At 66.2% G+C, this 56734-nt stretch carries 52 protein-coding genes (2 of these 52 cut by a window edge); 33 read left to right on the top strand and 19 right to left on the bottom strand.

Features of this window, described 5'->3' with window-relative positions:
- Positions 1-652, top strand: the 3' portion of a protein-coding gene (locus AC07X5_RS24230; protein WP_494772189.1) for a PLP-dependent transferase. Its footprint begins 578 nt before the window's first position; 652 of the gene's 1230 nt are visible here — the last part of the coding sequence; the start codon falls outside the window, past its left edge; its stop codon occupies positions 650-652.
- 72 nt (positions 653-724) lie between these two features.
- Positions 725-910, top strand: a complete 186-nt coding sequence (locus AC07X5_RS24235) for a hypothetical protein (RefSeq protein WP_409961634.1) — start codon at positions 725-727, stop codon at positions 908-910.
- Between the two features lie 66 nt (positions 911-976).
- Here the strand turns inward: AC07X5_RS24235 and AC07X5_RS24240 are convergent, their stop codons facing one another.
- Positions 977-1642, bottom strand: a complete 666-nt coding sequence (locus AC07X5_RS24240; RefSeq protein WP_494772190.1) for an arylesterase — start codon at positions 1640-1642, stop codon at positions 977-979.
- A 15-nt stretch (positions 1643-1657) separates the two neighbouring features.
- Here AC07X5_RS24240 and AC07X5_RS24245 point away from each other — a divergent pair, with 15 nt between their 5' ends.
- The 8 genes from AC07X5_RS24245 (at position 1658) to AC07X5_RS24280 (ending at position 12884) form a co-directional block, all read left to right on the top strand.
- Positions 1658-2353, top strand: coding sequence for an ABC transporter ATP-binding protein (locus tag AC07X5_RS24245; protein WP_494772191.1), 696 nt, complete (start codon positions 1658-1660; stop codon positions 2351-2353).
- 78 nt (positions 2354-2431) lie between these two features.
- A complete protein-coding gene (gene rlmB, locus AC07X5_RS24250; protein WP_494772192.1) occupies positions 2432-3178 on the top strand; it encodes a 23S rRNA (guanosine(2251)-2'-O)-methyltransferase RlmB in 747 nt (248 codons plus the stop codon).
- Between the two features lie 8 nt (positions 3179-3186).
- Positions 3187-3924, top strand: a complete 738-nt coding sequence (locus AC07X5_RS24255) for an SIR2 family NAD-dependent protein deacylase (protein WP_494772193.1) — start codon at positions 3187-3189, stop codon at positions 3922-3924.
- Positions 3925-4059: 135 nt separating this feature from the next.
- Complete coding sequence (locus AC07X5_RS24260) at positions 4060-5226, top strand: ABC transporter substrate-binding protein (protein WP_494772194.1); 1167 nt, start codon at positions 4060-4062, stop codon at positions 5224-5226.
- Positions 5227-6360: 1134 nt separating this feature from the next.
- A complete protein-coding gene (locus tag AC07X5_RS24265; RefSeq protein ID WP_494772195.1) occupies positions 6361-8205 on the top strand; it encodes a PAS domain S-box protein in 1845 nt (614 codons plus the stop codon).
- Positions 8202-8597 (top strand): response regulator, encoded by a 396-nt coding sequence (locus AC07X5_RS24270; RefSeq protein ID WP_494772196.1) that lies wholly within the window; start codon positions 8202-8204, stop codon positions 8595-8597. Before AC07X5_RS24265 ends, AC07X5_RS24270 begins: the two co-directional genes overlap by 4 nt.
- Before the next feature lie 25 nt (positions 8598-8622).
- Positions 8623-12285 carry an EAL domain-containing protein gene (locus tag AC07X5_RS24275; RefSeq protein WP_494772197.1) on the top strand — a complete coding sequence of 1221 codons (3663 nt, stop codon included), beginning with the start codon at positions 8623-8625 and terminating at the stop codon, positions 12283-12285.
- Between the two features lie 56 nt (positions 12286-12341).
- Positions 12342-12884: a retropepsin-like aspartic protease family protein gene (locus AC07X5_RS24280; protein ID WP_494772198.1), complete on the top strand. Its 543-nt coding sequence runs from the start codon at positions 12342-12344 to the stop codon at positions 12882-12884.
- Positions 12885-12915: 31 nt separating this feature from the next.
- On the opposite strand, the gene mmsB is transcribed toward AC07X5_RS24280, so the two are convergent.
- Genes mmsB through AC07X5_RS24310 form a run of 6 tightly spaced genes read right to left on the bottom strand, consistent with a single transcriptional unit; the run spans position 12916 to position 17907 of the window.
- A complete protein-coding gene (mmsB, locus tag AC07X5_RS24285; RefSeq protein WP_494772199.1) occupies positions 12916-13803 on the bottom strand; it encodes a 3-hydroxyisobutyrate dehydrogenase in 888 nt (295 codons plus the stop codon).
- Positions 13804-13841: 38 nt separating this feature from the next.
- Complete coding sequence (locus AC07X5_RS24290; RefSeq protein ID WP_494772200.1) at positions 13842-14234, bottom strand: DUF488 domain-containing protein; 393 nt, start codon at positions 14232-14234, stop codon at positions 13842-13844.
- 22 nt (positions 14235-14256) lie between these two features.
- Complete coding sequence (locus tag AC07X5_RS24295) at positions 14257-14706, bottom strand: TfoX/Sxy family protein (RefSeq protein WP_494772201.1); 450 nt, start codon at positions 14704-14706, stop codon at positions 14257-14259.
- 13 nt (positions 14707-14719) lie between these two features.
- Complete coding sequence (locus AC07X5_RS24300) at positions 14720-15886, bottom strand: acyl-CoA dehydrogenase family protein (RefSeq protein ID WP_409961605.1); 1167 nt, start codon at positions 15884-15886, stop codon at positions 14720-14722.
- 32 nt (positions 15887-15918) lie between these two features.
- Positions 15919-16326 carry a lysozyme inhibitor LprI family protein gene (locus tag AC07X5_RS24305; protein WP_409961604.1) on the bottom strand — a complete coding sequence of 136 codons (408 nt, stop codon included), beginning with the start codon at positions 16324-16326 and terminating at the stop codon, positions 15919-15921.
- A 57-nt stretch (positions 16327-16383) separates the two neighbouring features.
- Positions 16384-17907 (bottom strand): CoA-acylating methylmalonate-semialdehyde dehydrogenase, encoded by a 1524-nt coding sequence (locus AC07X5_RS24310; protein ID WP_494772202.1) that lies wholly within the window; start codon positions 17905-17907, stop codon positions 16384-16386.
- A 179-nt stretch (positions 17908-18086) separates the two neighbouring features.
- Between AC07X5_RS24310 and AC07X5_RS24315 the strand changes: the two genes are divergently transcribed.
- The 5 genes from AC07X5_RS24315 to AC07X5_RS24335 all read left to right on the top strand — a co-directional run bounded on the left by AC07X5_RS24315 (position 18087) and on the right by AC07X5_RS24335 (position 21133).
- Positions 18087-19004 (top strand): LysR family transcriptional regulator, encoded by a 918-nt coding sequence (locus tag AC07X5_RS24315; protein WP_494772203.1) that lies wholly within the window; start codon positions 18087-18089, stop codon positions 19002-19004.
- Positions 19001-19555, top strand: coding sequence for an NUDIX hydrolase (locus AC07X5_RS24320; RefSeq protein ID WP_494772204.1), 555 nt, complete (start codon positions 19001-19003; stop codon positions 19553-19555). The genes AC07X5_RS24315 and AC07X5_RS24320 overlap by 4 nt, the downstream gene beginning before the upstream one ends.
- Positions 19552-20007, top strand: a complete 456-nt coding sequence (locus AC07X5_RS24325; protein WP_494772205.1) for a YiiD C-terminal domain-containing protein — start codon at positions 19552-19554, stop codon at positions 20005-20007. Before AC07X5_RS24320 ends, AC07X5_RS24325 begins: the two co-directional genes overlap by 4 nt.
- A gap of 39 nt (positions 20008-20046) precedes the next feature.
- Positions 20047-20424 carry a PH domain-containing protein gene (locus AC07X5_RS24330; RefSeq protein ID WP_494772206.1) on the top strand — a complete coding sequence of 126 codons (378 nt, stop codon included), beginning with the start codon at positions 20047-20049 and terminating at the stop codon, positions 20422-20424.
- A 151-nt stretch (positions 20425-20575) separates the two neighbouring features.
- Positions 20576-21133: an EF-hand domain-containing protein gene (locus AC07X5_RS24335; RefSeq protein ID WP_494772207.1), complete on the top strand. Its 558-nt coding sequence runs from the start codon at positions 20576-20578 to the stop codon at positions 21131-21133.
- Between the two features lie 85 nt (positions 21134-21218).
- Here AC07X5_RS24335 and AC07X5_RS24340 read toward each other — a convergent pair whose 3' ends face one another.
- A complete protein-coding gene (locus tag AC07X5_RS24340) occupies positions 21219-21377 on the bottom strand; it encodes a DUF3309 family protein (protein ID WP_007856361.1) in 159 nt (52 codons plus the stop codon).
- A 114-nt stretch (positions 21378-21491) separates the two neighbouring features.
- Positions 21492-22487 carry a Bug family tripartite tricarboxylate transporter substrate binding protein gene (locus AC07X5_RS24345; RefSeq protein ID WP_494772208.1) on the bottom strand — a complete coding sequence of 332 codons (996 nt, stop codon included), beginning with the start codon at positions 22485-22487 and terminating at the stop codon, positions 21492-21494.
- 212 nt (positions 22488-22699) lie between these two features.
- Between AC07X5_RS24345 and AC07X5_RS24350 the strand changes: the two genes are divergently transcribed.
- The 5 genes from AC07X5_RS24350 (at position 22700) to AC07X5_RS24370 (ending at position 26951) form a co-directional block, all read left to right on the top strand.
- Entirely contained in the window at positions 22700-23911 is a 1212-nt protein-coding gene (locus AC07X5_RS24350; RefSeq protein ID WP_494772209.1) for a 3-hydroxybenzoate 6-monooxygenase, read from the top strand.
- A gap of 20 nt (positions 23912-23931) precedes the next feature.
- Complete coding sequence (locus tag AC07X5_RS24355) at positions 23932-24972, top strand: cupin domain-containing protein (RefSeq protein WP_494772210.1); 1041 nt, start codon at positions 23932-23934, stop codon at positions 24970-24972.
- A gap of 38 nt (positions 24973-25010) precedes the next feature.
- Positions 25011-25715, top strand: a complete 705-nt coding sequence (locus AC07X5_RS24360; RefSeq protein WP_494772211.1) for a fumarylacetoacetate hydrolase family protein — start codon at positions 25011-25013, stop codon at positions 25713-25715.
- Complete coding sequence (gene maiA, locus AC07X5_RS24365) at positions 25712-26344, top strand: maleylacetoacetate isomerase (protein ID WP_494772212.1); 633 nt, start codon at positions 25712-25714, stop codon at positions 26342-26344. Before AC07X5_RS24360 ends, maiA begins: the two co-directional genes overlap by 4 nt.
- An 85-nt stretch (positions 26345-26429) precedes the next feature.
- Positions 26430-26951 (top strand): MarR family winged helix-turn-helix transcriptional regulator, encoded by a 522-nt coding sequence (locus AC07X5_RS24370; protein ID WP_494772213.1) that lies wholly within the window; start codon positions 26430-26432, stop codon positions 26949-26951.
- 55 nt (positions 26952-27006) lie between these two features.
- Here the strand turns inward: AC07X5_RS24370 and AC07X5_RS24375 are convergent, their stop codons facing one another.
- From AC07X5_RS24375 to AC07X5_RS24390, 4 genes are read right to left on the bottom strand one after another with little or no spacing between them, the layout of a single operon-like run.
- A complete protein-coding gene (locus AC07X5_RS24375) occupies positions 27007-28629 on the bottom strand; it encodes a DHA2 family efflux MFS transporter permease subunit (RefSeq protein ID WP_494772214.1) in 1623 nt (540 codons plus the stop codon).
- Positions 28630-28641: 12 nt separating this feature from the next.
- Positions 28642-29955: an HlyD family secretion protein gene (locus tag AC07X5_RS24380; protein ID WP_494772215.1), complete on the bottom strand. Its 1314-nt coding sequence runs from the start codon at positions 29953-29955 to the stop codon at positions 28642-28644.
- Positions 29956-30006: 51 nt separating this feature from the next.
- Positions 30007-31482 carry an efflux transporter outer membrane subunit gene (locus tag AC07X5_RS24385; RefSeq protein ID WP_494772216.1) on the bottom strand — a complete coding sequence of 492 codons (1476 nt, stop codon included), beginning with the start codon at positions 31480-31482 and terminating at the stop codon, positions 30007-30009.
- 41 nt (positions 31483-31523) lie between these two features.
- Positions 31524-32054: a MarR family winged helix-turn-helix transcriptional regulator gene (locus tag AC07X5_RS24390; RefSeq protein ID WP_494772217.1), complete on the bottom strand. Its 531-nt coding sequence runs from the start codon at positions 32052-32054 to the stop codon at positions 31524-31526.
- A gap of 206 nt (positions 32055-32260) precedes the next feature.
- Here AC07X5_RS24390 and AC07X5_RS24395 point away from each other — a divergent pair, with 206 nt between their 5' ends.
- The 3 genes from AC07X5_RS24395 to AC07X5_RS24405 all read left to right on the top strand — a co-directional run bounded on the left by AC07X5_RS24395 (position 32261) and on the right by AC07X5_RS24405 (position 38027).
- Positions 32261-34855: an SIR2 family protein gene (locus AC07X5_RS24395; protein ID WP_494772218.1), complete on the top strand. Its 2595-nt coding sequence runs from the start codon at positions 32261-32263 to the stop codon at positions 34853-34855.
- Between the two features lie 138 nt (positions 34856-34993).
- A complete protein-coding gene (locus AC07X5_RS24400; protein WP_494772219.1) occupies positions 34994-35941 on the top strand; it encodes a ketopantoate reductase family protein in 948 nt (315 codons plus the stop codon).
- Between the two features lie 814 nt (positions 35942-36755).
- Positions 36756-38027, top strand: coding sequence for a M20/M25/M40 family metallo-hydrolase (locus AC07X5_RS24405; RefSeq protein WP_494772220.1), 1272 nt, complete (start codon positions 36756-36758; stop codon positions 38025-38027).
- A gap of 65 nt (positions 38028-38092) precedes the next feature.
- On the opposite strand, the gene AC07X5_RS24410 is transcribed toward AC07X5_RS24405, so the two are convergent.
- The 4 genes from AC07X5_RS24410 to AC07X5_RS24425 all read right to left on the bottom strand — a co-directional run bounded on the left by AC07X5_RS24410 (position 38093) and on the right by AC07X5_RS24425 (position 41649).
- Positions 38093-39052, bottom strand: coding sequence for a 2-hydroxyacid dehydrogenase (locus tag AC07X5_RS24410; RefSeq protein WP_494772221.1), 960 nt, complete (start codon positions 39050-39052; stop codon positions 38093-38095).
- Positions 39053-39116: 64 nt separating this feature from the next.
- Positions 39117-39578, bottom strand: coding sequence for a nuclear transport factor 2 family protein (locus tag AC07X5_RS24415; protein ID WP_494772222.1), 462 nt, complete (start codon positions 39576-39578; stop codon positions 39117-39119).
- A 141-nt stretch (positions 39579-39719) separates the two neighbouring features.
- Entirely contained in the window at positions 39720-40631 is a 912-nt protein-coding gene (kdgD, locus tag AC07X5_RS24420) for a 5-dehydro-4-deoxyglucarate dehydratase (protein WP_494772223.1), read from the bottom strand.
- Between the two features lie 40 nt (positions 40632-40671).
- Entirely contained in the window at positions 40672-41649 is a 978-nt protein-coding gene (locus AC07X5_RS24425; RefSeq protein WP_409962228.1) for a Bug family tripartite tricarboxylate transporter substrate binding protein, read from the bottom strand.
- A gap of 379 nt (positions 41650-42028) precedes the next feature.
- Here AC07X5_RS24425 and AC07X5_RS24430 point away from each other — a divergent pair, with 379 nt between their 5' ends.
- Both AC07X5_RS24430 and AC07X5_RS24435 read left to right on the top strand, forming a co-directional pair.
- On the top strand, positions 42029-43114 hold the full coding sequence (locus tag AC07X5_RS24430; protein ID WP_494772224.1) for a lactonase family protein: 1086 nt from the start codon (positions 42029-42031) through the stop codon (positions 43112-43114).
- Positions 43115-43142: 28 nt separating this feature from the next.
- The gene (locus tag AC07X5_RS24435; RefSeq protein ID WP_494772225.1) at positions 43143-44135 is read left to right on the top strand and encodes a Bug family tripartite tricarboxylate transporter substrate binding protein; all 993 of its coding nucleotides are present in this window, start codon (positions 43143-43145) and stop codon (positions 44133-44135) included.
- Between the two features lie 21 nt (positions 44136-44156).
- Here the strand turns inward: AC07X5_RS24435 and AC07X5_RS24440 are convergent, their stop codons facing one another.
- Both AC07X5_RS24440 and AC07X5_RS24445 read right to left on the bottom strand, forming a co-directional pair.
- Complete coding sequence (locus AC07X5_RS24440) at positions 44157-44504, bottom strand: helix-turn-helix domain-containing protein (protein WP_409962234.1); 348 nt, start codon at positions 44502-44504, stop codon at positions 44157-44159.
- Positions 44505-44550: 46 nt separating this feature from the next.
- A complete protein-coding gene (locus tag AC07X5_RS24445; protein WP_494772226.1) occupies positions 44551-45051 on the bottom strand; it encodes a rod shape-determining protein in 501 nt (166 codons plus the stop codon).
- 165 nt (positions 45052-45216) lie between these two features.
- Here AC07X5_RS24445 and AC07X5_RS24450 point away from each other — a divergent pair, with 165 nt between their 5' ends.
- The 8 genes from AC07X5_RS24450 to typA all read left to right on the top strand — a co-directional run.
- The gene (locus AC07X5_RS24450) at positions 45217-45603 is read left to right on the top strand and encodes a thioredoxin family protein (protein WP_494772227.1); all 387 of its coding nucleotides are present in this window, start codon (positions 45217-45219) and stop codon (positions 45601-45603) included.
- Between the two features lie 120 nt (positions 45604-45723).
- On the top strand, positions 45724-49299 hold the full coding sequence (locus AC07X5_RS24455) for a DEAD/DEAH box helicase (RefSeq protein ID WP_494772228.1): 3576 nt from the start codon (positions 45724-45726) through the stop codon (positions 49297-49299).
- A gap of 262 nt (positions 49300-49561) precedes the next feature.
- Complete coding sequence (gene rimP, locus AC07X5_RS24460; RefSeq protein ID WP_494772229.1) at positions 49562-50158, top strand: ribosome maturation factor RimP; 597 nt, start codon at positions 49562-49564, stop codon at positions 50156-50158.
- An 88-nt stretch (positions 50159-50246) separates the two neighbouring features.
- Entirely contained in the window at positions 50247-51734 is a 1488-nt protein-coding gene (gene nusA / locus AC07X5_RS24465; protein WP_494772230.1) for a transcription termination factor NusA, read from the top strand.
- Positions 51735-51758: 24 nt separating this feature from the next.
- The gene (gene infB, locus AC07X5_RS24470) at positions 51759-54641 is read left to right on the top strand and encodes a translation initiation factor IF-2 (RefSeq protein WP_494772231.1); all 2883 of its coding nucleotides are present in this window, start codon (positions 51759-51761) and stop codon (positions 54639-54641) included.
- A 20-nt stretch (positions 54642-54661) separates the two neighbouring features.
- Entirely contained in the window at positions 54662-55033 is a 372-nt protein-coding gene (gene rbfA / locus AC07X5_RS24475) for a 30S ribosome-binding factor RbfA (RefSeq protein WP_184861186.1), read from the top strand.
- A gap of 3 nt (positions 55034-55036) precedes the next feature.
- Entirely contained in the window at positions 55037-56029 is a 993-nt protein-coding gene (truB, locus tag AC07X5_RS24480) for a tRNA pseudouridine(55) synthase TruB (RefSeq protein ID WP_494772232.1), read from the top strand.
- Positions 56026-56734, top strand: partial view of a translational GTPase TypA gene (gene typA, locus AC07X5_RS24485; RefSeq protein ID WP_494772233.1) — the beginning only. The gene runs 1115 nt beyond the window's last position; only the first 709 of its 1824 coding nucleotides appear in the window; the start codon lies at positions 56026-56028; the stop codon falls past the right edge of the window. The genes truB and typA overlap by 4 nt, the downstream gene beginning before the upstream one ends.

The raw sequence follows: 56734 nt of genomic DNA on the forward strand, positions 1-56734 counted from the left end.
TGCGCCGTTCGACCTGCTGGGGGATGGCACCTTGGGCGTGGATATTTCCGCGCATGCGCTCACCAAGTACCCCAGCGGCGGCGGTGATGTGCTCATGGGCAGCATCGTCACGCGCGATGAGGCCCTGCACATGAAGCTCAAGCTCACCCACATGCGCCTGGGTCTGGGCGTGGGCGGCAACGATGCCGAGGCGGTGCTGCGCTCGCTGCCCAGCATCGCCCTGCGCTACCGGGCGCACGACGAGGCCGCGCGCAGCCTGGCGCTGTGGCTGCAGCAGCAGCCGGCCATTGCCCAGGTGCTGCACCCGGCGCTGCCGGAATCGCCCGGCCACCTGCATTGGAAGACGCTGTGCGGCGCAGCCTATGGCGGTGCAGGCGGCGCGGCGGGCCTGTTCAGCGTGATGATCGACGCGCGCCACACCCAGGACCAGGTCGACGCCTTCTGCGACGGGTTGCGCCTGTTCAAGCTGGGCTACAGCTGGGGCGGGCCCATGAGCCTGGTCGTGCCCTACGACCTGGCGCGCATGCGTGGCCGGCCCACGGCGCACCTGAAGTCCGGCACGCTGGTGCGCTTTTCCATCGGCCTGGAGGCGGTGGAAGATCTGCGCCAGGATTTGCTGCAGTCCCTGCAGCGGGCCTTTGCCGCCGCTTGACGGTCGCGGGGGTATGTCGGCAAACGCAGGCCTAGCTGTTACAGTGGGTCTCCACTTCAGGAAGCAAACACCTTGGCAACACCCAACTACGGATACGAAAAACGCCAGCGCGAGCTCGCCAAAAAACAGAAGAAAGAAGAGAAGCTGCGTGCCAAATCCCAGCGCAGGCCGGACGACCCGCAGGGTGACCAGCCCGCAGGCGAAAGCGGCGATGGAGCCCAGGGCACTGACCAGCCCTCGGGCGCGCAGGGCGGCTGATCCCCTGGCCTGCGCGTTCTGGGCTGCCGCAGCGCACCCGTTGCAGGCAGGCCCGCAGAGCGGCGCTCAGCGCAGCAGCTTCTTCAGCTCTGGCCAGACATTGGCCAGCATCTGCGGGTGCGCCTCCGCACGCGGATGGATGCGGTCGGCCTGGAACAGGCGCGTGGGGTCCGGGCCATCGGCCACGCCCTTGAGAAAAAACGGCACCACGGCCGCTTTTCTGGCCTGGGCCACGGTGGTGAACAGTCCGGCAAACCGGTTCGCGTAGTCGGTGCCATAGTTGGGCGGCACCTGCATGCCCACCAGCAGGACCTTGGCCCCGGCCTTCTGTGCCGCATCGGTCATGGCGACCAGATTCTCTTCGGTATTCTTCAGCGGCAGGCCGCGCAGCGCGTCGTTGCCACCGAGCTCGATCACCACCACGGCCGGCTTGTGCTGGGTGAGCAGGGCGGCCAGGCGCGAGCGCCCGCCCGAAGTGGTCTCGCCGCTCACACTGGCATTGACCACGCGGCGCTCGATCTTTTCCTCCTGCAGCCGCTTTTCCAGCAGGGCCACCCAGCCGGCGCCGCGCGCCAGGCCGTACTCGGCGCTCAGCGAGTCGCCCAGCACCAGGATGGCTGGCGCGGAAGCTGCTGGTGCCTGGGCCCAGGCGGCGGGCGCGCAAATCCCTGCCAAACCCAGGATGCCTGCCGAGAGGATAAAGTGGCGCCGATACTGCAGATCTCGAATCAAAGCGAAGAACCTTTCATGTCCGAAACTTCCCCATCGCCCGTGACCCCCATTATTGCCGTCGAACACGTCTTCAAGTCGGTCACGGATTCGACAGGTACGCTGGACATTCTGCGGGATATCGATTTCCGCCTGGCGCCAAGGGAAACAGCGGCCATCGTGGGCGCCTCGGGCTCGGGCAAGAGCACGCTCTTGTCCATCATCGCAGGGCTCGACACGCCCACGCGCGGCACGGTGCGCCTGGACGGCCAGGACCTCTTTGCCATCGACGAGGACGAACGCGCCGCGCTGCGTGCGCAGAAGGTCGGCTTCGTGTTCCAGAGCTTCCAGCTCATGGGCAACCTCACCGCGCTGGAGAACGTGATGCTGCCGTTGGAGCTGGCCAACCGGCGCGATGCGCGCAAGGCCGCCGCCGACATGCTGGCGCGCGTGGGCCTGGGCCAGCGCCTTGGCCACTACCCCAAGGTGCTGTCGGGCGGTGAGCAGCAGCGCGTGGCCCTGGCACGGGCCTTCGTGGTGCACCCGGCCGTGCTGCTGGCCGACGAGCCCACGGGCAGCCTGGACTTTGCGACCGGCGAGACCATCATGCAGCTGATGTTCGAGCTCAACCGCGAGCAGGGCACCACGCTGGTTCTCGTCACCCACGACCGCGGTATCGCCGCGCGCTGCGAGCGGCGCATCACCATCGATGCGGGCCAGGTCAAGGAAGATTGACGCCCGAAGGGCCGTTTGGCCGGCGGGGCGCCATCGATGGCCGGCAGGGGACATGGTCGTCCAGCCGATAATCGGGGCATGTCCTCCCCCAAAGTCCTTTTCGGCTTCCATGCCGTGGGCGTGCGCCTGAAGACGGCGCCGCAGTCCATCATCGAGATCTACTACGAAGCCACGCGGCGCGATGCGCGCATGCGCCAATTCCTGGACCGCGCGCGCGAAGCCGGTGCCCGCCTGATCGAGGCCGACAGCGTGCGCATCGCCAAGCTGGCCGGCAGCCATGGCCACCAGGGCGTGGCGGCGCGGGTGGAGCCCGTGGCCCAGGTCACCTCGCTCGACGAACTGCTGGAGAACCTGGAAGCGGCCGGCGTCGAGAACCCGCTGCTGCTGGTGCTTGACGGCGTGACCGACCCGCACAACCTGGGCGCCTGCCTGCGCGTCGCCGACGGCGCGGGCGCGCACGCCGTCATCGCCCCCAAGGACCACGCCGTTGGCATCAACGCCACCGTGGCCAAGGTGGCCAGCGGTGCGGCCGAGACCATGCCGTACTTCATGGTCACCAACCTGGCACGCACCCTGGGCGAGCTCAAGGAACGCAACATCTGGTGCATCGGCACCAGTGACGACGCGACCAAGACCATCTACCAGGTGGATCTGAAAGGCCCTGTGGCCCTGGTGCTGGGCGCCGAGGGCGATGGCATGCGCCAGCTCACGCGCAAGACCTGCGACGAGCTGGTCAGCATTCCCATGAAAGGGGCGGTGGAAAGCCTCAACGTTTCGGTGGCCAGCGGCGTCTGCCTCTACGAGGCCCTGCGCCAGAGGACCTGAGCCCCGCCATGCAGGAAGACCGCCTGGACACCGTGCGCACCTGGGTGCGCGAGGCGCGCCACATCGCCGTGCTCACCGGCGCCGGCGTCAGCGCCGAATCGGGTGTGCCCACCTTCCGCGATGCGCAGACCGGCTACTGGGCCCAGTTCCGCGCCGAGGACATGGCCACCGAGGCAGGTTTTCGTGCCCACCCGGAGCGGGTGTGGGACTGGTACCAGCACCGGCGCCAGCTCATGGACGGTGTGCAGCCCAATGCCGGGCATCTGGCGCTGGCTGCCTTCCAGGCCGCCCACCCGGACCGGCTCACGCTGATCACCCAGAACGTGGACGGCCTGCACCAGCGCGCGGGCAGCACGGGTGTGCTGTGCCTGCATGGCGACCTGTTTGCCAACCGCTGGCTCGACACGCCACGCAACTGCTGCCATATCGACGATGCGGTGGCCGGGAGGCCCCCGACCTGCGAGCGCTGCGGCAACCAGGTGCGCCCCGGCGTAGTCTGGTTTGGCGAAATGCTGCCGCCGGCCGTGTTCGAGGCCGCAGAGCGGGCGACGCAGGACTGCGAACTGATGCTGGTGGTCGGCACGGCGGGTGCGGTCTATCCCGCTGCGGGCTTGGCCCACCTGGCCCGTTCCGCCGGCGCCCGGGTGGCGGTGCTCAACCCGAACCCGAGCGAGCTCGACGGCACCGCCGATGCCGTGCTGCGCGGCACCTCGACCGCCTTGCTGCCGCAGCTCCTGGGCGCCTGATCGCTCCCGGCGCGTTTTAGGGGCATGCCCCAAAATTGTGCGCTTTGCGCGACAGCTTGTCGCACACCGGACAAGTGGCGGCCTCTGGTCCCTGTAGCCTGCGCCACTTTGCAAATCTCCGGGCACCTTCACACCATGAGCCGTCGTCACTTTCTCTTGCGCGCCACCCAGATGGCTGCGGCCACCAGCCTGCCCGCGTGGGCTTCGTCGGCCATGGCGGCCGAAGAGGCCCTGTCGTCCAAGCACATCAACCTGGGCTGCTCCATCGCCCTGACCGGCCCCCTGGGCCAGGCCGGTATCGAGCAGGTGGCCGGCATGAAGGCCGCGTTTGCCGAAGTGAACCAGGCCGGCGGCGTGCATGGCCGCGAGATCCGCATGGACGCCAAGGACGATGCCTATGTCGCCAGCCGCACGCTGCAGAACGTGACGCAGATGCTCGATGCGCAGTCCGTCTTCGCGCTGATCTCGCCCCTGGGCACGGCCAACACCGCCGCCATCCTGCCGCTGATCGAAGGCAAGGGCATCCCCACCGTGGGGCCCATCACGGGCGCGCCCTCGCTGCGTTCGCCCGAGCAGCGCAACGTGTTCTTCGTGCGCCCGAGCTACCGTGACGAAACCCAGCGCCTGGTCAAGCAGGTGGTGGAGATGGGCCTCAAGCGCATTTCCGTGGTCTACCTGGACAACCCCTTCGGCAAGGAAGTGCTGAAAGACATGTCGCGCGCCCTCGACGAGATCAAGGTCGAGCGTGCTGGCGAATTCGCCTTGGCTGTGGACGGCAAGAACGGTGCCGAGCTGGCCGACAAGGTGGCTGCAGAGCGCCCGGGCGCCGTGCTGCTGGCCACCACCGGCACGGCCAACACGGCCTTCGTGCTGCCCTTTCGCGCCAAGGCGGCCGGCGTGCCGCTGGCCGGCCTGTCGGTCACGGTGATCTCGTCGGAACTGCCCAAGCTGGCCACCGCCACGCGCGGCATGGCCCTGGTGCAGGTGTTCCCCGACGCCAATTCGCAGAAGTCGGTGGTGGTGCGGAAGTTCCAGGGCACCATGAAGGCCACCAACGGCAAGCCCGAGTTCATGAACAGCGGCAGTGCGCTGGAAGGCTGGGTCAATGCCCAGATCATGATCGAGGGCCTGAAGAACGCCGGCAAGGACCTCACGCGCGACCGGCTGCGCACCGGCCTGGCCGGCATCCGCTCGCTGTCTTTCGGCGACTTCAACGTGGGCTTTGGCGGCAAGGCCCCGTATGTGGGCTCGGACTCGATCTACCTGGCCATCTACGCCGAGAACGCACGCCGCCTGAGCTGAGCGGGTACCGCGCAGGCTACTTTCCATTCGGCGGGCGGCCAGGGCCTTCAACGTGGCCCATGCTTCGGTGAGCCGCGCGGAATTGCTGCACGCATCGACGAAGTAGCGGCCCGAGGCATCGCTGGATACGAACAGCCGATAGCGCTCTGCGGTGTCCATGGTGAGCCGGGCGCTGGTGTTCTCGCTGTGCAAGGCAAACGCTGCGGGCGCCCGCCCGCGCAGGGTGCGCTGCACCCGCACGGCGTAGCGGGTGGCCGCGACGCTGCCGGGGTCCGAGGCGTCTTCGTACAGGTCCTGGGCCTTCACCACCCGGGCCTGCACCACCGCCATGGCCTCACGGCTTCCTGCGCCGCCGTGGGTGCGCGCCCGTCCATGCACACAGCGTGGCGCAGAGGGGCTTGGGGACCACGGGTTGGCGCCCTCCTGGGCCACCACCAGCCAGTGCGCGGGCCAGCCCGGGATCGGGTTGTCGTGGTTGCGCGACCAGGCATAGCCGTCTTGCTGCGCCCAGAGCTTGTGCAGCGGCGGCACACTCACCGGGTTGCCACCCGCGTTGATGGTCAGGCCCACAGGGCCTACCGACGCATGCCAGGTCTCTCCCCAGGGGCGGGCTGGGGCTGCAGGCGGCCCCAAGGCGCGAGCAGGGGGCGCAGGCGGTCGAATGGCAGCAACATGGTCATTCCGAATGGCTGTGGGACCTGCCGGGCGTTGGCGAGCAGGCGCTCAAAGGCTTCGGCCTGCGCCGCCGTCGGCCCCGCTTTGGAGTCGTGCACGCGCAGGGCAAATCCCTCGCCCGGGTGGGCCATGGCGATTTGGCCCTCCCAGACCTTGGACTGGCCTCCGGTGGACAGGGAAAGGCGCCGCCTGCAGCTGGCGTGTGAACAGGCGCATGGGGACCTCCGTACTGGATGGGGATGGGCGCCAATGTAGCCGCACTGGCAAGGACGCTGGAAGGCCCGTTCCCGCAGTACCGGAAAGGGCTACCGGCCGTGCCGCCGGGGCATGCCGCCAGCCCTGGCCGGGACATATGGGGCTTGGCGTTTGTCTGGTGCATGCCTAAGATGCTCGACAGGGGAGGCGGGAGCCGGGCGGGCGTGTGAGCGACGGCGATGCCCCACCACGACGAGGGGCGGTATGGCATCTGATTTTTCCGGGGCCCACTGGGAGCAGAACCCCGACGCGCTGCTGGTCATCGCGCCGGACGGCACTGTGCTGCACTGGAACCCCGCGGCCGAAGCCACCTTCGGCTACACCGAGGCCGAGGCCCGGGGTCGCCGCCTCACGCAGTTGATCGTGCCGCCGGACCAGGTGCAGGATGAGGAGTCCATCTGTGCCAAGGCCCTGCAGCAGGGGCTGGCCGTGCACGAGTCGGTGCGCCAGCGCAAGGATGGCTCGCTGGTCCATGTGAATGTTTCCACCCGGGCGGTGTTCGGTACCGATGGCCGGCTGCGCTACTTCCTGTCGAGCAAGAAGGACGTCACCCAGCTCAAGGTGCTGCGCGATGCCAAGCTGGTCGAGGCGCGCTTTCGTGACCTGCTCGAGTCCACACCCGATGCCATCGTGATGGTGAACGCCACCGGGCGCATCGTGCTCGTGAACTCCCAGGCCGAAAGGGTGTTCGGCTACCCCCGGGGCCAGTTGCTGGGGCAGGCCATCGAGGTGCTTTTGCCGCAGCGCTACCGCAGTGCCCACCTGGGGCACCGCAGCGGCTTCTTCGTCCAGCCGCGCACCCGCACCATGGGGGCGGGCCTGGAACTGTACGGTGTGCGCAGCGATGGCAGCGAGTTTCCGGTGGAAATCAGCCTCAGTCCGCTGGAAACGGAAGAGGGCACCATGGTGATGAGCGCCATCCGCGACATCACCGCGCGCAAGAAGGCCGACCAGAAGTTCCGCGACCTGCTCGAGTCGGCGCCCGATGCGATGGTGATCGTGGACGGGAATGGGCGCATCGTGCTGGTCAACTCCCAGGCGGTGAAGCTGTTCGGTTGGGCGCGCGAAGAACTGCTGGGCCAGCAGATCGAGCTCCTGGTGCCCGTGCGCCACCGTGGCCAGCATCCGCAGCACCGCGGCGGCTTCTTCACCGAGCCGCGCACCCGCTCCATGGGCGCGGGCCTGGACCTGTACGGGCTGCGCAAGGATGGCACGGAGTTTCCGGTCGAGATCAGCCTGAGCCCGCTGGAGACCGAGGAGGGCCTGTTCGTCTCCAGCGCCATCCGTGACGTGACCGAGCGCAAGCGCTTCGAACAGGCGCTGCGCGACAAGAACCTGGAGCTGGAGAACGCCGCGCTGGTCAAGGACCGCTTCCTGGCAAGTATGTCCCACGAGCTGCGCACGCCGCTCAATGCCGTCATCGGCTTCACCGGCACCCTGCTCATGCGCCTGCCTGGGCCCCTCAACACCGAGCAGGAAAAGCAGCTGCGCATCGTGCAGACCGGTGCGCGCCACCTGCTGTCGCTGATCAATGACCTGCTGGACGTGGCCAAGCTGCGCGACGGCAAGCACGCGTTGCAGCTGGAGATGGTGGATTGCCGCGCGGTGGTGGAGGAGGTGGCCGCGACCCTGGGCCCCGATGCGCAGCGCAAGGGCCTGGCCTTCGTGGTGAGCATGCCCGAGCATGCAGTCCTGGTCCGCACCGACCGGCGCGCCCTCGCCCAGGTGGCCATCAACCTGGTGGGCAATGCCATCAAGTTCACGGGCCAGGGGCAGGTGCTGGTGCAGCTCGATGCGCCGGACCCGGCCAGCCCGCAACTGAGCCTGCGCGTGCAGGACACGGGGCCCGGCATCCCCCTCGTGGACCAGCAGCGGCTGTTCGAGCCGTTTTCCCGGGTGGAGGGTGCCGAGCGGCACCAGGAGGGGTCTGGCCTGGGCCTGCACCTGAGCCGCAAGCTCGCCCAGGCGCTGGGCGGCGACATCACGCTGCACAGCCGGCCCGGCGAGGGCAGCACCTTCATTCTTGATCTGCCCGGAGCCCAGGCATGACCGCCCGCATCCTGGTCATCGAAGATGATGAAGCCAGCCGCATGCTGGTGACTTACCTGCTGGAGGCCGATGGCTACCAGGTTTACGGCGCGTCCAACGGGCGCGATGGCGTGCGCGCGGCGCTGGAGCATGGGCCCGATCTCATCCTGTCGGACCTGCAGATGCCGGTCATGGACGGCTACGAGGTGGCCCGGCTGCTGCATGCCGACCCCGCCTGGCGCAGGGCTCCGCTGGTCGCCGTGACGGCTTTTTCCATGCCCGGAGACCGGGAGAAGGCGCTGGAAGTCGGCTTCCAGGACCATATCTCCAAGCCCATCGACCCGGAGCGCTTCGTGCGCCAGGTCGAGGCCTATCTCTCGCCGGCATCGCGGGCGGTACGCCCGCCGCGGTGATCAACAAGCAAGGAGGGCGGCAGCCATGGCAAAGATCCTCGTCGTGGACGACCAGGCCCCCAACCGGGCCCTGATCGTCACCCTCGTCAGCCACAGTGGCCATGAGGCCCTGGAGGCCGTGGACGGTGCGCAGGCGCTGGAGCTGGTGCGCGCCGAGCGGCCGGCGCTGGTGATCTCGGACATCCTCATGCCGACCATGGATGGCTACGAGTTCGTGCGCCAGCTGCGGGCCGACCCTGCGCTGGCGGGCACGCGCGTCATCTTCTACAGCGCCCACTACCAGGGCGAGGAGGCGCGCAGCCTGGCACTGGCCGGAGGCGTCTCGGAGGTGCTGGTCAAGCCCTGCGAGCCGCAGGACATTCTGCGCGCCATCGAGCGCACGCTGGCCCAGGCGGCGCAAGGCTCCGATGGCGCGAACCAAGTGGCTGAGCCGGCCTTCCGCTCCCAGCACCTGCGCCTGGTGACCGACAAGCTGCGCGGCAACGTGGTCGAGCTGGAGGCCACCAACCGCCGCCTGGCCGCCCTCACCGAGCTCAACCTGCAGCTGGCCTCCGAGCGCGATCCAGCCAGGCTGCTCAACAAGGTCTGCACCGGCGCCCGCGAACTCATCGGTGCGCAATACGCCGTGCTGTGCGCCGTGCGCAAACCGGGCCACACCTCGCTGGTGTGCACCAGCGGCATCGATCCGGTGCTGGCACGTTCGCTGCCGGCGCCCGATGCTTCATCGGGCCTGCTCGGGCGGCTGCAGATGGAGCGCCGCTCGCAGCGGCTGCTCAACCCGGGCGGTGATCCCACCATGGCGGGCCTGCCATCGGGCTACCCACCGCTGTACTGCGCGCTGGAGGCGCCGGTCGCCTCGCTGGCCTCGTCCTACGGCTGGATCTGCCTGGCCAACAAGGAGGGGGCCGACCACTTCAGTGCCGAGGACGAGCGCATCCTCTCCATCCTGGCGGCGCAGGTCGGGCGCATCTATGAGAACGGCAGCCTCTATTTGGAGGTGCAGCGCCATGCCGAGCAACTGCACATCGAGGTGATCGAGCGCCGGCGCGCCCTGGAGGAGCTGCGTGCCAGCGAGGCCAGGTTGCACCGGGCGCAGGTGCTGGCCAAGATCACCCACATCATCAGCGGCCCGGGCGGGCAGTTCGAGAGCTGGCCCGCCACGCTGGCGCAGATGCTGCGGCGCGGCCCGAACACCATGCCGGCCTCCGCCCGGGAATGGATCGGCATGGTGTACGCCGACGACCGTGCACGGGTGCGCAGCATGGCCTTGCAGGCGGTGCGCGAAGGCGTGCGCATGGACTTCACCTACCGCCTGTGGCGCGCCGATGGGGCGCTCTTGCACCTGCGCCAGGTGATGGAGCCGCTGCCCGGCGAGGGTGCCGCTCCCGAAGGCCTGCGCTGGTTCAACACCATCCAGGATGTCACGGCGCAAAAGCGGGCCGAAGAAGCACTGCGCGAGAGCGACCGGCGCTTCAACGAATTGCTCGACAAGGTCGAGATGGCCTCGCTCATGCTCGACCGCAATGGCTGCATCACCTACTGCAACGACTGCCTGTTGCGCCTGTCGGGCTGGGAGCGCGGCGAGATCTTCGGCCGCAACTGGTTCGAGCTGTTCCTGCCGCCGGGCATGGATGGCATGCAGCGGGTGTTCGAGGACATGCTGGCCGATCACCCGGCCACCTGGCATTTCGAGCAGGAAATTCTCACACGGTCCGGCGTGCGCCGGCTGGTGTACTGGAACAACACCGTGCTGCGCTCGGTCGATGGCGAGGCCATCGGCATCGCCTGCCTGGGCGAGGACATCACCGAGCGGCGCGAGGCCGAGCACAAGATCAAGCGCCTGAACCGCGTCTACGCCGTGCTCAGCGGCATCAGCACGCTGCTGGTGCGCATGCGCAGCCGCCAGGAGCTGTTTGCCCAGTCCTGCGACATCGCGGTGCGGCACGGGCAGTTCCGCATGGCCTGGATCGGCCGGGTCGACCGCGCGGCGCAGCAGGTCATCCCGATGGCGATCTCGGGCACCACGCCGGACTTCTTCGACGACATCGCGGGCCGGCTGTCGTATGCCGACCAGCCATCGGGCACCTACAGCCTGACGGCCACGGTGGTGCGCGAACGGCGTGCCCTGGTCTGCGAACGCATCGAAGGCGACCCCCGCGTGCTGCTGCCCGCCAAGCTCAAGGCGCTGTCGGTCGCCTCCATGGCCGTGCTGCCCCTGCTGGTGGCCGACGAGGTGGTGGGCGTGATGGCGCTGTTCTCCGACGAGGCCAGCTTCTTCGATGCCACCGAGATGAAGCTGTTGGGCGAGCTGGCCGGTGACATCAGCTTTGCGCTCGACCACCTCGAAAAATCCGACCGCCTGAACTACCTGGCCTACTACGACGACATCACCACCTTGCCCAACCGCACGCTGTTCCTGGACCGTGTGAACCAGCACAGGCGTGCGCGCGACGGCCACAGGCCGCATGCCTCGCCCTTCCTGGGGGTGGCGCTGATCGACGTGAACCGGTTTCGCATCGTCAACGACACGCTCGGGCGATCCCTCGGGGACGAATTGCTCAAGCTGGTGGCGCAGCGCCTGCAGCGGCATGCTGGTGCGATGGACATGCTGGCGCGCATCGGCGCCAACAGCTTCGGCGTGGCCGTGTGCGATGCGCGAGACGCCAGTGCGGTGGCCGTGGCCGTGGACCACCTGGTGCGGGCCTGCTTCGACGAGCCCTTCCAACTGGGCACGCAGGAGCTGCGCATCACCGCCAAGGCTGGCGTGGCCCTGTTCCCCCTGGATGGCGGCGATGCCGAGGAACTGCTGCGCAATGCCGAGGCCGCGCTCAAGAAGGCCAAGGCATCGGCCGACGCACTGCTGTTCTACACCTCGGAGATGAACCTGCGCGTGGCCGAGGCGCTGAGCCTGGAGAACCACCTGCGCGAAGCGCTGGAGCGCGGCGAGTTCGTGCTGCACTACCAGCCCAAGCTGCACCTGGCCAGTGGCGAGGTGACCGGTGCCGAAGCCCTGATCCGTTGGAACGACCCGCGCCGCGGCCTGGTGCCGCCCGGGCAGTTCATCCCCATCCTCGAAGAGACCGGCCTGATCTACGACGTGGGCCGCTGGGCCCTGGGCCAGGCCCTGGCCGATAACCGGCGCTGGCGTGCAGCAGGTCTGGCGCCGATACGGGTGGCCGTGAACGTCTCGTTCCTGCAACTGCGCCACCGTGCCTTCATCGAGCAGGTGCGCTCGGCCGTGGCGCACGACACAGAGGCCTCAGCCGGCCTGGAGCTGGAGATCACCGAAAGCATGGTGATGGACGACGTGGAGCACAGCACCGCAAGCCTGCATGCCATCCGCGAGATGGGCATCACCGTGGCCATGGACGATTTCGGCACCGGCTTTTCGTCTCTGAGCTACCTGGCGCGCCTGCCGCTCGACACGCTCAAGATCGACCGCTCCTTCATCCAGCACATCGCCGCAGGCGCCAAGGGCAGTGCGCTGGTGTCCACCATCATCAACCTGGGCCACTCGCTGGGGCTCAAGGTGGTGGCCGAAGGGGTGGAGACCGAGGAGCAGTCCGGCCTGCTGGCCTTGCTCGGCTGCGACGAGATCCAGGGTTTTCTCTACAGCCGGCCCGTGCCGGCGGACGTTTTCGAACAGCTGTTCCTGCGCCGCCTGCAGCCCGACGCGCCTGCCCTATGATTTGGGGCTCAGCAATTGCATGCCAGGTCCCGAGAGCCTGGCATATATGACGGCCCATGGGCGAAGAACACGACCACCAGCGACCACCCCCCGCAGACGAACACACGCGCCGCGTGCTGCGCACGAACACCTTGGCCATCCTCGCCTTCTGGCTGGTGGTCATGGGGGTTCTGTATTTCGGCATGAAGCAGTTCATGGCGCCACGCGGCGCCACGGTCACATCCACCGGCTCGCTGGTGATACCGCGCCACAGCGACGGCCACTTCCGCGTGGCGGGCACGGTCAATGGCGTACCGGTGAACTTCATGGTGGACACCGGCGCCAGCCTGATCGCGGTGACCGACGCCATGGCAAAGAAGGCCGGCCTCACCGAAGGCGTGCCCACCACCTTCCGCACGGCCAATGGCGAGCGCCAGGGACGGGTATCACCGTCCCAATCGGTCACCGTGCGCAACCTCGAAGTCGCAGGCCTGCGCGTGGGCACGGGCTACACCGGCGAGAGCGAGGACGATGCACTGCTCGGTCAGAACTTCCTGCGCCAGTTCGACGTGGAGATCAAGCGTGACAGCATGGTGCTGAACCCCCGCGGCGGCAATTGAGCTGCCACCGCGTACGGGGCCAAATGGGGCTTCAGCCCTTCTTCTGAACCGACTTGATGATGCTCGAGAAGTCGAGCGCGCCATGGCCGGCCAGGCTGTGCGCGGCATACAGGTTGCGCGCAAGGCCGCCCAGGGGCGTCGCGGCCTTCACTGCGGCGGCATTCTCCTGTGCCAGGCCCAGGTCCTTGAGCATCAGGTCGGTGCCGAAGCCGCCGGCGTAGCCCTTGCTCGCGGGTGCGGTCTCCATCACGCCGGGCATGGGGTTGTACTTTTCCAGCGCCCAGTTGCCGCCAGAACTGCGGCGCATGATCTCCGAGAGCACCTTGGGGTCCAGCCCGTTGGCCACGCCCAGGGCAATGGCCTCGCTGGTGCCGGCCATGAGAATGCCGAGCAGCATGTTGTTGCAGATCTTGGCCGTCTGGCCAGCACCCACACCGCCCGCATGGAAGATGTTGGCGCCAATTTTCTCGAGCACCGGGCGCGCACGCTCCAGGTCGGCCGCCTCGCCACCGACCATGAAGGTCAGCGTGCCGGCAATGGCGCCGCCCGTGCCGCCCGATACAGGCGCATCGATGAAGGCCACACCCTTGGCCTTGGCGGCCTCGGCCACCTTGCGCGAGGTGGCGGCAGCGATGGTGGAGCAGTCGATCACCAGCGTGCCGGCCGGCAGCTGGTCCAGCAGTTCGCCCTGGCCCAGGAACAGGCTGTCCACATGCTGGCTGGCGGGCAGCATGCTGATGACCACCTCGGCGCCCTGAACGGCGGCGTGGGCATCGGCGGCGATGGCCACGCCATCGGCCGCGAGCTTGTCGCGCGCAGTTTGCGACAGGTCGAACGCCCGCACCTCGTGGCCGGCCTTGTGCAGGTTCACGGCCATGGGGCCGCCCATGTTTCCGAGGCCGATGAATGCGATCTTCATGGTGCTATCTCCTTGGTGTCGTTGTGATGGTGAAAGAATCAGTCTGTGGCGATGTCTGCATCCCGGCTGGCCAGTTCTTCGCGCAGAACGGAGCGGTGGCAGCGGGCCTCGTTCTCGCAGTAGCAGCCGAGCGACATGGCGCCGTGGTGCGACAGGGTGGCCAGAAGGTCCAGCGTGCGGCTGGCTTCGGGCTGGGCCAGCTCCTTGCGGAACAGTTTGGTGAACACCTGCCATTCCTTGTCGGTCTGCGCTTGCTGGCCCTGGGCCATGAGTTCGGCGCTGGGCGAGAGCAGGGGGTACCACACGTCATACCAGTCCTGGCTGGCGAACTCGGCCTTGGGCACGCCGCGCGGCGGCCTGCGCACGGTGCCGATGCGGGTGCCTTCACCGGGGGCACGCGGCGTGCCGAGGCGGACGATGCGGATGGGCATGGCGGCGGCTTCCTTCAGGGGATCAGTCGTCGGCCTCGAAGATGCTGTGGCGCTTGGTGGTCGCCGGCTTCTTCTTCGTGGCAGGGCTTTTCTTGGCGGCCGTCTTGGTCGCTGTCGATTTGCGTTTGGGTGTGGCCTTGGCCTGCGGGTTGTAGGCCAGTGCCTCCTGCACCCAGAAGTTCCACAGCGCGCGCGTGGCATAGCCATTGGGCTCGATCCAGAAATAGCCCTTCATACCGCCGCCGGGCGAGAGCTCGCGCGTGTTCTGCATCTCCTGGAACTCTTCGTGCCGCTCGGGTGGCAGGCGCACCAGCAGGTCTTCGTTCTTCACGGCGATGCAGACCTTGCCGTCCACGAAGAAGGCATGGCTGCCGAACAGGTTGCGTTCCTCCACATCGCCGCGCGATTCCAATGCGTCGCGCACTGCGGCGATCAGGTGCAGGGTCTCGTCGGAGAGGGGGCGTGCAGGCATGGGGGTGGTGGATTCAGCGGATCACGTCCGGCGCATCGCCATCGAGCATGCGCCGCGCGATGATCACGCGCATGATCTCGTTGGTGCCCTCCAGGATCTGGTGCACGCGCGCATCGCGCAGCAGGCGCTCCAGCGGGTATTCGCGGATATAGCCGTAGCCGCCGTGCAGCTGCAGCGCCTCGTTGCAGACGGTGAAGCCGGCGTCGGTGGCAAAGCGCTTTGCCATGGCGCAGTAGGTGCTGGCATTCGCATCGCCCGCGTCGAGTTTGCTGGCCGCCAGGCGCACCATCTGGCGCGCGGCCACCAGCTCGGTGGCCATGTCGGCCAGCTTGAACTGCAGTGCCTGGAAGCTCGCGATGGGCTTGCCAAACTGCTTCCTGTCCTGCATGTACTGCTGGGCCTGCGCGAGCGCGCCCTGCGCCGCGCCCACCGAGCAGGTGGCGATGTTGATGCGCCCGCCGTCCAGGCCCTTCATCGCGATCTTGAAGCCCTCGCCCTCGCGGCCGAGCAGGTGATCGGCCGGAATGCGCACGTTGTCGAAGCTGATGGTGCGCGTGGGCTGGCTGTTCCAGCCCATTTTTTCTTCCTTCTTGCCGTAGCTGATGCCCGGCGCATCGGCCGGCACGGCAAAGGCCGAGATGCCGCCCGCGCCCGAGGCCGCATCGCCCGTGCGCGCCATGAGCACCAGCACGTCGGTGGCGCCCGCACCCGAGATGAAGGCCTTGGCGCCGTTGATCACGTATTCGTGGCCCACCAGCTCGGCCCGGGTCTTGAGCGAAGCCGCGTCCGAGCCCGCACCGGGCTCGGTCAGGCAGTAGGAGGCGAGCTTTTCGCCCGTGGTGAGCAGCGGCCCCCAGTGGTCGCGCACGGCCGGGGTGGCCCAGGTGCCCAGCATCCAGGTCGCCATGTTGTGGATGGTGATGAAGGCCGTCGTGGACGGGTCCACGGCCGCCATTTCCTCGAAGACCAGCGTGGCGTCCAGGCGGGGCAGGGCCAGGCCGCCCGCAGCCTCGGGCGCGTACAGACCGCAAAAGCCCAGCTCGCCGGCCTTGGCGATGGCCTCTTTGGGGAAGATGCCTTCGGCGTCCCAGTGCGCGGCGTGCGGCGCGAACTCGGCCCGGGCAAAGTCGCGGGCCGTCTGGGCAAAGGCGCGTTGTTCTTCGGTGAGCTCGAAGTCCATGTCTCTGTGGTCCTTGTTGTTCTGTGGGTGCGTCAGGGCTTCGCGGGGCTGTCCATCGACAGCCAGCGCATCAGCCCCTTGCGGCGTTCCTGCGTCTCACGGGTCAGGCACTCGTGGTAGATCCGCGGGCCTTCAGGCTGCTGCTCGGTGGCGCGGGTGGACTGCTTGCACTGCACATTGCGGGCGCGCATCCAGGCCGTGTGCTCCTGGCGCAGCTGCGGGCGCTCGTGCGCCGACAGGGCGCGCATCACGTCGGCGTACAGCACGGCAATGGCCGTGTCGGCCGCCTGGAAGTCCTGCACCGCGCAGGCATTGGTCTCGGCCACCGTGCCGCCCGGGCGGCATGCGGCGCCGGCCTGGGCGAAGGCGGTGGAAGAAGCCATGAGCAAGGGCAGGGCACAGGCTGCAGCGCGCAGCAGGATAGGGAGGTCACGGTGCATGCACCGATTTCACCATGCCCTGCTACTGTGCCACGCCGCCTGGGGCCTTTCGCCGGCTTACTTCAGGCTGATCGTCGTATTCACGCCGTGGGCGATGGTGCTGTCGTCGAACCAGCGCGCCGTCACCGTCTTGGTCTGCGTGTAGAACAGCACGACCTGCTTGCCGTAGGGGCCCAGGTCGCCGAGCTTGGAGGCACGCGAACCCGAGAACGAGAACAGCGGCACCGGCACGGGGATCGGCACATTGATGCCGACCTGACCGACGTCGATCTCTTCTTGGAACTTGCGCGCGGCCGCACCCGACTGGGTGAAGATGGCGGTGCCGTTGCCATTCGGGTTGTCGTTGATGAAGGCGATGGCTTCGTCGATGTCCGCCGCGGCCGACAGGCACAGCACGGGGCCGAAGATTTCCTGTTCGTAGATGCTCATGCCGGGCTTGACGCCGCTGAACACCGTGGGGCCCACGAAGTTGCCTTTCTCGTATCCTGCCACGACCGGGTTGCGGCCATCGAGTTCCAGCGTGGCGCCATCGGCCACGCCGCGCGCGATCAGGCCTTCCACACGGTCCTTGGCGGCGCACGAGACCACCGGGCCCACGTCCGTGCCCTTTTCGGTGCCGGCGCTGACTTTGAGGGTCTTGGCCTTGGCCACCAGGTCGGGGATCCACTTTTGCGCCTCGCCCACCAGCACCACCACCGACAGCGCCATGCAGCGCTGGCCGGCGGCGCCGAAGGCCGCACCGGCCAGGGCGTTCAGGGTCTGCTCCTTGTTCGCGTCGGGCAGCACGATGGCGTGGTTCTTGGCGCCCATCATGCACTGCACGCGCTTGCCGGCCAGGCTGGCGCGGTTGTAGACATGGGTGCCCACCTTGGTGGAGCCGACGAAGCTGATGGCCTTGATGTCCTTGTGGTCGCAGATGGCGTTCACGGCCATCTCGCCGCCGTGCACCACGTTGAGCACGCCCGGAGGCACGCCGGCTTCCAGTGCCAGCTCCACCAGGCGCATGGTCACCATCGGGTCCTGCTCGGAGGGTTTGAGCACGAAGGTGTTGCCCGTGGCGATGGCCATGGGGAACATCCACAGCGGGATCATGGCCGGGAAGTTGAAGGGCGTGATGCCCGCACACACGCCCAGCGGCTGCAGCAGGGTATAGGTGTCCACGCCGCCGGCAACGTTGTTGGCCAGCTCGCCGAGCTGCAGGTTGCCGATGCTGGCGGCATGCTCCACCACTTCAAGGCCGCGGAACACGTCACCCTCGGCGTCGGGCAGCGTCTTGCCCTGTTCGGCCGTGAGGATGGCGGCCAGCTCGGCCATGTTCTCGCGGATCAGCTGCTGGTACTTGAGGAAGATGCGCGCGCGCGTGCCGATGGGCGTCTTCTTCCAGGTCTTGAAGGCTTCCTTGCCCGACGCCACCGCGGCATCGATCTCTTCGGCGGTGGCAAACGGCACGCGGGCCAGCACTTCCTGCGTGGCGGGGTTCACCACATCGCGCCATTCGGTGGTCTTGGACTCGACGAACTGGCCGCCGATCAGCAGCTTGACGGTGGGGGCCAGCACGGCCGAAGAGGTAGGTGCGTTCATCGGTATGTCTCCTGAAAATGGGGTGCGCGAAAACGGGAAAGTATCTGGCAACCCGTGCATCGTAGCTGTGCAAAATTGTGAAGACAATAGACAATAATGCGCACAAGGTTTGCAAAAATGCACATGATGCACTGCCGGTGCATGGGCACACTGCACGATCGACGGGGACTTCTTCTTTCATGGACTGGGACAACCTGCGCTTCTTTCTGGAGCTGGCCCGCGCCGGCACGCTGGTGGGCGCCGCGCGCCGCCTTGCGGTCGACCACACCACCGTGGCGCGCCGCATCCAGGCGCTCGAAAAGCAGGTCGGCTCGGCCCTGTTCGCGCGCGAGGCCGGCGGGCACCGGCTCACTGAGGCCGGTCGCGCGCTGCTGCCCCAGGTCGAGGCCATGGAGGCCGCCTTTATGGCGGTGGAGAATGCCGCGCCCGCCGCGCGCCAGGGGCTGCACGGCCTGGTGCGCATCGGTACCACCGAGGGCTTCGGCAACCTGGTGCTGGCGCCGCAGCTGGCGCACTTCGCCCAAGGCCACCCGGGCCTGGTGCTCGACCTGCTGGCCCTGCCGCGCCTGGTGCACCTGTCACGGCGCGAGGCGGACATCGTGATCTCGCTGGAGCGCCCCGCGCGCGGCGCGGTGCTGGTGGTCAAGCTCACCGACTACGTGCTGCAGTTGTACGGCACGCGCAGCTACCTGGCGGCCCATCCACCCATCCGCAGCGCGGACGACCTGCGCGGCCACAGCTTCATCAGCTACGTGGACGACCTGCTGTTCACCAAGGAGCTGCAGATCCTGGACGAGCTGCACCGCCCCGAGCGCTTTGCCTTGCGCAGCACCAGCGTGCTGGCACAGTACGAGGCGGTGCGCGCCGGTGCCGGGCTGGCCGTGCTGCCGGCCTTCGTCGCGGCACAGGACCCGGCCCTCACGCTGGTGCTGCCCGGCATGGCACGCTTCACGCGCACGTTCTGGATGTCCATGCCCGAGGAGAACAAGCAGGTGGCGCGCATGCAGGCCACCTGGGCCTTTCTGCGCGAGACGGTGGCGGCGCAGCAGAGCCTGCTGCTGCCCGACCTGCCCGACGCGATAGCATCGCGGCCATGAGTCTGTCCGCCGTCCTCTCTGTTCCGGCCACATCCGCCCAGCCCCGCATGCGCCTGCGTGCCGCCGCCATCATCGAGCGTGCCGGGCAGGTGCTGCTGCACCGGGCCGAGGGCGACGCCTTCTGGGCCCTGCCCGGCGGCGGCATCGAGCCTGGCGAATGCGCCGGCGAGACCTTGGTGCGCGAAATGCAGGAAGAGCTGGGCCTTGCCGTGGTGCCCGGCGCGCTGGCCTGCGTGGTGGAGAACTTCTTCGTCTACCTGGGCGCCGCCTACCACGAGACCGGCCTGTACCTGCAGGTGCACCCCGAACCGGGCGGTTTGCTGGACCAATCCGCTGGTCCCTACGAAGGTGTGGAAGGCAGGCGCAGACTGGAGTTCGCATGGTTCGACCGTGTGGCACTGCCGGGCCTGGACCTGCGGCCCCCTTTCCTGCGCGATGCGCTCGCACGCGAACGCCAGGGCGGCGTTCTCCACATCGTCTACCGGGATCCAGCACCACCGGGCGGGGCTGCTGCAGACGCACCTGCCATCCTTTCCGAAAGCCCTGTATGAAGACCGATGACGACCTGCAGGCCTACCTGCACCAGCACATTCCCCTGTCCCGCGCGATGGAGGTGTCGGTGCTGGAGTCCTCCCTGGCGCGCGTGGTGCTGAGCGCGCCTCTGGCACCCAACATCAACCACCGCGAGACGGTGTTCGGCGGCAGCGCCTCGGCCGTGGCCATCCTGGCCGCCTGGTCCATGCTGCACCTGCGGCTGTCTGCCCACGGCCTGGGCAGCCGGCTGGTGATCCAGCGCAACACCATGGCGTACGGGCTGCCCATCGACGGGACCTTCACCGCCGTGGCCGAGGCGCCTTCGGAGGCCGCCTGGCGCGCCTTCGTGCGCGTGTACGAGCGCAAGGGCCTGGGGCGCATCGAGCAGGCCTCGGTGCTGATGTACCACGGGCAGCCGGCGGGAAAGCTCACGGGCGAATTTGTCGCCTTCGGGCAGGGGTATCAATAGCCGGACTACGATCATCGCCTCGCAAACGGGGAGACCACCATGGGACTTTTGGACGGAGTGATGGGCAATGCATCCAAGATCGATGCAGCCAAGATCCAGGAAGAATTCGGCCGCATCCTGATGCCGGGCGAGGTGGTGGAGCATGCCTACCAACTCATCCGCGACTACTTCGTCTTCACCAACAAGCGCCTGGTGCTGGTGGACAAGCAGGGCATCACGGGCAGCAAAGTGGAGTACCACTCGCTGCCCTACAAAAGCATCACCCACTTCAGCATCGAGACCGGCGGCACCTTCGACCTCGATGCCGAACTCAAGATCTGGATCTCGGGCAGCACCACGCCGTTCCAGAAGCAGTTCAACAAGAAGCTCAGCATCTATGACGTGCAGAGCGTGCTGGCCAGCTATGTGCTGAAGTAGGCGAGCACATGGCCCGAAAAGCGGCTGTGCAACGCTGCTTTTCGGGCCATTGGCCGGTGAGGGGATGGCTATGCTGAACCACCGGGCGATGGCATGCCCTGGTGTTTGGTTCGCAAGCACCGGCAGCCGGCCCTACAGGAGTCCTTCGGCCATGTCTCCCATCATTTCCGGCCTCGCATCCGTTGCTTCCTTTCTCTACAACGCGGCCTCGGGCAGCAAGTCCGCCGCGTCGTCGCGCGCCAGCCAGCCGGCCGCTGCCGAGCCGTCTGCCGTGGTCACCTTGAGCAAGGAGGCCGAAACCCTGGCCGGCTTTGCCGGCAAAGGCATGCTGATGACGTCCGGCAAGCTCGATGGCCCGCTGGGTACGCGTGTGGGTGCCGATGCCGGCACGGCATTGACGGCATCGCAGGCTGACCGCGCCGTGTCCAAGCAGGACTTCCAGGACCTGCTCGCCAGCTTTGGCGCCAGCGATGCGCAAAAGGAGCAGTTGGCCGCCGGCTTCGACGCCAACCAGGACGGCGCCATCTCGCGCGATGAATTCCTCAAAGGGGTTGCCGCCACTTCAGGCACCAAGGGCGGCAGCGAGCTGTCGCAGTCGCTGCTGCAGCTGGTGGACCGCCACGGCAATGCCAACGGCGTCGTGAACCAGACCGAGCTGGCGCAGCTCACCACGGCCTTTGCCAACGCCCAGCTGCGCAAGGCAGCTTAGCCCCGCAGCGTCCAGACCCCCTTCGGAAAGCAAAAAAGCGTGGCCATGCCACGCTTTTCTTTTTGGGGAGGCTGGGCCTCTCTTTTTATATCCTGCCCATGAGCAGCAGGATCACCAGGATCAGCACCACCAGGCCGATGCCGCCGCTGGGCCCATAGCCCCACGAACGGCTGTGGCCCCACGTGGGCAGCGCGCCGACGAGGATGAGGATCAGGACGATCAGGAGAATGAGGGAGAGCGACATGGCAGTTGTTCCTTTTGTTGTGGATGGCTGCATTGTTCGATCTCCCCGCGTGCTGGACCGAAGGCGGCGAGCGTGCAAGCGCGTCAGGCTTTTCCGACTCAGCTTGTGGGAACTTCAGTCCAGCGCGATGCCGGCCTTGGTGATCAGCTGCTCATACTGGCTGGATTTGGCCGCCGCGTTGCGGCCGATCTCGTCGACCGACCAGGCCAGCGGTTCGAAGGCAAAAGTGTTGAAGCGCTCGCGCACCTCGGGGTCGGTCAGCACGGCCAGCACATCCGCGTGGATCTTGCTGCGCACGGCAGCCGGCACGCCTTTGGGGGCGACAAGCACCACGAAGGAGTTCACGTCCAACTGCGCCGGGCCGCCGGCCTCGGCCACGGTGGGCACGTCGGGCAGCTGCGCAATGCGCTTGGGCGCAGCCACGGCCAGGTACTTGATCTTGCCGGCCTTGTAGACGCCCTGGCTCGATGGAATGCTGGCAAAGCTCCAGGCCACCTCGCCGGTGGCCACGTTGGTGTAGAGCTGGCTCACCTCCTTATAGGGCACATGGGTCATGCGCACGCCGGTGATGGATTCGAGCCACTCGCCGCCCAGGTGGCCCGGGCTGCCCACGCCCCAGGATCCATAGCTAAGCCCGCCGGACTTGGCCTTGGCGTCGTTCAGCAGATCCGTCATGTTCTTCCAGGGCGACTGGGCGGGCACGGCCACCATGAAGGGGGTGCGGAACAGCGGCGCCACCGGGTCGAAGGTCTTGAGCGTATCGACGTTGCGCTTCTTGTACAGGTGCGGCACGGCCGCCAGGTGCTCGCTGTCCAGTTGCAGCAGGGTGTAGCCGTCGGCCGCGCCGCGCTTGGCCGCATCCATGGCGATGAAGCCGCCGCCGCCAGGGCGGTTGTCCACCGTCACCGTCTGCTTCCACTGGGTCGAGAGCTTGTGCGCCACCAGCCGCAGCACAGCATCGGGCCCGCTGCCCACGGCAAAGGCGGTGTAGAGCGTGACCGGCTTGTTCGGAAAGTCGCTGCCCTGGGCATGGCTGGTGCCCAAGGCTACCACCAGCATGCCGGTACAGGCGAGCGAGAGCAGCAAGGGGCGTCGGGTGGTCTGGTTCATGGATGTCTCCTGGATGTGTGGCCGATTGTTGGATGGCTGATTGACAGTATGCTGATGAAAATCATAGATCCGGCCGTTGTTTGGGGCGCTCGGTGAAAACCCTTGATACAGTGAAGCCGCAGAAAAATGACCGATAAGGGTTTGCATTTGTGACTGCTGGATTGCTACACTTATAATCAGTATACTGATTAAATGTATTGATGAGGTGAACCATGGAGCAGACAAACGCGCGCGCCATCGGCCTTCCCGTGCTGGTGGCCGGCGGTGGCATCGGCGGGCTGGCGGCGGCGCTGGCCCTGGTGCGCCAGGGTTTCGAGGTGCAGGTGCTGGAGCAGTCGCCCGCCATCGGCGAGATCGGTGCCGGCATGCAACTGGGTCCCAATGCCTTCCACGCCTTCGATGCGCTGGGCGTGGGTGAGCAGGCGCGCAGCCGCTCGGTGTTCACCGACTGCATGGTGATGCACGACGCGTTGGACGAATACCAGGTGGGCCGCATCCCCACGGACGAGGCTTTCCGCGCCCGCTTCGGCAACCCCTATGCGGTGATCCACCGTGTGGACGCGCACAACTGCCTGCTCGAAGGCGCGCTTGCGACCGGGCGCGTGCGCTTGCAAACGCACACCCGCATCGAGCGGGTGGAACAGGGCGCGGGCACGGTCACCGCCATTGACCAGCACGGCAAGGCCTGGCGCGGCGTGGCGCTCATCGGGGCCGACGGCGTCAAGTCCGTGGTGCGCCAGCAGTATGTGGGCGACCCGGCGCGCGTGACGGGCCACGTGGTCTACCGCGCCGTGGTGGAGCGCGAAGACTTTCCCGAGGAGCTGCGCTGGAACGCCGCCAGCATCTGGGTGGGCCCGCACTGCCACCTGGTGCACTACCCGCTGCGCGGCGGCGAGCAGTACAACGTGGTCGTCACCTTCCACAGCCGCGGCCAGGAAGAGTGGGGCGTGACTGAAGGCAGCCGCGAAGAAGTGCAGAGCTACTTTCAGGACATCTGCCCGCGCGCGCGCCAGCTGATCGACCTGCCCAAGAGCTGGAAGCGCTGGGCCACGGCCGACCGCGATCCCATTGCCCAGTGGACCTACGGCCGCGCCACCCTGATCGGGGATGCCGCCCACCCCACCACCCAGTACCTGGCGCAGGGCGCCTGCATGGCGCTGGAGGATGCCGTGACCCTGGGCGAGGCCCTGCGCGTGCACGGCAACGGGTGGGACGCCGCGCTCGACCTGTACCAGCGCTCGCGCGTGGCACGCACCGCGCGCATCGTGCTCTCGGGCCGCGAAATGGGCCGCATCTACCACGCCAAGGGCGTGGAGCGCCTGGTGCGCAACGACCTGTGGCGCGGCCGCAGTGCCGAGCGCTTTTACGACGCGATGGAGTGGCTCTACGGCTGGAACGTGGGCAACTGCCTGGCCGCGCATTGAACCGCAAGGAGACAGCACCGATGCAAGAACTTGGACGCCTGGAAGACCTGCCCCAGGACTACCGCGATGCACTCGCCGAGCGCAACCTCGTGCCCCTGTGGCCCAGCCTGCGCGCCATGCTGCCGCCGGGCAAGCCCCTGCCTCGCACCCAGGCCACGCACTGGCCCTATGCGGCGCTGCGGCCGCTGCTGATGCGGGCCGGTGAACTCACGCCCATCGAGAAGGCCGAGCGCCGGGTGCTGGTGTTGGCCAACCCCGGCCATGGGTCGGACAGCATGCAGGCCAGCGCCGCCATGTACCTGGGCATGCAACTGCTGCTGCCTGGTGAATGGGCGCCCGCGCACCGCCACACGCCCAATGCCGTGCGCATGGTGGTGGAAGGCGAGGGCGCCTACAGCACGGTGGACGGCGAGCGCTGCCCCATGGAACGTGGCGACCTGATCCTCACGCCCACCGGCCTGTGGCACGAGCATGGCCACGAGGGCACCGAGCCCGTGGTCTGGCTCGATGTGCTGGACCTGCCGCTGGCCTACTACCTGGAGGTGTCCTACCATGTGGACGGCCCACGCCAGGACGTCACTGGCGCGGCGGGCGACCGCGCCTATGCGCGCGGCGGCATGCTGCCCACGCCGGTGTTCGAGCGCTCGGCGCGTGCCTACCCGCTGCTGCGCTACCCCTGGGCCCAGGCGCGTGCGGCCCTGCAATCGCTGGCGGCCGACCAGCCCGCGCTGGAGTCGGTGCAGATCACCTATGTGAACCCCGAGACCGGCACCGATGCCGAGACCATCCTGGGCTTTTACGCGCTGATGCTGCGCCCGGGCCAGGTTCTGCGCCTGCCCGCGCGCTCGCCGGCCATGGTGTTCCATCTGATCGAAGGCGCGGCCGATGTGCAGGTACAGGACGCGCAGCGCTTCGTGCTGGCCGAGGCCGATACCTGCTGCGCCCCGGGCTACACCGCCATCACCCTGGCCAACCGCTCGGCCGATGCGCCGGCCTTTCTCTTCATCGCCGACGAGAGCCCGCTGCACCGCAAGCTGGGCGTGTTCGAGAACCGCGGCTGATGGCTGCGCAACACCTCACTTCTTTTGGAAAGCCCTGCATGTCCACCACCTACCTCTGGACCCCTCCCGCCACCGTCTCGCTGCCCGTGCGCGGCCAGGCCGCGCGCCTGCCCGTGAACCGCCTGTTCTTCGTGGGGCGCAACTACCACGCCCATGCGGTCGAGATGGGGCGGCCCGTGGACAAGTCGCAGGAGCGGCCGTTCTACTTCACCAAGTCGCCGTCCACCGTGGTGGAGTCCGGCGCCACCGTCGCCTACCCGCCAGGCACCGAGAGCTACCACTACGAGATGGAACTGGTGCTGGCCATCGGCACGCCCGGCTTTCGCATCGCGCCCGAGCAGGCGCACACCCACATCTACGGCTATGCCTGCGGCCTCGATATGACGCGGCGCGACCTGCAACTGGTGGCGCGCGACAAGGGCCGGCCCTGGGATCTGGGCAAGGATGTGGAGCAATCGTCCATCGCCTCCAAGATCGTGCCCCTGCCCGGCGTGGTGATCGCGCGCGGTGCCATCGCGCTCAGCGTCAACGGCCAGGTGCGCCAGCAGTCCGATGTGGACAAGCTCATCTGGAGCATCCGCGAGATCATTGCCGACCTCTCGCAGTTCTACCACCTGCAGCCCGGCGACCTCATCTACACCGGCACGCCCGAAGGCGTGGGCGCCGTGCTGCCGGGCGACCGCATCGAGGGCCATGTGGACGGCGTGGGCAGCATCGCCCTCACGGTGGGGCCCGCAGAATGAAGCTGCACCACTTCTTTCGCAGCGGTACCTCGCACAGGCTGCGCATCGCCTTGAACCTCAAGGGCCTGGACGTCGAGCACATTCCCGTCGACCTGCGCCAGGAGGAGCATTTGGGCGAGGCCTACCGGGCCGTCAACCCGCAGATGCTGGTGCCCGCACTGGAGCACGAGGGCCAGACCCTGATCCAGTCGCCCGCCATCATCGAATGGCTGGAGGAGTGCTACCCCGAACCACCGCTGCTGCCGGCCGGCGCCGATGCCCGGGCCCAGGTGCGGGCGCTGGCCGCGCTGGTGGGTTGTGACATCCACCCGGTCAACAACCGCCGCATCCTCGAATACCTGCGCCACCAGCTCGGTTGCCACGAGGTCGCGGTCAACGCCTGGTGCTCCACCTGGATCGCCGCGGGCTTCGACGCCTACGAGGCCCTGCTGGCGCGTGATGCCGGGCGCGGTGCCTTCAGCTTCGGACACGCGCCCACCCTGGCTGACGTCTACCTGGTGCCGCAGGTCGAGAGTGCGCGCCGCTTCCAGGTCGACCTGGCGCGCTGGCCACGCATCAGTGCTGTCGACGCAGCCTGTGCGGAGCTGCCCGCCTTCCGCATGGCAGCACCCGCAGCGCACGTGCACTGAGCGTTCAGGCCGTCGGCAGCTTCCGATAGACTGCGGCCTCGCGGACTGCCGCCGTTGTTCCCTTTCTGTCGCCATTGCTGCTGCCATGTCCTCTCCATCCCATTCGCCTGCGCTCGAAGAACTGCCCGGGCACTACATCCGCCGGCTGCAGCAAATCGCGGTGGCCATCTTCCTCGAAGAGACGCAGGAGTTCGGCATCACCCCCGTGCAGTTCGGCGCGCTGGCCGCCGTGCAGCGTGAGCCGGGGCTGGACCAGCGCCGCCTGGCCGGCCGCATCGGCTTCGATACGTCCACCATCGGCAGCGTGATCGACCGGCTGGAAGCGCGCGGCTGGATGCTGCGCAACAGCAGCCCGGGCGACCGGCGCGTGCGCCTGCTCACGCTCACGCCCGCGGGCGAAGACCTGCTGCGCCAGGTCGAGCCCGGCATGCGCCGTGCGCAAAAGCGCATGCTGGCGCCCCTGCCGCCCGAGCAGGGCGAACTGTTCATGGCCATGCTCAAGACCCTGGTCAACGCCAACAACGTGCTCAGCCGGGCGCCCAGCGTGACCAGCACGCCCGAGCTGCCGGCCTCGCGCACCCGAGCCAAGGCCAGCAAGGGAGCATGAAAAAGGCGGCGAGCCCGAGGGCTGCGCCGCCTTGTCCTGCCTCAGGGCCTGCCGCTCAGTGCGCCCCGCCCGCGTCGGCGGGTGCCGCACCGCCCTGCGATGGCCGCTTGGTCAGCCAGATCAGCCCGATCAACAGCAGGAACAGCCCGGCCGACGCCAGGAAGATGTCGTCGGCCGCGCGCGTGAAGGCCTGCTGGTCAATGAGTCGGTTGACCTGCGCCAGTGCCTGCAGCTGCGTCATGCCCGATGCCGTGAGCCCATCCAGCGTGCTGGCGAACACGCCCTGGCCCTGAACCAGGCCCTCGGTCAGGTGGGCATGGTGCATGGCGGCGCGGCTCTCCCACAGCGTGGTGGCGATGGACGTGCCCATGGCCCCGGCGGTGATGCGCACGAAGTTGCTCAGGCCGGCAGCGGCCGGAATGCGCTCCGGCGAAATGCCCGCCAGCGTCAGCGTGGTCAGCGGGATGAAGAAGAACGCCATGGCCGCACCCTGCAGCAGCGTGGGGATCAGGATGTGGATGAAGTCCGTCTGCACAGTGAACTGCGAGCGCATCCACAGCACGATGCCGAACACGATGAACGCCCCCGTCGCCATGCGCCGCGGATCCCACTGGCCCACCTTCTTGCCCACCAGCGGCGTGAGCAATATGGCGAACACCCCCACGGGCGCCAGCGCCATGCCGGCCGAGGTGGCGGTGTAGCCCATCCACTGCTGCAGCCACAGGGGCAGCAGCACCACGTTGCCGAAGAACAGCGCATAGGCCACCGACAGGGCCAGCGCCCCGAAGGTGAAGTTGCGCCCCTTGAAGAGCTTGAGGTCCACCACCGGGTGCTTGTCGGTCAACTCCCAGACCAGGAACACGGCGAACGCCACCACCGCGACGACGGCCATGATGATGATCTCGCTGGAGGCGAACCAGTCGAGCTCCTTGCCCTTGTCCAGCATGAGCTGCAGTGCGCCCACCCACAGCACCAGCAGGGACAGGCCCACGGTGTCGATCGGCAGCTTCCTGATCGGTGTCTCGCGCTTGCGGTAGATGCCCCAGGTGAGCACGCCCGCGAGCAGGCCCACGGGTACGTTGATGTAGAAGATCCACGGCCAGGAGATGTTGTCCGTGATCCACCCACCCAGCAGCGGCCCCACCACGGGCGCGACCAGGGTGGTCACGCCCCACAGGGCCAGCGCCGTGCCGGCGAGGGCGCGCGGGTAGCTGGCCAGCAGCAGGGTCTGCGACAGCGGGATCATGGGCCCGGCAACCAGGCCCTGCAGCACGCGGAAGAAGACCAGCATCTCCAGCGACGAGGCAAAGCCGCACAGCCAGGAGGTGAGCACGAACAGCATCACGCTCATGGTGAACAGGCGCACCGCGCCGAAGCGCTGCGTGAGCCAGCCCGTGAGCGGGACCGAGATGGCATTGGCCACGCCGAAGCTGGTGATGACCCAGGTGCCCTGGCCCGGGCTCACGCCCAGGTCACCGGCAATCGCGGGGATGGAGACGTTGGCGATGGACGAGTCCAGCACGTTCATGAACGTGGCCAGCGACAGCGACAGTGTGCCCAGCAGCAGGGCCGTGCCCTGCAGCGGGGGGTAGGCCGCAGGCGGGCCCGGTGGGGCTGCAGGGACCGGGGGCGCCGCTGGCGCGGCCCCCTGGTCTGCAGTGGGGTTGGCGGTGCTCATGCGAACCCCCGATCACTGCACCACGGGCGTGCGCACGGGCGCGGATGCGTGGTTCTGTGCCTGCACCGCCGTGCCGGCCTGCGCCTGCGACAGCACCTTGGGCGAGGCCACTGCCACGGCCTTGCGGCCCAGGTTGGCGGCGATGATGTTGGCCACCTCGTCGTCGGCGGCCTTGAACTGCGCGTCGAACACGGCGGTGGAGGCCACGGGCGTGGTGCGCTGGGTGTCGGCCAGGGTCTTGCCGCTCTGGTTGGCGGTGTCCACCTTCACTTCCATCGACAGGCCCACGCGCAGCGCGTTCTGGGCCACCTCCTTGGGGTCGAGCGCGATGCGCACGGGCACGCGCTGCACCACCTTGATCCAGTTGCCGGTGGCATTCTGCGCCGGCAGCAGGGCGAAGGCAGCACCGGTGCCAGCGCCCAGGCCGGCCACAGTGCCGTGGTAGATGACCTTGGTGCCATACACATCGGCCTCGAGTTCGGCGGGCTGGCCGATGCGCAGGTTCTGCAGCTGGCTTTCCTTGAAGTTGGCGTCCACCCACAGGTCGTTCAGGGCCACCAGGGTCATCAGCGGGGCGCCGGCCTGCACGCGTTGGCCGACCTGCACGCCGCGCTTGGCCACATGGCCGTCGAGCGGGGCCACCAGCTGGGCGCGCTGCACGGCCAGGTAGGCCTCGCGCACGCGGGCCGAGGCGCGCTGCACGTTGGGGTGCTGCTCGATCGAGGTGCCTTCGGTCTGCGTCTGGCTGGCGGCCAGTTGCTCCTGCGCGGCCACCACGGCGGCCTGGGCGGCGGCCACCGTGCTCTTGGCCGCCGTGACCTGGGCCGTGGCGTGCTGGAACTCTTCCTTGCCCACGGCGCCGCTGGCCATCAGCGGTGCGCGGCGGGCCACGTCGTCCTGCAGGCGGGCGGCCTCGGCCTGGGCGCGCGCCAGGTCGGCGCTGCGCAGGCTGACCTGGGCCTTCAGGGTGGAGTTGTTGGCGAACAGGGTGCGCACTTCGCGCACCGTCTGCGCCAGCTGGGCCTCGGCCTGCTCCAGCGCCACGCGGGCGTCAGCCGGGTCGAGCTTGACCAGCAGCTGGCCGGCCTTCACATAGTCGGTGTCGTCGGCGCCGATGGAGACCACGGTGCCGCCGATCTGCGGCGTGATCTGCACCACGTTGCCCGCCACATAGGCGTTGTCGGTGGTCTCCACATGGCGGCCATTGGCCCAGTGCCATGCGCCCCAGCCGATGGCGGCAATGGCCACGGCGGCGGCGATCACGGTCAGGCCGCGGCGGCGCGCGGGGTTGGATGCTGGGTTGTTGGGGGTGGCGGATTCGCTCATGGCAAGGGTCCTCGGTGTGTGCTTGTTGTGTGTGGTTGTGTCGGTAGGGGGTCAGTGCGCTGCGGCGGTCTGCAGCGTGGCCGTGTCGTCGGTCCAGCCGCCGCCCAGCGCCTTCATCAGCTGCAGGCGGGTGTCGAGCTGGCGGGCGCGCAGGTCCACCGCCAGGCGGCGCTGGGCCAGCACCTGGCTTTCGGTGGAGAGCACCACGAGGTAGTTGCCCAGGCCGGCGCGGTAGCGCTCCTGTGCAAAGCGGTAGGCCTTTTCGGCACTGGCGGCGGCATCGTCCTGCAGCGCCTGCTGGCGCGTGAGCGACTGGACGGAGGCCATGGCGTCGCCGGCCTCCTTGACCGCATCGAGCACCATGCCGTTGTACTGGGCGATGGCGGCGTCGAGCTCGGCCTGGCGGCCACCCAGCTGGGCGCGCAGCCGGCCGCCATCGAAGATCGGCAGGCGCAGCGCGGGCGTCACGCCCATCTGGCGCGAGCCGGCGTTGAACAGGTTGTCCAGGCCCAGTGAATTGAGGCCGATGAAGGCGCCGATGTTGATGTTGGGGTAGAACTCGGTGCGCGCCACCTTCACGCCCTGCGTGGCGGCCTCCACGCGCCAGCGCGCGGCCACCACGTCGGGGCGGCGGCCCAGCAGGTCGGCGCCCAGGGCGTCGGGCACGGGCATGGGTTGCAGGGCGGCCAGCTGCGGGGTCAAGGTGGTGAGCGCATCGGGCGCCTGGCCGCTCAGCACGGCCACCTGGCGGCGTGCCAGGGTGATCTGCTCGTCCAGGGCCTCGATCTGGGTGCGCGCATCGGGCACGGCGGCCTGTGCCTGGGTCAGTTCCACCTGGCTGTCCAGGCCTGCCGCCACGCGGTCGTTGGTCAGGCGGCGCTGTTCTTCGCGCTGCTCCAGCGCGCGCACGGCCACCTCGCGCTGCGACACCAGGCGCGCCAGGGCCACATAGCTGCGGCCCACCTGGGCGGCCAGGGTGTTGGCGGCGGCGGCGGCATCGGCCTGCGCGGCGCGCGCCTGGCCCAGGGCCGCCTGCAGCTCGGCCGCATGCTGGCCGAAGAAGTCGGGTGACCAGCTGAACGTCGCCTGCACCGTGCCGCTGTTGTAGGTGTTGCCGGCCACCGGGGCGGGCACCAGGCCGTTGGCGGTGTAGCGCTGGCGCGTGGCGTCCACGCCCAGGTTCACCTGCGGGCGGTTGGCGGCTTCGCGCACCTGGCTCAGTGCCACGGCCTGCTCCAGGCGGGCGCGGCTCACGGCCAGGCTGGGGCTGCCTTGCAGGGCCTTGTCGACAAGGGCGTTGAGCTGGGCATCGCCCAGGGTGGTCCACCACTGCGAGGGTGCGGCCGAATTGGCGGCCGCTGCATTCAGGCCCAGCGCGGCCGGCGTGGTCTGTGCCAGTGGCGTGTGCGCTGCGCCGGGGCTGGCGCAACCGACCAGGAAGATGGCGGCCGCCAGCGCGACGGCCGACACGGCGAAATGGGCCGCCATGGCGGCACGGGTGGACAGGGGAGTGGCGGATGAGGACATGTCTGCTATCTCTTGGGGGATACGGGGGCAGGGCGGCCGGGTCAGGCGGCCGGTGGCTGCTGTTGTTCCTGGCGCACGGCGTCGCCGTTGGCCAGCATGCGGCGCAGCATGCTGAGCAGCAGCTGCCATTCATCGCGGGTGAAACCGCGCAGGTGGTTGTTGAGCACTTCGGCGAGCACGGGGGGCACCTTGGCGGCCACGGCCTCGCCTTCGGGCGTGAGCACCACGTGCACCACGCGCCGGTCGGTGGTCGAGCGTTCGCGCAGCACCAGGCCCTTGGCTTCCAGGCGGTCCAGCGTGCGCGTCATGGAGGCCGCGTCGGTCTCCAGCTCGCGTGCCATCACGGCCACCGTAGCGGCGGCCTGGCCCGTCAAGGCCTGGAACTTGGAGATCTTGAACAGCGGCAGCCACTGGGCGAAAGTCAGGTCGTGGGTGGACAGCTGTGCGTCCGCCTGCGTGCGGATGGACGACATCACCTTGCGCATCAGGTAGCCCACGCTCTCCTCGGCAGGGCTGTGGCCGTTGCCATAGAAGGACACGTCGGACGAAGAGGGGGGTGGTGTCGATGTCATGGGCAGAAATTTAATTGACTAGACAATGTTTGTCTTTGCAATGAATAATTGTTGACTAATTGAAGTGGTTATTGTCAAATAATTGTTGCAAAATGTTTTATCTCTTGTTTTGATTCGGTGTGTAATGAGTTATTTGAGGAAATGCCTTCAAGGATTTTTTGTAGTTCCAAAATATCACTGTTTATTATTTTAATTAAGGGGGTAAGATGGATATTCGATCAGATTTGCGGTTCAAGGAAAAATCTATTCACGATCTTGCGAGATTTATTAGTACTCGAGCTGAAAATGTCCCGAACTATACCCTCTTGCTGGGGGCCGGTTGCTCTATTAGTTCGGGAATTAGGTCGGCTTCCGAGTTGATTAAAGAGTGGCGACGAGAAATAATAGGTCCAGAGGTTAATTCCAATGGGCAGGCCACGGATGAGCAGATATCAGAATATCTTTCCGGTCACCATCTGTCCTGGTATGACAGAAATAAAGAGTATTCTTCGCTTTTTGAACGAAGATTTGATTTGCAACCGCAGCGAAGAATTTTTGTCGAAAATGAAGTGGCCAGTAAAAAGCCGTCAATTGGATACGCTTATTTGGCTGCACTGGTCAATCAAAGTTATTTTAATACTGTTTTTACTACCAACTTTGACGATCTTCTTAATGAGGCCTTTTTCCAGTTTTCCGATCTTCGTCCAATAATATGCGCTCATGATTCATCGATTAATGGTGTAAGTGTTACGTCAAAGCGCCCTAAAATAATAAAGTTGCACGGAGATTATTTATTTGACGATATAAAGGCTACTGCCCGGGAAACAGAATCTCTTGAGCAAAATATGCGTCTCAAGTTCGCTGAATTTGCCAAAGATTCTGGATTGATTGTGGTGGGGTATGCTGGTAATGATCGGTCGGTCATGGATGTTCTTTCGGCACTATTGCGAAATGAGGATTATTTTAAAAAGGGTATTTATTGGTGTTTGAGATCTGATTCTGAAATATCTGAAGAGCTACGAAAGCTGCTGTGGAAAGATCGGGTTTATTTTGTTAATATCGACGGCTTTGATGAATTATTCGCAGAATTGTTTTGTAAATTCAATGATGGTGATGTAGTACCCATTTCTACTCGCAAGGTTTCAAGTCGTCAGCATGATTTGGTGAAGATGTTGATTGAGGGTAAAAATCTTGAAAATTCGAAATCAGAAGTGCTCCGTCGTGCATTTGATTCTTTGTCCAAAGAATCTACTACAAATGCTCTTTACGGATTGCTAAGAAAGGCAAAGGATGATGATAAGGCTGTGTCTACCAACAGTTTGACGGATGACCAGTTGCTTACTGTGCTTGAGTCATCAAATTTGGTTGAGGAGAATAGGAACTCGGCGGCGATTGATCTGTGTAGAAAGAAGCTGAGTGAGACCACTAATGTGGAAGGTCGTGTAGCTTTGCTTAAGGCTATCGTCAAAGCCCACAAGTATATGGGGGATTATTCGGGCGCTCTTGTTGCCGCTCACGAGCTTTCAATGCTTCAGCCGTATTCGGCACGTCACCATCTTGCGAAACTTCAGCTTATGCCTGATAAAGCGGCGAGACAGAAAATTATTGAAGTTGCAGCCATCGCAAACCCGCATTATGAAATGGTTTTTTTTGAGAAAGCGCGATTGATAGCTGAGGATATCTCTTTATTTTATGGGGATGAAAAGCGCAGTATTTTTTCTCAGGCGATGCAATGTTTGGATGCTGGTATAAAAAAGAATCCATCAGCAGACAATCCTTGTTGGTTGGAGAAGTTTAATATGCTGGGTCATAAAAATGATATTAAAGAGCGTGATGTGGAGAGGCGTAAAATAATTGATGAGCTTTGTATTCAATCGCCAATTGGATATTCGGTTCTTAAAATGAAGGCATCATTTATTGATGAAAAGACGCCTAAGGGGGAGGTGGAATATTTTTTTGATGAATTGGATGGTGCTATTAATAGATACTCCGATTTTAATGGGGACTTAGAAATTCTGAAGCTCAAAGTATTGGCTTCTTTGAATAGGGTTGAAGAGTTGAGGATTGCCATAGACTCAAAAGCAAGCAAGCAGGCGGAGGACGCTGACTATTCCATTGCTGTAGCAAAATTTGAGCGGCAAAAATTCTGCCAAGACAAAAAGGCAATAGAATTACTGGAAAAATCTTTGGATTTGCATAAGGATGTTGATGCTGTTCTGCCATTGGTAAGTGCACTCGTCGACGTCGGTGATCTTGATAATGCAGAAAAGCATTTGTCACGGTGGGCTAATCGGTTACTCCCTGATGTTAGGGCATGTTTGAAGGCTGACATATTGACAGCAAAAAAGGAATATGACTCCGCCCTTAGGGAGCTCGACTCTGTTCCTGGTTGTGGGAGCATAGCGCAATACGATGGAGATTACATTCAGCTTTTGAAAGGAAACTGTGGTGAAGTCGAGAGAAATTTGAGAGCCAAACTTGAAAAAATTTCTTTTTCCGTAGAGGCTGATGTTGATATTATTAATTTTGAGCTGGCAAAAAAAATGTCAGGGAGTAAAATTAATGATACTAGAATTAATTCTGTTATATCATTTACCCAGGCGGCGAGTGTAAAGGTTGCGGCTTATGCGCTGTTGAAAAACAAAGAAAAGGTTATTGAATTCTTGTTGGAAACTCTTCGAAGTGATCAGACATCAAGATTCGCAATGAGTGAGTGGCCGGCATTGGTGGATATGCGTGCCGATAAGCAAATTGCCGAACTACTTTGTAATGGAGCACCTTATTTAAAAATGCCTCAAAAAGCCTTGCAAAAGGTGGGTTGATAATATATTATTTATAAGTTTTGCTATTTAAATTTTCAACTCAAAGGCAAAATAATGATGAACTCCTCAATATGAATGTGATGATGGGTGGAGACGCTGTTCTAGTTTTCTTGGTTGACTTTCCACCTATATTCTTCTATGGCCTCAACTTGCGCTTCTAGTACTTCCGACCCTCTACTACGCATTGCCGTCATGGGGGCCGGTGCCGTGGGCTGCTACTACGGCGCACTGCTGGCGCGGGCGGGCCACCCAGTCACCCTCATCGGCCGCCTGGCCCATGTGCAGGCAGTGCAGCAGCAGGGGTTGCGCCTGCAGACGGCGGTGCTCGACGTGCGGGTGCCTCTCGCAGCCAGCACCGAAGCCAGCGCGGTGCAGGGTGCCGACGTGGTGCTGTTCTGCGTCAAGTCCTCGGATTCGGAAGACGCGGCGCGCGCGATACGCCCGTTCCTGGCGCCAGGGGCCCTGGTGCTCACGCTGCAGAACGGGGCGGACAACGACGAGCGCGTGCGCGCCGTGCTGGACGCCAGCACACCCGTGGCGGCGGCCGTGGTCTACGTGGCCACCGCCATGGCCGGGCCCGGCCATGTGCAGCACCATGGCCGGGGCGAGCTGGTGATCGCGCCGTCGCCGCGCAGCGAAGAGGTCGCGGCACAGTTCGCCGCCGCCGGCATTCCCACGCAGATCTCGGACAATGTGCGCGGCGCACTGTGGGCCAAGCTGGTGCTCAACTGCGCCTACAACGCGCTGTCGGCCCTGGCGCAGCAACCCTATGGCCCACTGGTGCTGGTGCCGGGCGTGACGGACGTGATTGCCGACACCGTGGCCGAGTGCCTGGCCGTGGCCCAGGCCGATGGTGTCGCCATCCCTGGCGACATACAGGCGGCCGTGCGTGGCATTGCGGCCACCATGCCGGGCCAGTATTCATCCACCGCGCAGGACCTGGCGCGTGGCAAGCCCAGCGAGATCGACCACCTCAATGGCTATGTGGTGCGCCGTGGTGCTGCGCTGGGTGTGCCCACGCCGCTGAACCGGGCGCTGCAGGTGCTGGTGAAGTTGGCTGAGGGGCGGGGGATTTCGGGGGGATGATGGCTCTTGGGGTCAGTTTGAACAACATGCTTTTTTGAAGTGCGGGAGCCGGGGTGTGCGCCCGGCGGCGCACCTACTTTCTTTTTGCGCAAAAAGAAAGTAGGCAAAGAAACAGCGCCCCGCTGTCTGCGTCCCTTCGCTTCGCTGCGGGCAACCTGCGATGCTCGGATCTGGGGTGGTGCCGCAGAACTCGCTGCGTTCTTCGAACTCCGCTTAAACAGCTGCGGCAAGTCAGTTCACGAAGCGTGTGTGTCCTTCGGCACACACGCCCACCCCAGCTCCAGCGCTTCTCGGCGCAGCCAGAAGGGGTGGGGAGCGGGGTCCACCCGGCTGCTGCTGCGCAGCTGCGCCTGGGGTCGGTTACGCGCTGCGCGCTGCCGACGGGCGGCGCAGCCGCCATGGCGAGCCGAGCGAAGCAATGGCCCGTGTGGAGCCCGTTCCCACCCCCTTCTGACCGTGCCGGGAAGCGCAGGGCCTGGGGTGAGCGCGTGCCGAAGGACACGCGCCTCGTCATCTGACTCGCCGAAGCTGTCTGACCGGAGCTGCCTCGCAGAGGCAGCGCAGGGAGTTCTTCGGCGTCACCCCAGGACCGAGCATCGCAGGCTGCCCCAACGCCCGACAGGGCGATGGGGGACACGGGCAGCGGGGTCGCCTTTTCTTGGCCTACGTTCTTTTGGCGAGACAAAAGAAGTTAGGTGCGCCGCCGGGCGCACACCCCGGCCTCCGCCCTCAGCCAAGGCATGCAGCCAGCAAAGCACCAACCAACAGCAACATAATCAGACTTCGCCATCCACTTGCTGCCAGCAGCCAAACCATGTCCCATTCCCTTCGTCCCCTGGTCGCCTCCCTCTCCCTGGCCTTCGCCGCCACCATCGCCCAAGCCGCCCCCGTGGCCGACGTGCACGCCCTGGCACAGAAGGAACAGCAACCCCTGCTAGACACCCTGCGCGACCTGGTGCACATCGAATCGGGCAGCAAGGACATCGAAGGCCTGAACCAGATCGCCAACCGCATCGCCGCCCCGCTCAAGCAACTGGGCGGCACCGTAGAGGTGCTGCAGACCAACGACGTCTACCGCCTGGATGACACGCCCGAAAAGGTGGGCCCCGCCGTGCAGGCCGTGTTCAAGGGCACGGGCAGCAAGAAGATCATGCTCATCGCGCACATGGACACGGTGTACTTGAAGGGCATGCTCAAGGACCAGCCCTTCCGCATCGACGGCGACAAAGCCTATGGCCTGGGTATCTCTGACGACAAGCAGGGCATCGCCCTCATCATCCACACCATCGCGCTGCTGCAAAAGCTCAACTTCAAGGACTACGGCACGCTCACGGTGCTGGTCAATGGCGATGAAGAGATCAGTTCGCCTGGCTGGCGCAGCACCATCACCCGCGTGGCGGCCGAGCACGATGTGGTGTTCTCATTCGAGGGCGGCGGCACCGACGGCACGCTGCGCCTGGCCACCAGCGGCATCGGCGCGGCCTACCTCACGGTGCAGGGCAAGGCCTCGCACGCAGGCGCCAAGCCCGAAGACGGTGTGAATGCGCTGTACGAGCTGTCGCACCAGCTGCTGCAGATGAAGGACTTGTCGAAGAACGACGAAGGCCTCAAGCTCAATTGGACGGTCTCCAAGTCCGGCACCAACCGCAATGTGATCCCCGCCGAAGCGACTGCCCAGGCCGATGCGCGTGCGCTCAAGGTGGCCGACTTCGACGGGCTGGAAAAGGCGCTGCAGGAGAAGATCAAGACCAAGCTGCTGCCCGCCTCCAAGGTGGACGTGAAGTTCGAGGTGCGCCGCCCGCCGCTCGAAGCCAGCGAGGCTTCGCGCCGCGTGGCCGGCTATGGCAAGGTCATCTACCAGGAGCTGGGTCTGCCGCTCAGCGTGGTTGAAAAAGCCACGGGCGGCGGCACCGATGCGGCCTTTGCCGCGCTCAAGACGAAGGGCGCCGTGGTGGAGGGCATGGGCCTGTCGGGCTACGGTGCCCACTCCAACGATGCCGAGTACGTGCAGGTCAACACCATCGTGCCGCGCCTGTACCTGGCCACGCGCATGATCATGGACATCTCCAAGGGCGTCTTGAAGTAATTGCCAGGCGTTGAACAAGCCTTGCTTGGCCCCCGCGGGTGTATGCCTGCGGGGGCCTTTCTACATCAGGGGGCCGGCACGGGGACTTTGACCGCACCCGTGGCGTAAAACGATTCCAGGTTCTCCAGCACCAGGTCGGCCATGGCGCGGCGGGTTTCGTGCGTGGCGCTGGCCGTGTGCGGGGTCAGCACCACGTTGTCCAGTTCCATCAGGGCGGCAGGCACCTGGGGTTCGTCCTCGAACACGTCGAGCCCGGCGCCGGCGATGCGCTTGTGCTGCAGGGCCTCGACCAGCGCGGCCTCGTCCACCACGGTGCCACGCGCCACGTTGATCAGGTAACCCTTGGGGCCCAGGGCATGGAGCACCTCACGGTTGACCAGGTGGCGCGTGGACGCGCCGCCGGCCACCGTGAGCACGAGGTAGTCGGCCCATTCGGCCAGCGCCAGCAGCGAATCCAGTCGCGGCAGGGTGGAGCCTTCGACAGGGCGGCGGTTGTAGTAGCCCACCTCCATGCGAAAGCCGGTGGCGCGCTCGGCCACGGCCAGGCCGATGCGGCCCATGCCGACGATGCCCAGGCGCTTGCCCGACACGCGCGTCAGCGGCGCATAGCGCGCCTTGGGCCATTCGCCCCGTCGCACGAAGCGGTCGCTCGCAGCCACGCCGCGCGATACATCGAGCATCAGCGCGAAGGCCATGTCGGCCACGCAGTCATTGAGCACATCGGGCGTGTAGCCCACGGGGATGCCCCGCGCCTGGCAGGCGGCGATGTCCAGTGCGTCGAAGCCCACGCCGAAGCTGCTCACCACCTGCAAGTTGGGCAGGGCCGCGATTACCTCGCCCTTGAGGCCGATGGAGGCCGAGGTGGCCACGCCCGTGAAGCTGGCACCGTGCGCAGCCAGAAAGGCGGCCGGATCGGCCTGGTCGGACAGGCAGACCACGTCGTAGCGGGCGGCCAGGTCGGTCTCCAGGGCGGGCAGGGGAAGGCGGGCGATCTGCAGGATGCGGGGCTTGGAGGGCTGGGTCATGAAGGGGAGGGGAGGGAGGCGGTCCCTGGCGCTGGACCGCCGTTGCGAAAGGCGGGCTGCAATCTTACGTCGCGACGCGCACGGCCTGGCGGGCCAGCAGTTTCCAGCTGCCGCCTTGCTGTTGCCATACACCCAGGATCTTGATCTGCACCTTGCCGGGCTTGCCCGAGTCGTTGGTGTCGGCCGTGAGCGTATGGCGCACGATGGCCGTGTTGCCCACCACCTTGATGGTCTGGTCGGTGATGGCGATGGTCACGAAGTCGGACTTGCCGGCGAGCAGGTCGCCGATGAAGCTGTCCTTGGTGTCCACCCGGCCGCCCGAGTGGCCATAGCTCAGGTCGTCGGCCACCAGGGGCGCGAGGGCCGCCTGTGTCGGGTCGATCATGGCCACGCGCAAGCGTTCGGCGGCTGCGGCCACAGCCTGCTCGGCCGAGGCCGACGAACCGGAGGCTGTGCTGCTGGCGCAACCGGCCAGGGCTGCGATGACCACGGCGGTGGCAGTGGCCAGAACGATCTTCTTGAACATGCTGTCTGTCTCCATTGTTGTGTTTGATAGGATGGGCGTGCCGCGTCTACACCAGGCGCCCGTGCACGGCCGGGCGCCTGGAGATCAAAAATGGAAAAGGAAAAAAAGGGCCTGGGGAGTGATCCAGGCCCTTGCGTGGGCTTACTGCGGGCCGAGCTTGTCGATCAGCGCCTTGAGCTGCTCCATCTCGGCGGGCTTGAGGTCCGTCAGCGGCGCGCGCACCGGCCCCGCACCATGGCCCACCAGCTTGGCGCCGGCCTTAATGATGCTCACCCCATAGCCTTCCACCTTGTTGCGGATATCGAGGTAGGGCATGAAGAAGTCCTTGAGCAGCCGGTGCTGCGTGGCCATGTCATCGGCCGCCACCGCCTTGTAGAACTCCATCGCCGTCTTGGGTATGAAGTTGAACACCGCCGACGAGTACACCGGCGTGCCCAGGGCCTTGTACGCCGCGGCATACACCTCGGCCGTGGGCAGTCCACCCAGGTACGAGAAGCGATCACCCATCTTCATGAAGATCGAGGACATGGTCTCGATGTTGCCCACACCGTCCTTGAAACCGATCAGGTTGGGGCAGCGCTCGGCCAGGATGGCCAGGGAATTGGCCGTGAGCTTGGTGCGGTCGCGGTTGTAGACGATGACACCGAACTTCACGCTGTTGCAGACCGCCGCCACATGCTCGATCAGGCCTTCCTGGCCGGCTTCGGTCAGGTAATGGGGCAAGAGCAGGATGCCATGGGCACCCAGGCGCTCGGCCTCCTGGGCATGGGCGATGGCCGTGCGCGTGGGGCCACCAGCGCCGGCAATGATGGGCACCTTGCCGCGGCAGGTGTCCACCGCGGTCTTGATGACCTCACCGTACTCGGGGCCCGAGAGCGAGAAGTACTCACCCGTGCCGCCAGCGGCGAACAGGGCGCTGGCGCCATAGGGGGCCAGCCATTCGAGGCGGGCCGCATAGCCCTTGGCGTTGAAGTTGCCCTGCTCGTCGAAGTCGGTGACGGGGAAGGACAGCAGGCCGGAGCCCATGATGGATTTGAGGTCTTGCGGGGTCATGGTGTTAGCGGGGCGGTGATGTGGAAAAAGAGGCGGGTGCTCAGTCGAGCTTGATGTTGGCGGCCTTCACCACCGAGGCCCAGCGCGCACGCTCCTTGGCGAAGAACTGGTCCTGTTCGGTGGGGGTCATGGTCACCACCTCGGCGCCCTGGCCGGCCAGGCGCGAGCGGATGTCGGGCGAGCGGATGGCGGTGATCAGCGCCTTGTTCAGCCGCTGCACCACGGCGTCGGGCGTACCGCGTGGCAGCAGGATGCCTTGCCAGGTGCCAGACTCGTAGCCGGGCACGCCTTGCTCGGCGATCGTGGGCACGTCGCCGATCAGCGGCATGCGCGTGGATTTGGACACGCCCAGCACCTTGAGCTTGCCGTTCTGCACCTGGGGCAGGGTGGCCAGCATGCCGTTCATCAGCACCTGGGTCTGGCCGGCCACGGTGTCCTGGATGGCGGTGACGCCTCCCTTGTAGGGGATGTACTGCCAGCGCGCGCCGCTGGCACGCTCCAGTGCCACACCGGCCAGGTGCGGTGCGCTGCCGGTGGCGGTGACGGCGAAGTTCAGCTCGGCGGTCTTGGACAGCGCCACCAGTTCCTTGAGGTTGTTGGCCTTGACCGAAGGGTGCACCACCAGCAGGTGGGGCGAGTAGGCCAGCATGGTCACGCCGCGCAGGTCCTTGGAAGGGTCGAACGAGAGCTTGGTGTAGACCGAGGGGCTGATGGCCAGCGCGCCCACGTCGCACAGCAGCATGGTGTAGCCGTCCGGGTCGGCCTTCGCCACGAAGTCTGCGCCCAGGTTGCCGTTGGCACCGGGCTTGTTCTCCACGATCACGGGCTGCTTGAGGGCTTCCGACAGCGACTGGCTGATGGAGCGCGCGATGATGTCCGAGCTGCCGCCGGGCGGGTAGGGCACGACCAGCTTGAGGGTCTTGGTGGGCTGCCACTCGGCGGCGGTCTGTGCAGCGGCGGTGGTGGCGGCGAGGGCGGCGGTGCACGCCAGGATGGCGTTGCGGCGGGTCACAGTCATGGTGCGTGTCTCCTGTTTCAAACTTTGTTGCCAGTCATCGTACAACTAAGATTGCAAAATGACAATGGGTTTTCACGCAAAGAATCGGACCGCAAGCCCGTTTTGAAATCTCTTTCCCTGGTAGCCAGGCTTCTGTGGAGGCTGCGTTTAAGGGTTTTTACCGATCTCTCAGTCCTGATTCTCCAATGGAAATAGGGGCGAATCCTTCCTCCAGGGAGGGAGTGGGCGTTCAAACCCAGGCCACTTCCGGGTTCGGGTTATCCCCTTGGCGCAGGTCGCTGCTTGCATAGCACAATCGATCATGTTGTACGACAACATATGACAATTGTCTGCCTTGGGCCTGCGCAGCAGGTGGCATGCGAACCGAAGGAGAAGAGAGATGGGTCGTTTTTTCCGTGTCCGCAGCCTGGCGCTGCACCTGGCTGCCAGCATGGCATGTACCGCGGCGAGCGCCGCGACCTGGGTCTATGTGTCCAATGCCGACAGCCAGGATGTGTCGGTGCTCGAACTGGACCGCGGTGCGGGCACGCTCAAACCGGTGGAGACCGTGCCCCTGGCCGGCATGGCCATGCCGATGGCGGTGAGCCCGGACAAGCGCGTGCTCTATGTGGCCCTGCGCTCCCAGCCGTTCCGGGTGGTGAGCCTGGCCATCGACCCCGCCAGCGGCAAGCTGCGCAAGCTGGGCGAGGCGCCGCTGGCCGACAGCATGGCCAACATCGACACCGATGCCACGGGCCGCTGGCTGTTTGCCGCCTCCTACCCGGGCCACAAGATCACGGTCAACAGCATCGGCAAGGACGGGGTGGTGGGTGCCGTGCAGCAACTGATCCCCACGGCGCCCAACGCGCATGCCATCCATGCCGACGCCGCCAACCGCCATGTGTTCGCCACCAGCCTGGGGGGCGACAACCTCTCGGCCTGGCGCTTCGATGCCGAAACCGGCCGTCTCACGGCCCACGAGCCGGCCATCACCAGTGTGGCGCCCGAGAAGTCCGGCCCGCGCCACTTCGTCTGGGACCGTGCGCAGCGCTACATGTACTTGGTCAACGAACTCGATGCCGCTGTGCATGTGATGGCCTACGACGCCGCGCGCGGTACGCTGCGGTCCGTGCAGCGCACCACGGCGCTGCCCGCCGGCTTTGCCGGCAAGCCCTGGGCGGCCGACCTGCACCTCTCGCCCGATGGCCGCACGCTGTATGCGTCCGAGCGCACCTCGAGCACCCTCAGCACCTTCCGTGTCGATGCCGCCACCGGCCAGTTGCAGCCCCTGGGCCAGGTGCCCACCGAAAAGTCGCCGCGCGGCTTTGCGGTCGATTCCTCGGGGCGCTTCCTGATCGCAGCGGGGCAGGAGTCGCACAGCCTTTCCGTGCACCCCATCGATCCGGCCACTGGCATCCCGGGCACGCCCACCCGCGTGCCGGCCGGCAAGAACCCCAACTGGATCGAGATCGTCGATTTCCCCTGAGCACCCTTTCCATTCGGAGACATACCCCATGCAACGCAGAACCCTCTTCCGCACGGCCACCCTGGCCGCTGCCTGTGCCCTTGCCGGCCTGCCGGCCGCTGCCCAGGGCAGCTGGCCCACAGGCAAGCCCATCAGCTATGTCGTGCCCTTCGCCGCAGGTGGCACCACCGACACCCTGGGCCGCATGATCGGCCAGCAACTCGGCACAGCGCTTGGCACCACCGTGGTGGCGGAGAACAAGGCTGGCGCTGCGGGCAGCGTAGGGTCCGAGGTGGTGGCGCGCGCGCCAGCCGACGGCTACACCCTGCTGGGCGGCACGGTGAGCTCGCACGCGATCAACGCCAGCCTCTACCCCAAGCTCGGTTACGACGCCCTCAAGTCCTTCAGCCCGGTCACCCTGATCGGCACCAACCCCGTGGTGCTGGTGGTGGCTGCCAACAGCCCCTACAAGACGCTCAAGGACGTGCTGGCGGCCGCCAAGACCAAGGAGGGCGGCCTGTCCTCCGCATCCGCCGGCACGGGCAGCTCGCAGCACCTGGCGGTGGAGTTGCTGGGCTTCAAGTCGGGTGTGAAATTCACCCACATTCCCTACAAGGGCAGCGGCCCTGCCATCCAGGATGTGATTGGCGGCCAGGTGGACATGATGTTCGACACCACCGTGGTGGCGGCACCGCATGTGCAAAGCGGCAAGCTGCGCGCCATCGCCGTCACCTCGCCCAGGCGCCTGGCGTCCATGCCCGATGTGCCCACGGTGGCCGAGTCGGGCGTCAAGGGCCTGGAAGACTTCCAGGTCCAGTCGTGGCAGGCCATTTTCGCACCGGCCGGCACGCCGGCGCCGGTGGTGGGCCGGCTGCACGACGAGATCCGCAAGATCCTGGCGCAGCCCGAGATGCAAAAGCGCCTGGCGGGCTTCGGCATGGAGCCGGCCGACCTCGGCGTGGCGCAGATCGCGGCCTTTCAGAAGGCCGAGGTCGACAAATGGGCCCAGGTCATCAAGGCCGCGAACATCAAGGTGGACTGAGCGGCCGGCAGGTCCCGGCGGCTATTCGGGGGAGATGGTTTCCTCGCCCTGCGCTGTGGACCCCAGCACCGCATCGGGCGCCGGGCCTTCGTCCGGCTTGCGCTGCAGCACGAAATCCGGGTGCTGGCCCGTGAGCAAGAGGAACATGGCGAACACGGGGCCCTGCATGCTGCGCTCGTCGCTCGTGCTCTCCAGGGCCTGCCAGGTGCGCGACTGCAGGCCGCCGCGGCTGCCGGTCTGCAGCGGGTAGCCCATCAATTCAGCGGCCTGGGCCTGGCTCAGGCCCGCTGCCGTGCGCGCGGCCTTGAGCTGCTCGCCGCTGGGCACGGGCATCTGCAGTGCAATGGTGTCGGGCTTGGTGGTGCTCATGGGTGGGCCTTGTCGTCCATGGTGATGCGGGTGGAGCGGGTGCAGCTCATGCTTGCAGCACCTGCCCGGTGGCGGGGAAGTTCCCCGAACGCAGGTCCTCGTCGCTGAGCGGCGCGCCGTGCCACAGGGCGACCTTGCTGGCGCCGCTGCCCATGCCCAGCTCGCGCAGCGCGCGCAGCTCGACCTGGGTGTAGCCGCCCGCAGGATCGCTGGGCGGATGCAGCACGAGGTGCGGGGAGGGGCCGAGGCCCCAGGTGCTGCCGCCGCTTCGCAGCACATGCTGCACGGCGTAGCGCAGCAGTTGCTCGGCCAGCGTGTAGTCCGAGACGATGCTGCGCGGGTGGTCCAGGGGGTTCACCAGGCGCGCGCCCGTCTGGGCGGCTGCCTGCCTGGCGCTGTCGCCCACGGCCAGGATGGTGGGCTTGGGTTCCTGCTGAATGGCCAGCTCCGGCGCACCGCTCCAGGTTCCGCCGGTCCTGGCGTTGCGCACGTCCAGGCGGTGGGGAGACAGTTGCGCGTACAGAATCGGGATCAGTGACTTGAGCATGGCGTGGTCGAAAGCCTGTGCTACAGCGTAGCACGCAGGCTGCTTGTCCCCGCGCTTGCCTGGGCATCCGGGGGGGGGCATGCCAGCAGCCTGGGGACAGCCGTTGTAAAGTGCCGGGCCTGAAGGAAGGCCCAAACAGGTTCCCAACCCACGAGGATTGCACAGATGAACACCCCGGTCGCCTTGTCCCATGCCAACCCTGCTGCCACGGGCAGCGGGTGGTGGGCCGTGTGCCTGTGCGCCAACTGGTGCGGCACCTGCCGCGATTACCGGGCCATCTTCGATGCCCTGGCCCAGGCGCACCCTGGCGTGCGCTTTGAGTGGGTGGACATTGAGGACGAATCCGAATTGGCGGGCGACCTGGACGTGGAGACCTTTCCCACCCTGCTGATCGCCGATGGCGCGAGCGCGCGCTTCCTGGGCCCCCTGTTGCCCCAGGCGCCCGTGCTGGCGAGGTTGCTCGCCAGCCTGCAGGCGGGGCAGGGCGGGCAGGGGGTGGGGGCCGATGCGCAGGAGGTGTTTGCGCGCGTGCGCGCTGCGCGCGGAGGCTGAGCGGCTGGCCCGTGGGAGCATTCATGGGCCAGGAGGGGGCGTTGCCTGCTATTTTTTGAATAGCATTTGTGCAGTACCATGGCCTGCGGGTCTTTGCCGCGTCGTGTATTGAATTTTTCCATGTCCCTGGAGTTCTGGTTCGAGCCTGAATCACTGCGTGCGCTGTGCGATGACGGCGTGTGGGCGCGGGGGACTGCGCTGTTCAAGGCGCGGGCCGTGCGGCGCCTGGCCATCAGCGCCGAGGGCGATCACTGGCTGCTCAAGGGCGATGTGCAAGGCAGCCAGCTGGCTCCTTATCAATTGTCCGTGTCGATGGCCTTGATGCCCGATGGCGCGGTGGACTACTGGCGCAGCCAGTGCAGTTGCCCCGTGGGCCTGCAGTGCAAGCACGGGGTGGCGCTCATGCACCAGGCGGCGCGCCAGGGGCCGAGCGAGGTGGACCGGATCAGGGGCCTGGTGATGGCACCGGCCGGGGCAGGCCGCCCGCCCCATCGCGGCGACGCGCAGCAGCGCATGGCCGAGGTGCACCGCCTTGAGGCGGAGGCGCGCCTCATGAACTGGCTGCTGGCGCTGGACAGGGCGGCCGGCCTGGCCGATGCCGATGCGCCCGCAGGTGCCGACCGCCCGGAACAGTATGTCTACCTGCTGTCCGTGGTGGGGGCGCCGCGAACCGCGCCCCTGCTGCAGCTGGAGGCCGTGGTTTCCTACCCCAAGGTGACGGGTGGCTGGGCCAAGCCCAAACAGGTGCGCACCCAGCCGGGCAAGGGGCAGGCGGTGTTCGACCGCGCCAGCGATACCGACCGGCAGGTCCTGCAATTGCTGCGCGCACTGCCGCGCCAGCACAACTACTACTCCGCCGGCAGCGGCGCGCCCTGTGCCGTGCTGGAGGGGCAGATCGGTTTGTTGGCCATGGAGCAGGCCGCCAGCACCGGGCGCCTGTTTGCCGATGCGGGCGGTTCCACCGTGGGCGAGCCCCTGCGCTGGGGTGGGCCGCAGCCCATCGACTGGGCCTGGCAGGCCGTTTCGGGCGGTGCGGCGGCGGCCCTGGCGCAGGACGGCAGCTGGGCGCTGCAGGCGCGCCTGCCCGAAGCCGGCGCCCTGCTGTGCCACAACAGCCCGCCGATGTACCTGGATGCTGCGGCCGGACTGTGCGGCCCGGCGCACGCGCCGGGCCTGGAGTCCGCACAGCTGGAGGTGCTGCTGCATGCGCCCCCGCTCAGCGCCGCCGCGCTGCAAAAGCACCAGGCCGACGTGGCCCGCCGCCTGGGAGCGCTGCCCTTGCCGCCGGTGCTGCAGGGGCTGACCCGGCTCGATGGCGTGGCCCCGGTGGCGCGCCTGCATCTGGCGCTGACCCCCGCCGCGGGCGTGGCCTACATGGGGCTCATCACGGCGCAATTGCGGTTTGACTACCAGGGCCATGCGGGCTGGTGGGCGGGGCAGCCCTTGGGGGTGCTGGTGGATGGGCTGGACGGCGAGGGCGGCAAGGTGCTGCTGCAGCGCGATGGCCGCGCCGAACTCGACGCTGTCTCCCGCCTCATGGACCTGGGCTTGCTGGGCATCGATGAGGGACTTTTCGGCATTCCCGGTGAGCGCCCGCAGGACGCCTGGATGCGCTGGGCCGACGGGGACTTTGCCGTGCTGCGCAATGCCGGCTTTGTGCTCACCATGGCGCCCGGGCTGGACCGCTGGATCACGCATGCCCACGCCGTCCATGTGCACCTGGGTCCCCAGGGGGCGGAGGATGAAGGTGGGCATGGCACGTTCGGGCTGGAGGATGAAGACCATGGGGCCGGCCTGTCCGCCCGGACGGCGGATGGTGGCGGCGGCGGCGAGTTCGGCCCGTCCCCGTGGTTCGAGCTGTCGCTGGGCATCGAGATCGATGGCCAGCGCCACAACATCCTGCCCTGGCTGCCCGACCTGATTGCAGCGGCCGCTGCGGCGCCGCCCGACCCCGCCGAACCTGGCGGCGCTGCCAGCCAGGGCCTGAGGGCGCCGGTGCTGCCGCCGTACCTGTACCTTCCGGCGCCCGGCGGCCATGGCTTCGTGCGCCTGCCGACCGATACCCTGAAGCCCTGGCTGGCGGCCCTGCTGGACCTGGTGGGTGACCGCGCGCACGACTTCTCGGGCGATAGCCTGCGCCTGTCGCGCCTGGAGGCGCTGCGCGCCAGCGCTTCGCTGGGCGATGGCGTGGTGTGGGAGGGCGCGGCCAGCCTGCAGGCCCTGGTGCGGCAACTGCAGGGGCAAGGGCAATTGCCCGAGGTGCCGGTGCCCGCTGGCGTGCATGCGCAGCTGCGGCCGTACCAGCAGCAGGGGCTCAACTGGCTGCAGTTTTTGCGCGCCAACGGTCTGGCGGGCGTGCTGGCCGACGACATGGGCCTGGGCAAGACGCTGCAGACGCTGGCGCACATCCAGGTCGAAAAGGACGCCGGGCGCCTGGTGCAGCCGGCGCTCATCGTGGCGCCCGTGAGCCTGATGGGCAACTGGGAGCGCGAGGCCGCGCGCTTCACCCCCGGCCTGCGCAGTGTGGTGCTGCATGGCAAGGAGCGCCATGCCCTGGCCGAATCCATGGCCGAGCACGACCTGGTGATCGCCCCCTATTCGCTGCTGCAGCGCGACCGCGAGCGCTGGCTGGAAGCGCGCTGGCACATGGTGGTGCTCGACGAGGCGCAGAACATCAAGAACGCCACCACCAACGCCGCCCAGGTGGTGGCGCAGCTGCAGGCCAACCACCGGCTGTGCCTGTCGGGTACGCCCATGGAAAACCACCTGGGCGAGGTCTGGAGCCTGTTCCACTTCCTCATGCCGGGCTTTCTGGGCAGCCAGCAGCGCTTTCGCGACCTGTTCCGCACGCCCATCGAGCGCCAGGGCAACACCGAGCGCTTGGCGCAGTTGCGCGCGCGCATCACCCCCTTCATGCTGCGCCGGGCCAAGTCGGTGGTGGCGCACGAGCTGCCGCCCAAGATCGAGACCGTGATGCCCGTGGACCTCTCGGGCGGCCAGGCCGACCTGTACGAGACCATCCGCCTGGGCATGGAAAAGACAGTGCGCGAAGCGCTGCAGGCCAGGGGCCTGGCACGCTCGCAGATCACCATCCTCGACGCCTTGCTCAAGCTGCGCCAGGTGTGCTGTGACCCGCAGCTCGTGCCGCTGGAGGCGGCGCGCAAGGTGCATACCTCGGCCAAGCTCGCGCAACTGATGGAAATGCTGCCCGAGATGCTGGCCGAGGGCCGGCGCATCCTGCTGTTCTCGCAGTTCACGAGCATGCTGTCGCTGATCGAGGCCGAATTGGCGAAACACGGTCTGTCCTGGGTCAAGCTCACCGGCCAGAGCCAGAAGCGCGATGCCATCATCGAGCGTTTCACCAGCGGCGAGGTGCCGCTGTTCCTGATCAGCCTGAAGGCCGGCGGGGTGGGGCTGAACCTGCCCCAGGCCGATACCGTGATCCACTACGACCCCTGGTGGAACCCTGCCGTCGAAGCCCAGGCCACCGACCGCGCCCATCGCATCGGCCAGACGCAGAGCGTCTGGGTGGTCAAGCTGGTGGCGCGCGGCACCATCGAAGAGCGCATCCTGGCCCTGCAGGAGAAAAAGGCCCAGTTGGCCGAAAATCTCTACCAGGGCGCGGCCGGGCGCAAGCAGCCGCTGTTCACCGAAAGCGACCTCGCCGAGCTGCTGCAGCCGCTATCACTCTCGTAGCGGCAGGGGGCTCGTGCCATTTGCGCAACGGCGTTTTGGGGCGCAAAGCCCCGCCGGGCCTTGGTTTGGCGCGAAGCAGGCGGCTGCGCGCAGAGAAAGACCCTGCGCAACTTGGCAAATCAATGCGTTCCGGGCTACAATACGGTTCTCACGACCAAACGGGCGGGTACCAACCGCCCGTTTTTTTTGGCCGTTTGCTTTTGGAGCTCGAAGCCTCTGGGGGTTATCGGGTTTTTTGTTTTTCCGGGATTGAATAGAACACGTGGCACTGCAGCAAGTCGTTGAACAAACCGTGATTGGCCTGGGGTATGACCTGGTGGAGATCGAGCGCTCCGCCGGTGGTCTGCTGCGCATCACCATCGACTTGCCCTGGGTTCAGCCTGCTGAGGACGCGCCTGCGCCGGCCGTCGAGCAGTACGTCACGGTCGAAGATTGCGAAAAGGTCACCCGCCAGCTGCAGTTCGCGCTGGAGGTCGACGGCGTCGAGTACAAGCGCCTGGAAGTGTCTTCTCCCGGAATCGACCGACCCTTGCGCCACGAGCAGGACTTCGTGCGTTTCGAAGGCTCGGTCATCGATCTCACATTGAAGGCGCCCATCGGCGCAGCAGGCGCGGGGCAGGTCAACGCCACGCGCAAGAAATTTCGCGGCACGCTGGAGCGGGCCGAGGCAGGGGGCTGGCAGATCGTCTGGAGCGACGAGCCACCTGCCAAGCCGGGTCAAAGAGTCAGCAAGAAGCGCGTGCCCGCCCCGTTGCAGGCGCTGGGCTTCACCCTGGAAGAACTGCGGGATGTCCGTCTGGCGCCCATTGTCGATTTCAAGGGGCGCGGCAACAACAAGGCAGGGGCCGAGCCCGCCTGAGCCGCAAGCAGGCTGCTGAATGAATTGGGCAGATGGCCGCCGTGTGCAGCCTTTGCCTGTCGGGTGATTGAACTAGGAGAGTCGTGGCATGAATCGCGAATTGTTGATGTTGGTTGAGGCCATTTCGCGCGAAAAGAACGTGGAGCTGGACGTGGTGCTGGGTGCGGTGGAGTCCGCCCTGGCCCAGGCCACCAAGAAGCTGTACCAGGGCGAGGTGGATATCCGTGTGTCCGTCGATCGCGACAGCGGCAACTATGAGACTTTCCGCCGCTGGCTGGTAGTGCCTGATGACGCAGGCCTGCAGAACCCCGACGCCGAAGAGCTGCTGATGGATGCCAAGGACCGCATCCCCGACATCGAAGTCGGCGAGTACATCGAAGAGGGCGTCGAGTCCGTGCCCATCGGTCGCATCGGCGCCATGGCCGCCAAGCAGGTCATCCTGCAGAAGATCCGCGACGCGGAGCGCGAAATGCTGCTCAACGACTTCATGTCGCGCGGCGAGAAGATCTTCACCGGCACCGTCAAGCGCATGGACAAGGGCGACATCATCGTCGAGTCCGGTCGCGTGGAAGGCCGCCTGCGCCGCAGCGAGATGATCTCCAAGGAAAACCTGCGCAGCGGCGACCGCGTGCGCGCCATGATCATGGAAGTGGACCTGACGCTGCGCGGCGCGCCCATCATCCTGTCGCGTTCGGCCCCTGAGTTCATGATCGAGCTGTTCCGCCAGGAAGTGCCCGAGATCGAGCAGGGCCTGCTGGAGATCAAGAGCTGCGCCCGTGACTCCGGCTCGCGCGCCAAGATCGCCGTGCTCAGCCACGACAAGCGCGTGGACCCCATCGGCACCTGCGTCGGGGTGCGTGGCACCCGCGTGAATGCGGTGACCAACGAGCTCGCCGGCGAGCGCGTGGACATCGTGCTGTGGTCCGAAGACCCCGCCCAGTTCGTGATCGGTGCGCTGGCCCCGGCCAACGTCTCTTCCATCGTGGTGGATGAGGAAAAGCACGCCATGGACGTGGTGGTGGATGAGGAGAACCTCGCCATCGCCATCGGCCGCGGCGGCCAGAACGTGCGCCTGGCGTCCGACCTGACCGGCTGGAAGATCAACATCATGGACGCCGCCGAATCGGCGCAGAAGCAGGCCAACGAGTCCGACACGGCCCGCAAGCTGTTCATGGAAAAGCTCGATGTGGACGAGGAAATCGCCGACATCCTGATCTCCGAAGGTTTCGCCAGCCTGGAAGAGGTGGCCTATGTGCCGCTGCAGGAAATGCTGGAGATCGAAAGCTTCGACGAAGACACCGTCACCGAGCTGCGTGCCCGTGCCAAGGACGCGCTGCTCACCATGGAAATCGCCCGCGAGGAAAGCGTCGAAGAGGTCTCCCAGGACCTGCGCGACCTCGAAGGCCTCACCCCCGAGCTGATTGCCAAGTTGGCCGAAGGCGGTGTGCATACCCGTGACGACCTGGCCGACCTGGCCATTGATGAGCTGACCGACCTGACCGGACAGTCCGCAGACGACGCCAAGGCCTTGATCATGAAGGCGCGCGAACATTGGTTCGCGGGGCAGCAAGAGTAAGGGTCAGGGAGGCACGAACCACATATGTCCAGTAACACTGTCGCCGAGTTCGCCAGCGAACTCAAGAAATCACCTGAAACCCTGCTCGACCAGCTCAAGGCTGCCGGCGTGGGCAAGGCCGCTCCATCGGACGCGTTGACCGAGTCCGATAAGCAAAAACTGCTCGTGTACCTGCAAAACAGCCACGGCACGGTGGCCGCCGACCGCAAGAAGATCACGCTGACCAAGAAGTCCACCAGCGAGATCAAGCAGGCCGACGCCACGGGCAAGGCGCGCACCATCCAGGTGGAAGTGCGCAAGAAGCGCACCTTCATCAAGCGCGATGACGGCGTCGAGGGCTCGCCTGAGTCCGAAGACACCGCCGTGGTCGAGGAAGCCGCCGTCTCCAGCGAAGACCTCGAACTGTCGCGCCGCGAGGAAGAAGCGCGCCGCCAGGCCGAGCTGATCCGCCGCCAGGAGGCCGAGCTCGCCGAAAAGCGTGCCGAGCGCGAAGCGCGCGAGAAGCGCGAACGCGAGGCCGAAGAGCGCGCTGCCGCTTACGCCGCTCAGGAAGCCGAGAAAAAGGCCCAGGCCTCTGCCGTCAAGCAGGAAGCCACGCGTGAGCAGGCGGCTGAAGCCGCCGCGCGCGCCGCTGCCCAGACCGAAGCCCGTGAAAAGGCGGCGGCCGAGTCCAAGGCCCGTTCCGACGAGGAAGTGGCCCGCGCGGCCGACCTCGACGCGCGCCGCCGCAAGGCCGAAGCCGAGGCTGCCGCGATCCGCTCCATGATGGCCACGCCCAAGAAGGCGGTCATGGTGGCCAAGAAGCCCGAAGAGCCCAAGCCTGTGGCCAAGCCCGCAGCCGCTGGCGACGCCAAGAAGGGCACGCTGCACAAGCCCGCCGTGGGTACGGGCACGGGTGCCTCTGCACGTGCAGGCGCGCCTGCTGCCGCCCCTGCGGGTGGTGCCGCCGGTGCCGGCAAGGAAGTGAAGTCGGCCAAGCTGTCCTCCAGCTGGGCAGGCGACACCGCCAAGAAAAAGGAAATCAAGACCCGCGGCGACAGCAGCGGCGGTGTCGGCCGCAACAACTGGCGCGGAGGCCCGCGTGGCCGCCGTGGCAATGACCGCGACCACCGTGACGACATGCACCAGCAATCCGCTCCGGTGGAGGCGCGCATTCTCGAAGTGCACGTGCCCGAAACCATCACGGTGGCCGAGCTCGCGCACAAGATGTCGATCAAGGCCAACGAAGTCATCAAGGCCCTGATGAAGATGGGCCAGATGGTCACCATCAACCAGCCGCTGGACCAGGACACCGCCATGATCATGGTGGAAGAAATGGGCCACAAGGCCGTGGTGGCTGCGCTGGACGATCCGGAAGCCTTCACCGATGAAGATTCGGGCCAGAAGGACGCCGAGCTGCTGCCACGCGCACCCGTGGTCACCGTCATGGGCCACGTGGACCATGGCAAGACCTCGCTGCTGGACTACATCCGCCGCGCCAAGGTGGCTGCGGGCGAAGCCGGCGGCATCACCCAGCACATCGGTGCCTACCACGTGGAAACGCCGCGCGGCATGGTGTCGTTCCTCGACACCCCCGGTCACGAGGCCTTCACGGCCATGCGTGCCCGCGGTGCCCAGGCCACCGACATCGTCATCCTGGTGGTGGCGGCCGACGACGGCGTCATGCCCCAGACCAAGGAAGCCATCAAGCACGCCAAGGCCGCCAAGGTGCCGATCGTTGTGGCCATCACCAAGGCCGACAAGCCCGACGCCAACCCCGACCGCGTGAAGCAGGAGCTGGTGGTCGAGGAAGTGGTGCCCGAAGAGTACGGTGGTGACTCGCCATTCGTGGCCGTGTCGTCCAAGACCGGCATGGGCATCGACGACCTGCTCGAGCAGGTGCTGCTGCAGGCCGAAGTGCTGGAACTCAAGGCTCCGGTGGAATCCCTGGCCAAGGGCCTGGTGATCGAAGCCCAGCTGGACAAGGGCCGCGGCCCTGTGGCCACGGTGCTGGTGCAGTCCGGTACGCTCAAGGTGGGCGACGTGGTGCTGGCCGGCCAGACCTCGGGCCGCGTGCGCGCCATGCTCGACGAAAACGGCAAGCCGGCCAAGACGGCCGGTCCGTCGATCCCGGTGGAAATCCAGGGTCTGTCCGACGTGCCGCAGGCCGGTGACGAGTTCATGGTGCTCTCCGATGAGCGCCGTGCACGCGAAATCGCAACCTACCGTGCTGGCAAGTTCCGCAACACCAAGCTGGCCAAGCAACAGGCCGCCAAGCTGGAGAACGTGTTCTCCGAGATGACCGCGGGCGAGGTGCAGACCCTGCCCATCATCATCAAGGCGGACGTGCAGGGCTCGCAGGAAGCGCTGGCAGCCTCGCTGCTCAAGCTCTCCACCGAGGAGATCCGCGTGCAGCTGGTGTATGCCGGCGTGGGCGGCATCAGCGAATCGGACGTCAACCTGGCGATCGCCTCCAAGGCCATCGTCATCGGCTTCAACGTGCGCGCCGATGCCGGTGCACGCAAGCTGGCCGAGTCGAGCGATGTGACATTGCACTACTACAACATCATCTACGACGCCGTGGATGAGTTGAAGGCGGCCATGTCCGGCATGCTGGCGCCCGAGCAGCGCGAAGAGGCCATCGGTACGGCCGAGATCCGTACCGTGTTCGTGGCTTCCAAGATCGGTACGGTGGCGGGTTCGTACGTCACCTCCGGCCAGGTCACGCGCAACTGCAAGTTCCGCCTGCTGCGCGACAACGTGGTCATCTACACCGGCGAGGTCGAGTCCGTGCGCCGCCTCAAGGACGATGTGCGCGAAGTCAAGGAAGGCTTCGAGTGCGGTATCAAGCTGCGCAACTACAACGACATCAAGGAAGGCGATCAACTCGAGTTCTTTGAAATCAAGGAAATCGCACGGACGCTGTAAGAAGCGGACACGACGACGACATGGCTGCAAAGAAATCCGCCACCCCCAACCGCGCCTTCAAGGTGGCCGATCAGATCCAGCGCGATCTGACGGAGCTGATCGCGCGCGAGTTGAAAGACCCGCGCGTGGGCATGGTGACGCTGCAGGGCGTGGAGGTGACTCCCGACTACGCGCACGCCAAGGTGTTCTTCAGCCTGCTGGTGGGTGACCCTGTGGAAACGCAGGCGGCGCTCAACCAGGCGGCGGGTTTCCTGCGCAATGGCCTGTTCAAGCGCCTGCACATCCACACGGTGCCCACGCTGCACTTCGTGTATGACCGCACCTCCGAACGTGCGGCCGACATGAACGCCTTGATTGCCAAGGCCGTCTCTTCGCGCGCAAAAGAGGACTAGCCCATGCACGCCCCTCGCACCAGGGTGCAGCGGCGCCCTGTGCACGGGGTATTGCTGCTGGACAAACCGCTCGGCCTGTCGAGTAACGACGCCTTGCAAAAGGCGAAGTGGCTGCTGCGCGCCGAAAAGGCGGGCCATACCGGCACGCTCGACCCGCTGGCCACCGGCGTGCTGCCGCTGTGTTTTGGTGCCGCCACCAAATTCAGCCAGCTGCAGCTCGATGCCCCCAAGACCTACGAGGCCGTGGCCCTGCTGGGCACCACCACCACCACCGGCGATGCCGAAGGCGACGTGATAGCGCGGCGCCCCGTGGTGCTGGCCGAGCTCACGCCCGAGCGCCTGGCCGCCGTGCAGCAGCGCTTCACTGGCCCGATCCAGCAGGTGCCGCCCATGCACAGCGCCCTCAAGAAGGACGGCAAGGCGCTGTACGAATACGCGCGCGCCGGCATCGAGGTCGAGCGGCCGGCGCGCGACGTGGTGATCCACTCGCTGTCCCTCACCTTGTTGGCGGACAATCCGGACGCCATCGCCCTTAAAATGGTGGTGCAGTGCAGCAAGGGGACCTATATTCGCACCCTGGGTGAGGATGTGGGCGCGGCACTGGGCTTCGGCGCGCACCTGACCTTCCTGCGCCGCATCGATACCGGCGGTATCGGCGTGGAGCGCTGCGTCACGCTGGCCGAGCTCGAAGCCATGGAGGAAGGCGCGCGCCTGTCGCAGCTGGAGCCGCCCGAATCGCTTTTGGCACAACACGTGCGTGTCACGCTGGACAGCGAGAATGCCGCTCGCTTCCTGTCGGGCGTGCGCCGCCGTGGCACCTGGCCCGATGCCGGGGCCGTGGCGGTGTTTGGCGACAGCCCCCCGGCACTGCTGGGGGTGGGCCACATCGTGGGCGGGGAGCTGGTGCCCGACAGGCTCCTGAGTCTGCTGGAGATTCAACAAATTTTGGAAGGCACGCCGCACCTGCAAGCCAGCGGCACATTGGAAAAACTATGACGAAACAGATCCGCAACATCGCCATCATCGCCCACGTTGACCATGGCAAGACCACCATGGTGGACCAATTGCTGCGCCAGTCCGGCACCTTCGCAGACCACGAAAAGGTGGTCGACACGGTGATGGACAACAACGCGATCGAAAAAGAGCGTGGCATCACCATCCTGGCCAAGAACTGTGCCGTGAGCTGGGAAGGCACCCACATCAACATCGTCGACACCCCCGGTCACGCGGACTTCGGCGGTGAAGTGGAGCGCGCCCTGTCCATGGTGGACAGCGTGGTGCTGCTGATCGACGCGCAAGAGGGCCCCATGCCCCAGACGCGTTTCGTGACCAAGAAGGCCCTGGCCCTGGGCCTGCGCCCCATCCTGGTGGTCAACAAGGTGGACAAGCCCGGTGCCAACCCCGACAAGGTCGTGAACGCCGCGTTCGACCTGTTCGACAAGCTGGGTGCCACCGACGAGCAACTCGACTTTCCCGTGGTGTACGCCTCGGGCATCAACGGCTGGTCGTCGCTGGAAGAAGGCGCACCGGGCGAGCAGTGGGGCCCCGACATGTCCGCCCTGTTCAACACCATCTTGAAGCACGTGCCCCCGAACTCGGGTGACGCGAACGCTCCGCTGCAGCTGCAGATCTCGGCGCTCGACTTCTCCAGCTTCGTGGGCCGCATCGGCGTGGGCCGCATCAGCCAGGGCACCCTCAAGC

Source organism: Acidovorax sp. GW458-11-26-14-TSB4 (assembly GCF_059423865.1).

Coding starts and splice junctions, on each gene's coding strand:
- AC07X5_RS24245 (WP_494772191.1), top strand. CDS start 1,658: ATGTCCGAAACTTCCCCATCGCCCGTGACCCCCATTATTGCCGTCGAA.
- mmsB (WP_494772199.1), bottom strand. CDS start 13,803: ATGAAGATCGCATTCATCGGCCTCGGAAACATGGGCGGCCCCATGGCC.
- rlmB (WP_494772192.1), top strand. CDS start 2,432: ATGTCCTCCCCCAAAGTCCTTTTCGGCTTCCATGCCGTGGGCGTGCGC.
- AC07X5_RS24415 (WP_494772222.1), bottom strand. CDS start 39,578: ATGTTCAAGAAGATCGTTCTGGCCACTGCCACCGCCGTGGTCATCGCA.
- AC07X5_RS24375 (WP_494772214.1), bottom strand. CDS start 28,629: ATGAGCACCGCCAACCCCACTGCAGACCAGGGGGCCGCGCCAGCGGCG.
- AC07X5_RS24390 (WP_494772217.1), bottom strand. CDS start 32,054: ATGACATCGACACCACCCCCCTCTTCGTCCGACGTGTCCTTCTATGGC.
- AC07X5_RS24295 (WP_494772201.1), bottom strand. CDS start 14,706: ATGCCTGCACGCCCCCTCTCCGACGAGACCCTGCACCTGATCGCCGCA.
- AC07X5_RS24265 (WP_494772195.1), top strand. CDS start 6,361: ATGGCATCTGATTTTTCCGGGGCCCACTGGGAGCAGAACCCCGACGCG.
- AC07X5_RS24360 (WP_494772211.1), top strand. CDS start 25,011: ATGTCCACCACCTACCTCTGGACCCCTCCCGCCACCGTCTCGCTGCCC.
- AC07X5_RS24400 (WP_494772219.1), top strand. CDS start 34,994: ATGGCCTCAACTTGCGCTTCTAGTACTTCCGACCCTCTACTACGCATT.
- rbfA (WP_184861186.1), top strand. CDS start 54,662: ATGGCTGCAAAGAAATCCGCCACCCCCAACCGCGCCTTCAAGGTGGCC.
- AC07X5_RS24310 (WP_494772202.1), bottom strand. CDS start 17,907: ATGAACGCACCTACCTCTTCGGCCGTGCTGGCCCCCACCGTCAAGCTG.
- AC07X5_RS24455 (WP_494772228.1), top strand. CDS start 45,724: ATGTCCCTGGAGTTCTGGTTCGAGCCTGAATCACTGCGTGCGCTGTGC.
- AC07X5_RS24445 (WP_494772226.1), bottom strand. CDS start 45,051: ATGCTCAAGTCACTGATCCCGATTCTGTACGCGCAACTGTCTCCCCAC.
- AC07X5_RS24395 (WP_494772218.1), top strand. CDS start 32,261: ATGGATATTCGATCAGATTTGCGGTTCAAGGAAAAATCTATTCACGAT.
- AC07X5_RS24345 (WP_494772208.1), bottom strand. CDS start 22,487: ATGAACCAGACCACCCGACGCCCCTTGCTGCTCTCGCTCGCCTGTACC.
- AC07X5_RS24380 (WP_494772215.1), bottom strand. CDS start 29,955: ATGAGCGAATCCGCCACCCCCAACAACCCAGCATCCAACCCCGCGCGC.
- AC07X5_RS24320 (WP_494772204.1), top strand. CDS start 19,001: ATGAGTCTGTCCGCCGTCCTCTCTGTTCCGGCCACATCCGCCCAGCCC.
- kdgD (WP_494772223.1), bottom strand. CDS start 40,631: ATGACCCCGCAAGACCTCAAATCCATCATGGGCTCCGGCCTGCTGTCC.
- AC07X5_RS24350 (WP_494772209.1), top strand. CDS start 22,700: ATGGAGCAGACAAACGCGCGCGCCATCGGCCTTCCCGTGCTGGTGGCC.
- AC07X5_RS24355 (WP_494772210.1), top strand. CDS start 23,932: ATGCAAGAACTTGGACGCCTGGAAGACCTGCCCCAGGACTACCGCGAT.
- AC07X5_RS24330 (WP_494772206.1), top strand. CDS start 20,047: ATGGGACTTTTGGACGGAGTGATGGGCAATGCATCCAAGATCGATGCA.
- AC07X5_RS24305 (WP_409961604.1), bottom strand. CDS start 16,326: ATGCACCGTGACCTCCCTATCCTGCTGCGCGCTGCAGCCTGTGCCCTG.
- AC07X5_RS24385 (WP_494772216.1), bottom strand. CDS start 31,482: ATGTCCTCATCCGCCACTCCCCTGTCCACCCGTGCCGCCATGGCGGCC.
- AC07X5_RS24410 (WP_494772221.1), bottom strand. CDS start 39,052: ATGACCCAGCCCTCCAAGCCCCGCATCCTGCAGATCGCCCGCCTTCCC.
- truB (WP_494772232.1), top strand. CDS start 55,037: ATGCACGCCCCTCGCACCAGGGTGCAGCGGCGCCCTGTGCACGGGGTA.
- AC07X5_RS24430 (WP_494772224.1), top strand. CDS start 42,029: ATGGGTCGTTTTTTCCGTGTCCGCAGCCTGGCGCTGCACCTGGCTGCC.
- AC07X5_RS24280 (WP_494772198.1), top strand. CDS start 12,342: ATGGGCGAAGAACACGACCACCAGCGACCACCCCCCGCAGACGAACAC.
- AC07X5_RS24425 (WP_409962228.1), bottom strand. CDS start 41,649: ATGACTGTGACCCGCCGCAACGCCATCCTGGCGTGCACCGCCGCCCTC.
- AC07X5_RS24435 (WP_494772225.1), top strand. CDS start 43,143: ATGCAACGCAGAACCCTCTTCCGCACGGCCACCCTGGCCGCTGCCTGT.
- AC07X5_RS24370 (WP_494772213.1), top strand. CDS start 26,430: ATGTCCTCTCCATCCCATTCGCCTGCGCTCGAAGAACTGCCCGGGCAC.
- maiA (WP_494772212.1), top strand. CDS start 25,712: ATGAAGCTGCACCACTTCTTTCGCAGCGGTACCTCGCACAGGCTGCGC.
- AC07X5_RS24290 (WP_494772200.1), bottom strand. CDS start 14,234: ATGCCCATCCGCATCGTCCGCCTCGGCACGCCGCGTGCCCCCGGTGAA.
- AC07X5_RS24300 (WP_409961605.1), bottom strand. CDS start 15,886: ATGGACTTCGAGCTCACCGAAGAACAACGCGCCTTTGCCCAGACGGCC.
- AC07X5_RS24315 (WP_494772203.1), top strand. CDS start 18,087: ATGGACTGGGACAACCTGCGCTTCTTTCTGGAGCTGGCCCGCGCCGGC.
- AC07X5_RS24335 (WP_494772207.1), top strand. CDS start 20,576: ATGTCTCCCATCATTTCCGGCCTCGCATCCGTTGCTTCCTTTCTCTAC.
- nusA (WP_494772230.1), top strand. CDS start 50,247: ATGAATCGCGAATTGTTGATGTTGGTTGAGGCCATTTCGCGCGAAAAG.
- AC07X5_RS24275 (WP_494772197.1), top strand. CDS start 8,623: ATGGCAAAGATCCTCGTCGTGGACGACCAGGCCCCCAACCGGGCCCTG.
- AC07X5_RS24255 (WP_494772193.1), top strand. CDS start 3,187: ATGCAGGAAGACCGCCTGGACACCGTGCGCACCTGGGTGCGCGAGGCG.
- AC07X5_RS24270 (WP_494772196.1), top strand. CDS start 8,202: ATGACCGCCCGCATCCTGGTCATCGAAGATGATGAAGCCAGCCGCATG.
- AC07X5_RS24450 (WP_494772227.1), top strand. CDS start 45,217: ATGAACACCCCGGTCGCCTTGTCCCATGCCAACCCTGCTGCCACGGGC.
- AC07X5_RS24405 (WP_494772220.1), top strand. CDS start 36,756: ATGTCCCATTCCCTTCGTCCCCTGGTCGCCTCCCTCTCCCTGGCCTTC.
- AC07X5_RS24440 (WP_409962234.1), bottom strand. CDS start 44,504: ATGAGCACCACCAAGCCCGACACCATTGCACTGCAGATGCCCGTGCCC.
- AC07X5_RS24260 (WP_494772194.1), top strand. CDS start 4,060: ATGAGCCGTCGTCACTTTCTCTTGCGCGCCACCCAGATGGCTGCGGCC.
- AC07X5_RS24325 (WP_494772205.1), top strand. CDS start 19,552: ATGAAGACCGATGACGACCTGCAGGCCTACCTGCACCAGCACATTCCC.
- infB (WP_494772231.1), top strand. CDS start 51,759: ATGTCCAGTAACACTGTCGCCGAGTTCGCCAGCGAACTCAAGAAATCA.
- AC07X5_RS24340 (WP_007856361.1), bottom strand. CDS start 21,377: ATGTCGCTCTCCCTCATTCTCCTGATCGTCCTGATCCTCATCCTCGTC.